The following is a 55,439-nucleotide window of genomic DNA, read 5'->3' on the forward strand; positions in this document are numbered from 1 at the left end:
GGCTGGCTGGTGCGCCGCACCGGCGGCACGCTGGCGGTGATCGGCGAGCCGATGGGTCGGCCCGAGCTGTCGATGCTGCACGCCCATGCCAGCCGGCTGGGCCTGACCGCCGCGCTCTACAAATGCGGGCCGCGCCTCGCCCGCGCCGCCCGCGACGCGGGCTGGGCCGTCGAGCGGATCGCCACCGAGGCGGTGATCGACACCGCCAGCTGGAGCGCCGACCGCCCCGCCTGCCGCAGCCTGCGCCGCAAGCTCAAGGCCGCGGCCAAATCCGGGGTCGAGATCACCTGCGCGGGCGATCACCTGCCGCTCGAGGAGATGGCACGGGTCCATGCCGAATGGGCCGCACGCTCGGGCGGCGAACGCGGCTTCTCGATGGGCCGCTTCTGCCCCGAGCTGCTGTCGCATCAATACGTGGTGCTGGCCCGGCGCGACGGCGTGCTGGTCGGCTTCGCGAGCTTCCACCAGGGCCGCGGCGACTGGACCCTCGACCTGATGCGCCAGACCGCCGAGGCGCCGGACGGCACGATGATGGCCATCGTCGTGGCCGCGATCGAGGCGGCGCGCGAGGCGGGCGCGGCCAAGCTGTCGCTGGCGGCGCTGCCGGCGATGCCCTGCTGGATCCCCGGCTGGCTGGTGGCGCGGATCGCGGCCCGCCCGGGCTGCGCCGGGCTCGAGCAGTTCAAGCGCGGCTTCGGCCCTGGCTGGCGGCCGCTCTACATCGCGGCGCCGACCCGTGCGGGGCTGCTCCGCGCCGGGGTCGAGATTGCCCGCGCGATCCACGACCCCGCCCCGCTGGGCCGCGAGCCGGGGCTCGGTACGATTGAACTTGGCGCCCGTCCGGTGCAGAAGGGCCGAGACACTGCCCGGCGGCCGATCAGGCTACCGGTCCTGCGCGGCTTCGCGCCTCGCCTCACCGACCAGACAGGCCCTGCTCATGACCGACGCGCTCTCCCGACTTCTCGAAACCCGTGACTGGCTTCTGGCCGACGGCGCCACTGGGACCAACCTGTTCAACATGGGTCTGAGCTCGGGAGACGCGCCCGAGCTTTGGAACACCGACCAGCCGGACAAGATCCGCAAGCTCTATTCCATGGCGGTCGAGGCGGGCTCCGACCTGTTCCTGACCAACAGCTTCGGCGGCAACGCCTCGCGGCTCAAGCTGCACGACGCCCAGGACCGGGTGTTCGAGCTGAACCGCGCGGCGGCCGAGCTGGGCCGCGAAGTGGCCGACAAGGCCGGGCGTCCGGTGATCGTCGCGGGCTCGGTCGGCCCGACCGGCGACATCATGGCGCCGATGGGCAGCCTGACCCATGCCGTCGCGGTCGAGATGTTCCACGAGCAGGCCGAGGGGTTGAAGGCCGGCGGCGCCGACGTGCTCTGGGTCGAGACGATCTCGGCCGGCGAGGAATTCCGCGCCGCCGCCGAGGCCTTCGAGAAGGCGGGCATGCCTTGGTGCGGCACGATGAGCTTCGACACCGCCGGGCGCACCATGATGGGCCTGACCTCGGCCGACATGGTCAAGCTGGTCGGCAAGCTCCCGAACGCGCCGCTGGCCTTCGGCGCCAATTGCGGCACCGGCGCCTCGGACCTGATGCGCACCGTGCTCGGCTTCACCGCCGCGGGGGCGGAGCAGCCGATCATCGCCAAGGGCAATGCCGGCATCCCCAAATACCATGACGGGCACATCCATTACGACGGCACGCCCGAGCTGATGGCCGATTACGCCTGCCTCGCCCGCGATGCCGGCGCCACGATCATTGGCGGCTGCTGCGGCACCATGCCGGACCACCTGCGCGCCATGCGCGAGGCGCTCGAGACCCGCGCGCCGGGCGAGCGGCCGACGCTGGAAACCATCGTCGAGAAGCTCGGCGGCTTCTCCTCGGCCTCCGACGGCACCGATGGCGCGGGCCCCGAGCGCGCGGCGCGACGCGGCCGCCGCCGGAGCTGAGCGCCCCGAGATGCAAAAGCCCCCGCGACCGGCAGGTCGCGGGGGCTTTTTTTTGCGCCTCGCCTGGCGGCTCAGAGATCGTAGAGCGCCGCGAACTTAGCCTCGAGATAGTCGAGCAGCGGCGCCTCGGAGGGCTCGAAGCCGCAGGCCGCCCGGATCGTCTCGCGCGGATCCATCAGCGCGCCGTGCCGCTGCACCTTGTCACGCAGCCAGGCCGTGGCCCCCGACAGATCGCCCTGCGCCAGTTCGGCATCGAGGCCCGGGCGATCGGCCCGGAGCGCCGCATGCAGGCAGCCGGCATAGACGTTGCCGAGGCTGTAGGTCGGGAAATAGCCCATCAGCCCGACCGACCAGTGCACATCCTGCAGGCAGCCATTCGAAGGCTTGTCGACGGCAAAGCCGAAATCGGCAGCGAAGCGGTCGTTCCAAGCCGCCTCGAGATCGTCCACCGCGAGGTCGCCGGACATCAGCGCCCGCTCGAGGTCGTAGCGCATCATGACATGCAGGTTGTACTGCACCTCGTCGGCCTCGGTGCGGATATAGCCGTTCGAGACGCGGTTGACGGCGCGGGCGAAGGTCGCGGGATCGTCGATGCCGATATCGCCGAAGACATCGCGCATCCGGCCCAGCAGCCACTCCGCGAAGGCGGGCGAACGGGCGAGCTGGTTCTCGTAGATCCGGCTCTGGCTTTCATGCACGCCCATCGACACGCCCCGCCCGATCGGCGTCAGCAGGTAGTCGGGCTCGACATTCTGCTCGTAGCTGGCGTGGCCGACCTCGTGGATCGTCGAGTAGAGGCAGTTGAACGGATCGGCCGGGTCGGTGCGGGTGGTGACCCGCACGTCGTTGCCCGAGCCGGAGCAGAAGGGATGCACCGCCTTGTCGATCCGGCCGCGCGCGAAGTCGTAGCCGAAGACCCCGGCCAGCTCACGCGACAGGGCGAGCTGCGCCGCCTCGTCGAAGCTGCCCGAAAGCGGCGTGGGCTGCGGCCGGTCGAGGATCGCCGCGCGCAGCGCGACGAGGCGCGGGCGCAGCGCGCCGAACATCGCGTCGAGCTCGCTCGCCTTTGCGCCCGGCTCATAATCGTCGAGCAGCGCGTCGTAGACGTCGCCGCCCTGCGCCAGCGCCTGTCCCTCCTCCTGCCGCAGCGCCACCACGCGCTGCAGGGTCGGAAGGAAGGCCGCGACATCCTCGTCGGCGCGGGCCTGCGCCCAGATGCCCTGCGCGACGGAGGTGACGCGGGCGATCTCGGCGGCGAGCTTCGCGGGCACCTTGTTGGAACGCTCAAAGGCGCGGCGGATCTCGCGGAGATTGGCCGCGGCGACCTTGTCGGTGGCCTCCGCCGCCTCCAGCCATTCGCCGATGCGCGGATCGGTGCGGCGGGCATGCAGCACGCCCTCCATCGCCGCGCTCTCCTCGCCGCGCTGGGCGGCGGCGCCGCGCGGCATCACCGTCTCCTGGTCCCAGCCCAGCCGGCCGGCCACCTGCGCCAGCGCCTCGGTTTCGCGCGCATGCGCCATCAGATCGTCATAGGCGGTCATTTGCGGAGGCTCCTCACGGATTGCACGATCGGGTAGCGGGCAAGGAAGCGGGCGCGCAGGATCAGTACCCACAGCAGCACCGCACCGAGCTGGTGGGTGATCGCGGCGTGCAGCGGCGCGCTGTAGAGCGCGGTCACGATGCCGAGCACCATCTGCACCACCAGCATCGCCAACACGGCGTTGACGGCGAAACGGGTCTTGCCATGCGGCGAGCGGCTGCCCCGCAGCCAGACCACCACGCCGAGGATCAGCAGCAGGTAGCCCGCCATGCGGTGGATGAACTGCACCAGCCCAGGATCCTCGAAGAAGTTGCGCCAGACCGGCTCGAGCTGGAACGGGTCGGGCGGAAAGAAGCCGTCACCCATCAGCGGCCAGGTCGGAAAGGCCCGGCCGGCATCGATGCCCGCGACCAGCGCGCCGAGCAGGATCTGCACGAAGCCCAGATGCATCAGCCCGGTCATGCCGCCCCAGAGCTTGCGCTCGGCCGAGCGGCGGGCCTGCAGCAGGTCAACCTCGCGCCGGCCCAGCCGCAGGAAATACCAGGTGATCAGCCCGAGGATCGCGAAGGCGAGCCCCAGATGCGCCGCCAGCCGGTAGGAGGCGACGGTCACCATCCCCTCCTGCAGCCCGCTATGCACCATCCACCAGCCGACCGCGCCCTGCAGGCCGATCAGCGCGCCGATGCCGAAGAAGCGCAGGCCGTAGCCGGGCGGCACCCGCCGCGCCAGCGCGAAGCCCGCGAAGCCCAGCGCCCAGACCAGCCCGATGGTCCGGCCGAGCTGGCGATGCGCCCATTCCCACCAGAAGATGCGCTTGAAGGCGTCCATCTCCATGCCCTGGTTCATCAGCTCGTATTGCGGGCTGGCCTTGTAGTTGGCGAACTCCACCTCCCAAGCCTCGGCCGAGAGCGGCGGGATCGCGCCCGAGACCGGGTTCCACTCGGTGATCGACAGCCCGCTATCGGTGAGCCGGGTCATGCCGCCGACGAAGACGATGGCGACCACCAGCGCGAAGAGCAGGCCGAGCCAGATCCTCAGGCCGCGCCGCGCCTCGGCCCGGCCGCGGTCGATGCCGCCCGGTGTGGCGACCGACTTCTGCGTCGTGCCGACCTCCTCGAAGATCGAGCGGGGTCGCTTCTCCGCCTGTTTCGCCATGCATGCCTCCGGTCTGATCGGCGCGCAGCCTAGGATGCGCCCGCATGGGCGGCAACACCCCGCCCGGTCAACGGTTTGGAACGGATCGGACCTAGGTCCTCAGCCGCGCTCCTTCCAGCGGACCATCTGTCGCATCACCCCGTGCAGCGTCTGCACGTCCGAACGGGTGAGCGGCATCCGGCTCCACAGGTTGCGCAGCGTTTGTTTCATATGGGCGGCCTTGTGCTCGGGGAAGAAGAACCCCGCCTCGCCCAGCCGTTCCTCGTAATGCTCGGCCAGCTTCTCGACCTCGTGCGCCTGCGCCCATTCGGCGCCGGCCATCTCGATCCGCCGATCGGCGACCTGCGCGCTGGCGCGGCGCCATTCATAGGCCATCAGCAGCACGCATTGGCCGAGATTGAGCGAGGCGAATTCCGGGTTCACCGGCACCGAGACGATGGTGTTGGCGCGGGCGATGTCGTCGTTCTCCATGCCGGCGCGCTCGGGCCCGAACATCACCGCGACCTTCTGGCCCTGCGCGATCCGGTCGGCGGCGTCGCGCATCGCGGCCTCGGGCGTCATCACCTCCTTGGTGAGGCCGCGCGGCCGTGCCGTGGTGGCGTAGACATGGGTGCAGTCGGCGACCGCCTCGGCCGTGTCGGCCGCCAGCATCGCCTCGTCGAGCAGCCGCCCGGCACCGGAGGCCAGCGCCACGGCGCGCTCCTGCGGCCAGCCGTCGCGCGGCGCCACGACCCGCATCCGGTCGAGGCCGAAATTCCACATCGCGCGCGCGGCCGCGCCGATATTCTCGCCCATCTGCGGGCGGATCAGGACGAAGGCAGGCTGCGGCAAAGGCTCGGTCATGGCGGTCCCGGGGCTGGTCGGAAGGATGCGCGGCGGTGTAGCCTCGGGGGACGGCCAAGACAAGGAGAAGGCCCATGGCCTATGACGGGGGGCTGGCGGAGCTGCTGCGCGGGGATCTCGAGGACCGGCCCGGCATCGCCGAAAAGCGGATGTTCGGCGGGCTGGCCTTCATGCTGTCGGGCCACTTGGTCTGCGGCGTCACCGCGCAGGGCGCGATGTTCCGCGTCGGAAAGGCCCGCGAGGCCGAAGCTCGCGCCATCCCCGGCACCGGGCCGATGGAGTTCACTGGCAAGCCGATGGGCGGCATGGTGGCGGCGGATGACGAGGCGATGGCCGATGACGACCGGCGCGCCGCGCTGATGCGGCTCGCCCTCGCCCATGCGGAAAGCCTCGAGCCGAAGTAGCCAAGCCGCGCAAGGCCGGATATAGGGCGCCTCGAAGTGCAGGAGGCCCTCATGAGCGACCAAGACGACGCGCCGCAGATCTATCTCGTCACCCCCCCCGAATTCGAGCTGTCGAGCTTTCCCGACCGGCTCGCCGCCTGCCTCGACGCGACCGAGGTGGCCTGCGTGCGCCTTGGCCTCGCCAGCCGCGACGAGGATCGCATCTCCCGTGCCGCCGACGCGCTGCGCGAGGTCACCATCTCGCGCGACGTGGCGCTGGTGATCGACAGCCACCCCAGGCTCGTCACCCGGCTGGGTCTCGACGGCGTGCACCTCACCGATGGCGCCCGCTCGGTCCGCGCGATCCGCAAGGAGCTGGGCGAGGACGCGATCGTCGGCGCGTTCTGCGGCAGCTCGCGCCATGACGGCATGACCGCGGGCGAGCTGGGCGCGGATTACGTCTCCTTCGGCCCGGTCGGCTCGACCGATCTGGGCACCGCGCCGCAGGCCGAGGCCGAGCTGTTCGAGTGGTGGTCGATGATGATCGAGGTGCCGGTGGTGGCCGAGGGCGCGCTCGACCCCGACCTGGTGCGTCGGCTCGCGCCGCATGCCGATTTCTTCGGCATCGGCGAGGAGATCTGGCGCGAGGAGGACGCGGCCGACGCGCTGCGCCGCTATGCCTCGGCGATGACCGCCGGCTGAGCATCGAGCGCGCCCGCCTCGGCGAGGCCGGCGCGCACCCGCTCCTCCAGCCGCCGGGCCAGCGCCTTGCGGTCGGGATGGTCGGCGACGCGCAGCGGCGCGTGGTAGACCAGCGCGATCTCTCCCTGCCGCCGGGCGGCGAGGATGCGCAGCAGATGCGGGCCGAACTCCATGTCGCCCCACCAGCCATAAAAGCGCGGCCACGCGCCATCCGGGTCGCGATAGACCACGCTCACCGGCTGGATCTCCAGTTCGGGCTGGTCCGGCGACAGGAACGCCGCGAAGAGCGTCGGCTTGAAGGGCAGCACCCGGCGCCCGTCGGTCGAGGTCCCCTCGGGAAAGAACAGCAGCCGGTGGCCATGCGCCAGCCGCTCGCGCAGCAGCCCGACCTGTGCCATCGCTTCGCGCCGGTCGCGCCGGATGAAGACGGTGCCGGTGGCGCGCGCCAGCCAGCCGATTCCGGCCCATCCGGCAACCTCGGCCTTGGCCACGAAGTACACCGAGGCGCGGGCATTCAGTGCGAAGATGTCGAGCCACGAGGCATGGTTGGCGACCATCGCGCCCTGCCCGCGCATCGGCGCGCCGCTGACCCGGAGCCGCAGCCCCAAAATCGCCAACCCGACGCGACAGGCGACGCGGGTGATGCGCGACGTGACCGGGCGCTCCATCCCCCAGATCGCGGCCTCGGCCGGGCGCAGCGCCAGCGACACCATGAGCGCGACCAGCATGGCCAGCGCCAGCAGCGGTCCGCGCCAGGCCACGCGCAGCCAGCCGCGCGGGTCGGGCCCAGCCCAGGGGGCGGGATCGGCGCCGTGCCAGGTCGGGCGTCCGGGGGCGCTGCTCAACTCCGCCCCCCGTAGCGGGCGCGCTGATCGGCATGGGTGCCGGCGACGTCGAGGATCATGCAGACATCCGTGGTGTTGAAGTCGCGATCGGCGAAGACGCCCTGCCCGATCCGCCCGCCGAGCCGCAGATAGGCCTTGATCAGCGGCGGGATGGCCCGCATCGCCGCGGCGCGGTCGATCTGGGGCAGCTCCGGCAGCCGGGCATGCTCGGGCTGGCGGCTGGTTACGCGCAGCGCCTCGGGCGCAAGGTGGTCCCGCCCCAGAAGCGCCAGCGGCATGGCGTGCAGCGCCGGATCGGCGCCACGGAAGGAAGCGGTGCCGAACAGGATCTCGACCCCGCGCGCCTCGACATGCTCGGCCAGCCCCTGCCAGAGGCGGAACATGGCGGTGCCGCCCCGGTAGTCGCGGTGCAGGCAGGAGCGCCCCAGCTCGAGCAGCCGCCGCCCGGAGGCCCGCAGCGGCGCGAGGTCGAACTCGTCCTCGGTATAGAACTGGCCGATCTTCGCCGCGCCGTCATCGTCGAGCAGCCGGTAGAGCCCGACCACGCGCGCGCCCTCGGGGCGGGCCTCGTCGATGAGCAGCAACTGCTCGGTCACGGCGTCGAAGCGGTCGCGTTCGCGGCCCGCTTCGTGATCGACCATCGGGCCGTCGCCGCCCAGCTCGCGCACGAAGACGTCGTAACGCAGCCGCTCGGCCTCGATCCTGTCGGTCTCGTCCCGGGCGAGCCGCATGGTCAGGGAGGGAGAACAGGAGATCATCGGCGGCGGGTCGGGCTCGGCACGGGCGCCATGCGGGCGGTCTCCGGAACTGGATGCGGCAGCCGGGTTCTAGGGGGCGCGGCGGAGAATGGCAACCAAAGCCATCCCAACGCATAAGTTGACAGCCGTCAACTCATCACTACTCTGGGTTGCAATTAGCCCATTGCCGAGACGAGGATGAGCGTGACCTTGGCCCCGTCGAGCACCACCTTGCCCTCCTCGCGGAAATTGACGGTGATGCGCCCGTTGATGTTCGACTGCACCTGCCCCTCGCCCCATTCGGGGCGATCGGGATGGCGCACGATCATGCCGGGCGTGATGATGGAATTCATGTCGGCCATCTCGGCCTCCTCAATCTGCTGGAACGGATGATGACCGACGAGCCGGATCTAGACGCGCTGATCGCCTCGCGCCTGTGCCACGACCTCATCAGCCCGCTGAGCGCGATCGGCAATGGCGTGGAGCTTCTGGAAATGACCGCGCCGCCGGGGCCGGAGCTGTCGCTGATCTCCGAGAGCGTCGAGGCCGCAATTGCCCGGGTCAGGTTCTTTCGCCTCGCCTTTGGCGCGGCGTCGTCCGCGCAGGCGGTCGGCCGATCCGAGATCGTGGCGCTGCTCGACGGGCTGTCGCGCGGCAGCCGGCTGCGCATCGAGTGGGAGGTCGCGGGCAGCATGCGCCGCGACCTGCTGAAGCTTGTGCTGCTGCTGCTGTGCTGCGCCGAGACGGCGTTGCCGCATGGCGGCCGGATCACCGTGTCGGGGCGCCCGGACGCCGCGCTGCGGCTGCGGGGCCATGGTCCGCGGCTCAGGATCGACGCGACCGCCTGGGAGCGGCTGCGCGAGGCCGAGATCGACCCCGCCGCGCAGCCCAGCGAGGCGCAGTTCGCCGTGGCCGCCAAGATGCTGCGCGCCCAGGCCCGCCCGGTCACGATCGACACGGGCGAGCATGGGATCGAGATCGCGCTGTGATCAGCTGCGCACCGCGCCGTCGCCGACGACGAGATACTTGAAGCTGGTCAGTTGCTCGGCCCCGACCGGGCCACGGGCGTGCATCTTGCCGGTGGCGATGCCGATCTCGGCGCCCATCCCGAACTCGCCGCCATCGGCGAACTGGGTCGAGGCGTTGTGCACCAGGATCGCGCTGTCGACCCGCTCGAAGAAGCGCTCGGCGGTGGCCTTGTTCTCGGTCAGGATGCCGTCAGTATGGTTCGAGCTGTAGGCGCGGATATGCTCGATCGCGCCATCGACATCGCGCACGGTCTTGGCTGCGATATCCATGTCGAGATATTCCCGGCCCCAATCGTCGTCGGTCGCGGCCACCGCGCCCTCGACGTCCTGGAACTCGGGCGCGGCGTGGACCGTGACGCCGGCCTTGGCCAGCGCCGCGACGATTTCGCGCCCCAGCCCGTCCTTGAGGTCTTCGTGCACCAGCAGGCATTCGGCGGCACCGCAGATGCCGGTGCGACGGGTCTTGGCGTTGAGAACGACCTCCATCGCCTTCTTCGGATCGGCATCCTTGTCGACATAGATATGCACGATGCCCTCGAGATGGGCAAAGACCGGCACGCGCGCCTCGCGCTGCACCAGACCGACGAGCCCCTTGCCACCGCGCGGCACGATCACGTCGATGTAGTCGGTGGCCTTGAGCATCTCGGACACGGCGGCGCGGTCGCGGGTCGGCACCAGTTGGATCGCGTCGACCGGCAGGCCCGCCTTCTCGAGGCCGGCCTTGAGGCATTCGGTCAGGATGGTCGAGGAGTTGAGACCCTCCGAACCGCCGCGCAGGATCACCGCATTGCCTGATTTCAGGCAGAGCGCGCCGGCATCGGCGGTGACGTTGGGACGGCTTTCATAGATCACGCCGACCACGCCGAGCGGCGTGCGCACCCGGCGGATGTTGAGCCCCGAGGGCATGTCCCATTCGGTCATCACCGCACCGACCGGGTCGTCCTGACCGGCGATGGCGCGCAGCCCGTCGACGATCGACCGGATCCGGTCGTCGTCGAGCTTGAGACGGTCCATCATCGCCGGGCTGATGCCCTTCTCGGTCGCGAATTCCTGGTCCTTGGCGTTTGCGGCCTTGATCTCCTCGGCACGGGCCAGCACCTGCTCGGCTGCGGCCTCGAGCGCGGCCTTCTTGGCCTCGGGCTTGGCGAAGGCCAGCTCGGCGGCGGCGGCACGGGCGCGCGCGCCGATGTCCTTCATCAGGGCGGGGATGTCGGTCTGGTCGGTCATGCGGGGCTCCTTCCGGAAGCGGGTTTCGGTTGCGAGGTGCAGGCCGGGCTCAGACGACCATGTCGTCGCGATGCACCAGCGAGGCGCGGCCCTTGTAGCCCAGCACCTTCTCGATCTCGTCGCTCTGGTGACCGCGCAGCTTGCGGGTCTCCTCGGCGGTATAGCGGGTCAGGCCGAAGCCCACCCGGATGCCGTCCGGGCCGGTGATCGCCACCGGATCGCCGCGGCCGAAGCGGCCCGACACGCCGGTCACACCGGCAGGCAGCAGCGAGTTGCCGTCGGCCAGCGCCTTGGCGGCACCGGCATCGATGCGGATCTCGCCCTTGGGCTTCATCGCCGAGATCCAGTTCTTGCGCGCCGAATGCGGGTCGGTCTGCGCCTTGAACCAGGTGGCGTTGCAGCCGTTCAGGAGCTGTTTCAACGGGTTCAAAGGCGAACCTAGAGTGATCGCCATGTCGCAGCCCGCCTCGGAGGCGACCTTGGCAGCGAGCAGCTTGGTGATCATGCCGCCCTTCGACAGGCCGGAAACGCCCAGCCCGGCCATGGCCTGAATCTCGGGGGTGATCTCCTCCACCTCCTCGAAGCGCTTGGCGTTCGGGTCGACATGCGGGTTGCCGTTATAGAAGCCGTCGACATCCGACAGCAGGATCAGCTGGTCGGCGCCGACGGTCACCGCGACCTGCGCCGCGAGACGGTCGTTGTCGCCGTAGCGGATCTCGTCGGTGGCGATGGTGTCGTTCTCGTTCACGATCGGGATCGCCCCGAGCGACAGCAGCGTGTCGAGCGTCGCGCGGCTATTGAGATAGCGGCGGCGGTTCGTGGAGTCATCAAGAGTGACAAGGACTTGCGCGGTGATCTTGCCATATGGCGTGAACACGTCCTCATAGGCACGCGCCAAGCGGATCGAACCGACGGCGGCCGCGGCCTGGCTCTGCTCGACCGGCAGCTCGCCCTCGGGCAGGTGCAGAACCCGACGTCCCAGCGCGATCGAGCCGGACGACACGAGCGTGACCTCGGTGCCATTGTCGCGCAGCATCGCCACGTCCTCGGCCAGGCTGCGCAGCCAATCGGATTTAAGCTGCCCGGTCTCCCGGTCCACCAGCAAGGCGGAGCCGATCTTTACGACCAGCCGCTTGGCGTCCGTCAGGGTTGCCATGTCTTGTCTTCCTCTTCCGGTATCTGCTTCTGACGCAGGCGATCCGCGTCGATGCGCGCGCGCAGCGCCCGCAACACCTCGGTCACGCCCTCGCCGGTGGCGCCGGACATCAACATCACCTCGCCGCCGGTCTCGGCAGCGAGTTCATCGGCCAGGAAGGCCCGTTCTTCGCTGTCCAGCGCGTCGATCTTGTTGAGCACCGTCACCCTCGGCTTTTCTGCCAAACCCCCGCCATAGGCTTCGAGTTCACCGATGATGGTACGATAATCGACCATCGGGTCGCCCGAGGTGCCATCGACGAGGTGCAGCAGCACGGCGCAGCGCTCGACATGACCAAGAAACAGGTCGCCGAGACCGCGGCCCTCGGAGGCCCCCTCGATCAGGCCGGGAATGTCGGCGACGACGAATTCGACGTTGTCGACGCCGACCACCCCGAGATTGGGGGCCAGCGTGGTGAAGGGATAATCCGCGATCTTGGGCCGGGCGTTCGAGGTCGCCGCCAGGAAGGTCGACTTGCCGGCATTGGGCAGGCCCAGCAGCCCGGCATCGGCGATCAGCTTCAGGCGCAGCCAGATCTGGCGCTCCACCCCGGGCTGGCCGGGATTGGCCCGCCGAGGGCTCTGGTTGGTCGCCGATTTGAAATGCAGGTTGCCCCAGCCGCCATTGCCGCCACGGGCAAGCACCACGCGCTGACCGACCTCGGTCAGGTCGGCGATCACCGTCTCCTCGTCCTCGTCGATGATCTCGGTGCCCACCGGCACCCTGAGGATGATGTCGTCGCCATCGGCGCCGGTCTTCTGGCTGCCCTGCCCGGCGCGACCGTTCTGGGCGAAGAAATGCTGTTGGTAGCGGAAGTCGATCAGGGTGTTGAGCCCGTCGACCGCCTCGGCGATCACGTCGCCGCCATTGCCGCCATCGCCACCATTGGGGCCGCCATATTCGATGAATTTCTCGCGGCGAAACGAGACACAGCCATTGCCGCCCGAGCCTGAACGGATGGTGACCTTTGCGAGATCGAGAAATTTCATGGGTCGGCGCCTCTTGCGGATAGGCGCTTGAGGTAGCCGATCATGCCGCCCTTCTCAAGGGCGCGTGCGGACGGCCCCTATCGGGGACCGCCCGCCTGTGTCAGGCGGCGGCGCGGCGCTCTTGCGCGACCAGCGCCTCCCAGCGGGCGCGGGTCAGCCGCGTCCGCTGCCCCGGCACGTCGTGGCCGAGCACCATCGAGGGCAACATCTGCGGGCCCACCCGCTCGAAGCCCAGCTTGGCCAGCACCCGGCCGGACCCCGCATTGTCGTCGTAATACCCCGCCTCGACCGCCTCGGCAGCGGTGGTGGCGAAATGCATCTCGAGCAGCGCGCGCCCGGCCTCGGTCGCATAGCCCCGGCCCCAACGGTCGCGCGCGAACCAGTAGCCCAGCGTCGGATCGATCGCGATCACCCCGGCAAAGCCCTCGGCGTCGAGCACGGAGTAGGCCGGTATGCGACCAGCCTCGACCTCGCCCGCGAACCACTCGGCATCGGCGCGGCCATAGGGATAGGGCACGCGGCTGAGCCAGCGCGCGATCTCGATATCCTGCAACGTGGCATGGATTGCCACAACATCTTCCATGCGCACCGGCCTGAGCCGGAGGCGTTCAGTCTTCATTTCTTGGGTCATCAGCCGATCTTCAATGCGTAGGTCCAGGTCGGCGCGGTGCCGCCACGCGCCACGGAATAGGCCTCGGCATCGCCGAGATACTCAAAACCGCAATTCGTGAGCACGCGGGCCGAAACGGCGTTGTCCTGAAACACCTCGGCGAAGAGCTGCGCCGCGCCATGCGGGTTGGCGGCAATCAGGGCCCGCAGCGCCTCGGAGGCGAAACCGGTGTTCCAGAAGGCGGGCGCGACCCAGTAATGCACCTCGGACTGGCCGCGATCCATGCGGGTCAGCGTGACCAGGCCCAACACCTCGGCCAGCTGGTTCCCCGAGCCGTCGATGGCCCAGACATCCTCGGTGCGGTCGGGACGCTGCGCCCGCTCGATCAGCTGGGTGACGGTGCCGGGCGGCAAGGGGTGCGGAATACGGCGGGTGCCGCGCGCCACGCGCGGATCGGCGGCGTAATGCGCGATCAGCCCCTCGTCCGAGCGGCGCAAGGGCCGCAGCACGAAACGCTCTGCCTCGATCACGGGCTGGCCGTCGCTCACCTTGATGTCGTTGCTCTTCATGGGTCGCCTCCTCCGCTACCCTGCTGCTCGGGTCCCGGTTCTGTGCCGAGACTCATGCCGCCATGCTGGGCGACACTTGTGTTCATAATGCGAACGGGGGACCGGCTTATCACCGATCCCCCGCTCTTGGTCAACGGATCGAGATCCGGCTTACTCCGCGGCCTCGGCCACCGGCAGCACCGAAATGAAGGTGCGCCCCTTGAGACCCTTGTGGAAGGTCACGCGGCCCTCGGCCGTGGCGAAGATGGTGTGGTCGCGGCCCATGCCGACGCCGGCGCCCGGCCACATCTTGGTGCCCCGCTGGCGCATGATGATGTTGCCCGGGATCACGGCTTCGCCGCCGAACTTCTTGACGCCGAGGCGGCGTCCGGCGCTGTCGCGCCCGTTGCGGGAGGAGCCGCCTGCTTTCTTGTGTGCCATGTGTCTCTCTCCTTAGGCCTTGAGGTCCTGGGACTGGGCGACCCAGCCCTCTTTCTCGATCTTGCCCTTCAGGCCCAGCTCTTCGTCGTAGCGGGCGATGTCCGCCTCCGACCAGCCAGCGATCTGGGCGAAGCTGGTGATGCCGGCGGCATTCAGCTTCTTCTCGAGCGCCGGGCCGACACCCGACAGCTTCTTGAGGTCGTCGCCACCGGTGGCGGCGGCCTTCGGCGCCTTGGCGGCCGGAGCGGCCTCGGCGGTGCGCGGCGCGGAGCCGGCGCCGATCGCGGCTTTCACGCCCGACTTGTCGGCGCCTTCGGCCAGCAGCTCGGTCACGCGGATCAGCGTCAGCTGCTGACGATGGCCCTTGGTGCGCTTGGACGAGTGCTTACGACGGCGGCGCACGAAGTGGATGACCTTGTCACCCTTGATCTGGTCGATCACTTCGGCCTGCACCGCGGCACCCGAGACGAAGGGCGCGCCGATGCTGTCGCCGATCATCAGAATGTCGTTGAACTGGACGGTGTCACCCGCCTCTGCAGCCAGCTTTTCGACCCGGAGCACATCGCCCGAGGCCACTTTGTATTGCTTGCCGCCGGTCTTGAGAACCGCAAACATGTGTCGTTCCTTCGTATGCCGCGTCGCTCAGGTCCCCCTGCGGGGCGTTGAGGGCCCGGTGGCCCACCTTTGGACAGCGCGCCCATCGGGCGTTCGTTGATATCGGCGGCGCATCCCTTGCGGATAGCCGCGCATCCCGTGACAAGGGGCTTGCCGGGATGCGGGCTTATCGGCGAGGCACGGGGGCAAGTCAACCCCCGCGAAAGGCCCGTCATGCGCGCAATGTTCTCCCTCCCCCTGCTCGTCCTGCTTGCGGCCTGCGCGCCGGGCGCCCTGCCCGGGTTGCGCCCGACGCTGCTGCCGGCCACCGCGCAGGACAACGCCCGGCGCGGCGCGGTCGAGCTGGCGGTCAAGGGCAATTTCGGCGCCGTGCTGAACGACATCGAGGCCGGCGGCGGCCCGGCGCTCGAACGCGCCTTCGACGCGGCGGCGGTGCCCCTTTCCGACCGTCCGGCCCGGCGGCTGCAACTCGGCGGAGACCTCGGCCTATACGAGACCAATCCCGGCGCGCTGGTGACCTCGCTGCTGCTCTGGGGCGGCTGACGTCGGGGCGCGCCAAGGCCGCGCGGAAAAATCGTTCGAGGGGCCTTGCGCCCCCCCGCGGCAGTGGCTAAACGCCCCTCAGACCGCGGAGAGGTGCCGGAGTGGTCGAACGGGGCGGTCTCGAAAACCGTTGAGCCTGCAAGGGTTCCCAGGGTTCGAATCCCTGTCTCTCCGCCAGTCTCACCCTATCTGTGCTGATGTCTTAAGATATCCAGCAAGATAGGTGAGGCGGCTGGATTTCAGTTTGTTCGCCGTTCGTTTTGCACGCCCTCCTCCTGTGCAGCGCGGTGCGTAGGGATGTCGTCAGGAATGATCGCCTACATGTTTTCCGGCATTCAAGCTCAATAGAGCGCAAGCCACTTTCAGACAATGAGAGTACCTTTCGCCTCGTAGCGCCGCTGACACGGCACTGCTAGCCAGTTCGAACGTGAGCGGACATGCCCCCGTTTCGCCGGACACCCGGGAGGCTGTGCTCTGGGCTGCGATGCATTCATGTGGGCGCATCTTCAAACCTGAGGGCGTGCGACTGTCACCCCCGGCCTGCCTGGCGCGCCGATATGGGGGGAGGTGACGGCAGGATCAGTGGTCTGACAGGGACCTAGTCCTACTCTAAAGTTTCGACGAAGGACGCAGCGATGCCATTTCTCTGCGGGCCCTTCGCATTCGAGGACGCAAGGAGATAACGCGCTGTGCAATCCCCGGAAGTGGCCGGAAAGAAAGCCATATCAAGCCCTTTTATGGCTTGTATCACGTGCTCCACGCGGTCGCCCATGCACTCTATCCGAGACAAGGTGAGGCCTTTGAACTGACGCGGCAACAACGCCCAAGCCCCCTCCACTCCCGGAGGGACATGTTTCGTGAATTCAAGGTTGCCCGCCTCAAAAGTGATGCTCGAAAATTTCGACATGTTTCGGCCGTCGAGCCATTGCAGCATTTGATCCGCTGATATCAGGGGCACTCCGCGGTCGAGTGCAATCTCGGCCAGGACTTGGTCGTAGTCATCGGTGTAGTCGAAATGCGTGGCAAAGGCTCCAAAATATTGGTTCGGCCCCAATGCGCCATCGAGAAGCTGTGAGACCCCTTCGTGATGCGGAACCAAATTTTCATTGACGAGATGCGTCGCAACCTGCGCGACGTCGAGAGCATTCCCGTCAAGATCGGCATAAGGCATGGGGAAACCGGAACCGTTCATGAAAATCTGGCGCCCTTGGATCCAGTCCGGCGGCCAGAGGTAGTAATTGAGATCAAGCCGTATTCCGGATTTCCGCTCTTCGCGCGGAACGTCGACCCAGCCCTGCCAGACGATGCAGTGGAGGCGATGGGTCCGTTGGGGTGGTAATTCCGGATAGGAGCTTCGAAAGCTCTGGAACTCGGTTGATATGCGTTTGAGGAACGCGGCCGGCTTCGATCGCTCTGCGCATCCGGTGTCGACGTGAACGCCCAGCTCGAAACCTTTCTCGACAAACTCGAGGGCGGTCTGCCGGTGAAACTTCGTGGGAAGCGTGAGGTAGGAGGAGGCACGAAGGCATTCCCATCGATCGACCCGGCACCCTGGCGCGCTCAACTCGTCCAGTCGAAACATCATGTCTCGGGTGCCATCCACAGTGGCATGGTCGTCTCCCGTCATGATGAGAGCGGCACGCAGCTTTCGCGGAAGGTACCAGAAGCGGGGCAACGGGATCGGGGCACGCTCGATGATCAAGTTGACCAAGAGCCGCTGTAGCTCATCCGCCATCGGAACCTCCGCATAGCGGAGAGGCAAGAAGTCGGGGTAGAATAGATCGTTCGCGCGGACAGGTTTCGAGCCATCCCTGTCCTCGTTGATCCACGCGGGGTTGCCTTGACGGCTCAGGACGATTGAGCGGGAAAGATCAAAAGCGAAATCAGCGACATGCCCGCGCCCATGTGGGACCACCGACAAGGCGCTCAGAGGCAGGGTCGTACCGTCAAGACGAGCCAGATGCGCCAGTACGTCCGAATTTTTCGGGCTATTGCTCGGTACGCTGTCAATCGGACCATGCACCTGAAGCGGCTCGGCGTTGAAGCCGCGACTGATCTCAGTGTCGGGCGAAGGCAGCATCATCGCTGCCGTCAAGCTCTTCTCTCCTGCGCGCGCCAGCCCCCACTCCTGACGAAGCTCGGCACCCGGACGCATCAGGACCAATAGCCCACCCTTCTGGACCCAGCCCTGCAATGCCATCCAGGTAGTGGACGGAACATGCGTCGTATCGAGGATTACGACAGATCTGCGGGACAGGTCATCGGAGCCAAAATCGTCGGCAACCACATGTGCCGATGCGTTCAGCCCTTCGGCTTTCAGGATCTCTGCGTAATAGCGGCTGAAAGGCCGATCAGCGCCTTCGATGACGAGAATGGGTGCCTCTGCGGATCCTGCCCTGCTCCGCTTGCTCATGGTTCTGAACTGGGAGCAGCTCCCTCTCCGCTCAGATCGCCAAGAGTTCAAAAATCCTGCTTCGCTCTTCCAGCAAAACTCGTAGCTCTCGTCCCAGCCTAGCGGCTCGACCGGTCTAGCGATGATGATCCTGTCGCTCTCGTCTTGCCGTATATCGAGATCAACCAGGTCTCCGTCGTGGGCCTGCAACTTGAGAATGACATCGTCCGGGACACGTTTCGGAAATCTGACGATCAGTTCTCGTCCCGGATGAACATCTCGACTGTCCGGATCAGGAAGCAATAGGATCGGATCGCTTGCTGTTTGGCGCATGAGGTAAAAGCCGGACAGCGCAATTCCCATTACACACGCTGCGATCACCAGAATGCGGCTACGAGACACGTTCCATCCCATCATGCATCGAACCTGACAACAAACTACCTGGGTTCAAAAAATAGACCTCGCCTCCTCATGGAGAGCCACTCGCTTTTGTGGCGCTCTGAGTATGGAATACACTCCAATTGGGACCGTTCCCATGCTTGTCCCACTGGTCAGTGAACCCTCCTGATGGAAGAAGGGAAAACGACCCGGTCGGGCTCGCCCATGAAAACGTTGCGCGGGAATCAACCTCGGGTCGAGGCTATCATAGGGTGTAGTCCAGCTACGCAATGGCTAGGATCTACAGCGCAACTCGATACGCCCCCCCTTACTTGGCTCGTTCTTCCGGCCCTGATACGACGGTAGCAGGATGAACTAGCCACGTATTGCGGCCGGGATCGGAAAGAAACTCGAGCGGCATTCTGTCTCTCCACCCAAGCGCGACTCCGTGAACCGCGAGAGTGCCTCAGTCTCGATCTAGCTGGAGGCGGCGTCCGCCGAACGACTCTCGAAGCTCTTCCACAGCGCAGTCGCGACCGGACCGATGACGGGACGAGGCTGACGAAAGGCGAAGATCCCGGCCTCGAAGGCGAGATGCGTGTGCGGGAGAGCGATCTCCCGCAGTTCGCCCTTAGCCAACTCTCCGGCGATCATGTGCTCCGGCAGGCGACCCCAGCCCAGCCCGGCAAGCAGCAGCGCCTTCTTGGTGTGCAGGTCGCCGACATACCAGCGACGTTGGCCCTTCTGGACACCGAGTTCGCGGTCGAACAGGCCACTGGCCGGGCCGCTGTCGCGGGCGATCACCTGGGTGAAGCGGCGCAGGTCCGACAGCCGCTCAGGTCCGTCCATCGCGTCGATCAGCGTGGGGGCTGCGACGTTGCGCATGACGATCCGATCGACAGCGATGTAATCGAGACCTTCCTCCTCCAGCATCACCGGCAGCATCGGCGCGATGGCGAGCGCGGCCTCGCCCGACTTCACCGCGCCGACCGCGCCCGACAGCACCTCCGCGCGCAGCACCATTCGCGTCTCGGGGAAAACGGCCTGAAGCTCCGCCAGCACCGGTATCAGGAGCGCGGAATCGGTGCTGGCATCGACGGCGATGGTGATCGTCTCCTCTTGGCCCTTTTCGAAATGGCGCACGAGTTGCGACAGATCATCGGCCTCCGCCAGCACCCGAAGCGATTGGAGATAGACCTGCCGCCCGACCGCGGTCAGCTCGAGCCGGTAGCCGGAGCGGTCGAACAGCTCCGTCCCGGTCTGAAATTCCAGAGCCTTCAACGCCTGGCTCACCGCCGGCTGCGTGCGGTTGAGCCGCTCGGAGGCCGCCTTGACCGAGCCGGTCTCGACAACGGCGCGCAGAACCTTCAGCTGATCGAGTTTCACCTCGGCCTCCTATAAATCGTTTCTTATATGGATCGGTAGAAAGTATAAATATCAATAAAGTCGGGCCGCCCCTATCTCGGTCGCAACACCAGAGAAAGGCACCTTTCCATGACCCAGCACATCGCGATCGTCGGCGGCGGCTATATCGGCGCCGAGCTTGCCAAATCCCTTGACGCCAAGGCCGAGGTGACGCTGATCGAACCGCGCAGCCACTTCGTCCATGCCCCGGCGATGATCCGCGGCGTGGTCGATCCCGCGCTGCTCGACCGGGCGCTCATTCCCTATGACAGCCTGCTGAAGCACGGCCGAGTCGTCCAGGCGCGCGCCATGTCGGTGAACGGCTCTGGCGTGACGCTGGAGGACGGACGGCACATCGCTGCGACCCAGGTGGTCGTCGCTACCGGCTCCGGCAACGCCGCGCCCTTCAAGCCCAAGGGTGACGACATCGCCGCCTTTCGGGCCGAGAACGCCCGCATTCATGCGTTATTGAAAGCCGCGAAGAGCGTCGCCATCGTCGGTGCCGGGGCTGTCGGCACCGAGCTTGCCGGGGAGATCGCCCATGCGATGCCTGGCAAACGGATCACCCTGATCTCGGATCAGCCGCGGCTGTTTCCTGACAAGCCGGCGGCCCTCGGCGCTGGCTTGGCCAAAAAACTCCAACGGGCCAGCGTGCAGCTGATCCTCGGACAACGGGCCCAGAACCTCGAAAGCCTGTCGGAGCCCTATGCCGGCAGCCTGCGGCTGGCGGACGGGTCGGAGCATGAGTTCGATCTCATCTTCCCCGTGCTCGGGTCGCGCGCCAACTCGGATCTCCTGCAGGCCTTGCCGGGTGCGCAAACCAGCTCGGCTGGCCGCATCAAGGTCGACCCCTGGCTGCGGCCCGCCTCCTTTCCGAACGTCTTCGCTGCGGGCGACGTTGCCGATGCCGGCGACGCGATGACCATCGTGGCCACCAGCCGTCAGCTGCCCTGGCTACGAAGGACCTTGCTGGGCCTCGGCAAGGGCAAGTCGCTCGAGGAGATGAAGCCTTATGCGCCGTGGGGCGAAAAGTCCCCGCTCCTCGTGCCGCTCGGCCCGAGACGGGGCAGCTCCTTTCTCGGCATCATGACCGTGGGTGACCTGCTGACGCGGAAGATGAAGGGGGAGGATCTTTTCGTGAAGAAATACAGAACCCTGCTCGGGCAACCATAGGACTTGGGCATGGTCGCCCGCGTTCAACCTGAATTCCCCGCCAGCGCGCGTTTACCCCTGTAGGCTTCCAACCGCGCGTTGGCGTTGGTGTCGATCACCAGAATGACCGCCACCATGGCGATGGTCGTGATCAGGCTCGCCCGCCACAGAGGCGACTCGAAGCAGGGGATCGCCGGCGCGCAAACAGCGGTAGTCAGGGGGATGATCCTGAACACGGCGATCCGGTATTCGTTCGACGCCCTGTCGGCACGTGCGATTTCGTCTGCGACGAAGCCGGCGGCATGGTGGCACAGGCCGCCGGGAAGCGCGTCAGCCGGGCTTGCCTCTTCGTCCGCAAGGCCGGCCTTGCTTGGAGCTGCTCGGGGGCGCGGCTAGTTCGTCGAACCAGCTCAGCTTATTGACGGGCACGGCCAGCCCCCACCTTCTAAGAGGCTGGCCAGTGCCCCGGGATAGCCCGACTTGCCTCATACTCTCCAAGGCCCCATGAAAGCTTCGCTGGAGTTGCATACCGGGCAAGCACGTCGTCGAATGGCCGGAGGGCAATTCGAGACGCATATGCTGGATCTTCCGAACACGTCGATCATCGAAGGCAACGCGGTCAGATGGGGGAGCTGCGGCGACGGTCCGCCGCTGATCGCCATCCACGGCACGCCGTTCTCCTCGCAGGTCTGGCGCAGGATCGCGCCGCAACTCGCCGATCGCAGGACAATCTACTACTTCGATCTCGTCGGCTACGGACAGTCCGAGATGCGCGATGGTCAGGACGTATCTTTGGCGGTGCAGAACCGGGTCCTCGCAGCTCTGTTCAAGGAGTGGGAGATCGCGCGACCGGATGTCCTCGCGCATGACTTCGGAGGGGCCACCGCCCTGCGGGCCTATTATCTCGACGGTCTGCGCTACGCCTCGCTGACGATCTTCGATGCCGTGGCGCTGGCGCCCTGGGGGTCGCCATTCGTCCAGCATGTCAGGCAACACGAGGCCGCGTTTTCGGGGATGCCCGCCTACATGCATCATGCGCTTCTCGCCGCCTATCTGCAGACGGCGGCCCACGCCCCGCTCTCCGAAGAGGCCATCGAGATCTACAGCGCCCCTTGGCGCGGGCCGGTCGGCCAGCCCGCCTTCTACCGGCAGATCGCCCAGATGGATCAGCGTCATACCGACGAGGTGCAGGGCCTCTATGGCAGGATGGATTGCCCCGTCACTGTGCTCTGGGGGCAGGAGGATGGCTGGCTTCCCCATGCGCAGGGGGATGCCCTGGCGACGCTGATTTCGGACCGCGCCTGTGTCCCCATCGAAGGTGCGGGGCACCTCGTTCAGGAGGATCGGCCGGAAGCGATCGTTGCGGCGGTTCTGAAGCAGATAGGGGCTGGCTGACGGCAGATGCGAGCCGGGCGGCCTGCGCCGTCACCCTGCCCCGTCGGATGTCCGGCGGACCGGTGGCCTAGCCGGTGAAACGGTTTGGCCATGCATCACCCCCTTCGCGGCAGGGGTCGCACGGTAATGCTTTATTAAGGGCGGCAACACGCTATGTAGGGCGGTGCTGCCAGGTTCGGGGCCAGCCCGAACGGCGTACTGAAAGGTCACCATGCTCGACGCTCCTAGCTTGTCCGGCAGGTCCATCCTGCACGCGATCCCGGTGCCTGCGATCATCATGTCGACCAATCTTGAGATCATCGACGTCAATGCGGCGTTCGAGTCCGCCGTGGCGCGCCAGCGTGCCACATTGCTCGACCGCCCGCTGTTCGACGAGTTCCCGCCGCGCCCCGAAACCCCCAACCTCGAAGCGACGATCCGGGCATCGGTCGCGCGTGCGGTCGACACCCGGCAGACCGACGCGCTGGAGCCGGGACGGCACGACATCGTCATGTCGGATGGCGGCTTCGAGACCCGCTACTGGCGGCTCTCGCATTCCCCGGTGATCGAGGGGGGCGAGGTCACCTGCGTTCTGCAGCTGGTCGAGGACGTCACCGCCGAGGTGACGCGGCAGCTGCTTCTCGACGCGCGCGAGCGCACCGCCGAGGAAGGCGCCGCGCTGGCGTTCTGGGACCTGAACCTCGTGACCGGCAAGCTCGTCCGCTCGGGCGGCGTCGATTCCATGCACGGCTTTGCCCCCGGCGAGGTCGGAGAGGACATCGAGCCGTTCATCGAACGGGTCCATCCCGAGGATCGCGACCGGGTGCGGATGGAAGTGTTCTCCGCCGCCGAGCAGGGTCCGGGCCCGACCAATCTCGAGCACCGGCTGCTCCTGCCCGACGGCACGATCCGCTGGATCTCGGCGCGCGGCGAGATCCTGCCTGGCCCGGTGAATGGCGAGCCGCATCTGGTCGGCATGGTCGTCGACATCACCGAGTTTCGACAGAACGAGGAACGGCTGAAGACGGCGCTCGCCAACCAGAAGATCCTGCTCGACGAGGTCAATCACCGGGTCAAGAACTCGCTCCAGATGGTGGCGAGCCTGCTCAGCCTGGAAAGCGGCCGGGCCTCGCCCGAGACCCGCGAAAGGCTGATGTCCGCAAGCATCCGGGTCAACGCGATCGCCACCATTCATGCCAGCCTCTACCTCGATGGCGATGTGACCAGCGTGGCCGTCGACCAGCAACTGCGCGACCTGTGCGATCACGTCGCGGCCTCTTCGGGCTGCGACGTTCGCGGCATCACGATCGATCTCGACCTCGCGCCGATCCGACTGTGCCCGAACCAGGCGATCAGCCTGTCGATCATCGTGAACGAGCTGATCACCAACGCCCTCAAGCACGCCTTCCCCGGGCGAGCCGAAGGGAAGGTGCAGGTGCGCCTGACGCGCGACGGGAGCGCGGATGAACTCGTGCTGACGGTCACCGATGACGGCACCGGTCCGTCCGAGGCCGCAGGTGAACAGGCCGGGCGAAGCTCCGGCCTGGGCCAGCGGCTGATCCATATGTCGGCCCGCCAGATCGGCGGCCGGATCGAACAGTCAAGATCGCCGGAAGGGTGGCGCACCACCCTCCGTTTCCCGGTTCCGGGCTGAGCCCGGTATGCGCATCCTCATCGTCGAAGACGAGGTCTTCATCGCCCTCGACCTCGAAATGCAGATCCTGGACATGGGCTACGAGGTGGTGGGGATCGCCGCGACGAAGGAAACGGCGATCGAGATCGCCTGCGCGCAGGTCCCGGACCTCGCCCTCGTGGACCTGCATCTGGCGGGCCCCTCGAGCGGGGCGGAAGCGGCGGCCTTCCTGCGGGCCGAACTGGGCGTTCCGTCGATCATCGTCAGCGGCAGCCTGCACGAGTTGACGGAGCTGGACATCGCCTCCATCGCGCCGGTCTCCCTGCTGGGCAAGCCATTCAGCCCGGTGAAGCTGCAGGCCGCGATACGCGACGCAGACACCGGCCGCCATCGGTGACGATGCCGGACAAACCACTTCCGATGCCAAGCGTCTCGACTTGGCCGCAATACGAGGATAGCTCTGTTTTCATGGGTATTGGAGGGGCGCGGTGAAGCACTTGGAGTCCCTCTTCGATCGCGCGCTCGATGCCGTGGTCGGAATGGACGAAGCAGGTATGGTCGTCGCTTGGAACGGTGCGGCGGAGGAGATGTTCGGCTGGTCCCGCGCGGACGCGATGGGATCTTCGATGGGCGACCTGATCGTGCCGCCCCAGCATCGCGAAGGCCATGCGCGCGGACTGGAACGCTACAACCGCACAGGTGAAGGGCCGGTTCTCGAACAGCGGGTCCGGATCACCGCCCTGCATCGTGACGGCGCCGAGTTTCCCATCGAACTGTCGATCTTCCCCATGCCCGGCGATGGCGGCGGACGGATCTTCTACGCTTTCATCCGCAGCATGGCCGCCGAAGAATCCGCGCGCCGCGCGCAGGAGTTGCGGGCCCGCGAGGGAGAGGCGCTGCTCGCCGTCGCGCAGAAGCTTCTGGACGACGTCTCGCTCGACGAGTTCACGCAGTTCTGCCTCGACAACGTCTGCGCCGTGTCCGGGATGGAGGCGGGGCATTTCCACGTCGTGCGCGGGCGTGGCCCCCATGCGTGCCTGCACCCCACCGGCATCTGGCACTTGGCGGACCCACGTTTCCAGCCGGTGGTCGAGGCCACGAGCGTGGTGCGGTTCGGCCTCGGAGAGGGCCTGCCGGGACGTGCCTGGCAGTCGGGTCAGCTGCAGTCGCTCGACGACCTCGCATCGTCCTGCCAGTTCGTCCGCCGCAGCGTGTTCGAGGAGGTCGGGTTGTCTCGCGCGGTCGCCCTGCCCGTCCGGCAAGGCGGGCAGATCCACGGCGTGCTCGAGTTCTTCGGGACCTCCAAGGCCCGTCTCGATCCGGAGATCCTCCGGATGCTCGAGACCATCGGAAGCCAGATCGGCGTCGCGATCCGGCGCAAGGAGAACGCGGAGCACCGCGAGACGTTGCGCCGCGAGATGAGCCACCGGGTGGGCAACAGCCTCTCGGTGCTGGCCTCGATCTATCGCAGCTGCTCGCGCGAGGCCCGGACCAAGGAAGAGCTGGACGAGGCATTCCTTGGGCGCCTCGTGGCGGTGGGTCAGGCCAATCGCCTGGCCGTCGAGGACGCCAGCGAGAGCGTGGCATTTCCGGCGCTGATCGAGGAGGCGATCAGCATCCTCCCCGAGCGGAACAGGATCACCATCGAGGCGCCAGACATGACGGTCGACCGGGACAGCGTCATGCCGCTGGCGCTGATCCTGAACGAACTCGCCACCAACGCGCTCAAGCATGGCAGCTCCTGCGAGGACAGCCGTCTTGTCGTCGCGGCCCGCTTCGGCGAGGGGCGCGACGAACTGGTCCTGGAATGGCACGAGCATCGCGCCGTCCCGTTGACCGTCCCGCCGCCGACGCCCGAGCGTGTCGGGTTCGGCACGAAACTCATGCAGCACATGGTCGAAGGCCGGTTGGGCGGCAGCTTCGAGCGGCGCCTCGACGAAACCGGCTTCTGCGTGGTGATGAAGCTGCCACGCGAGCGCATCGAGGCGCTGCCTGATACCGACCTGATGGCCTGAACCCAGAAGCGGCGCCTGCTGGGACGGCGGCCTGCCGCAGGCGTGGGAGCACGCTCGGGGGCATTCTTGATCCGATGAAAGCCTACAGGCTCGGCCGGATCACACATCCTCCGTGGTCGGCATGGTCAGGTGGACCCGCAACCCGCCATTCTTGCGATTGGCGAAGCGCAGCTCTCCGCCGTGGTCTTCCACGATCGCCTGCGCGATGGCGAGGCCGAGGCCATGGCCGCCCCCTTCGCGATCGGACCCGCTGACGCCCCCCTTCTTGAACGGCAGCAGCAGTCGCGGCAGGTCCCCTTCGGGGATGCCCGGTCCGCAATCCTCGATGATCACCTCCGCCAACCGGCCATTCCGGGCCACGACGACCTGGGCGGAGTGCCCGTATTTCACGGCGTTCTCGATGAGGTTAAGAATGGCGCGCTTCATCGCCACGCGCTTGCACCTGACGATGAGGCCGGTTTTGCAGTCGTAATCCACCGGTGCGCCGCAATCCGCGAGATCGTCGCAGATCGTGCTGACCAGCGCGCCCAAATCCACCTTCGAGCGGTGCTCCCCCTCATGCGAGGCATGCGCATAGGCCAGGAAGCCGCCGATCGAGGTGTTCATGTCGTCGATCGTGCCGAGGATCCTGGTCTGGTCTTCGCTCGCGGGCATCGCTTCGACGCGAAGCCGGATCTGGGTCAGCGGCGTGCGCAGATCGTGCGATATCGCCGCCAGCATTCCGGTCCGGCTCTGGATCAGCTGACGAAGCCGCGCCTGCATTCGGTTGAAAGCACGGGCCGCCTGCGACACCTCCTGCGGCCCCGAGACCGGCAAGGGCGAGCTGGATAGGTCCTGGCCCAGCGCCTCGGCGGCCTGGGCAAATCGCGCGAGCGGCCGCGTGACCCGCCCCACGAGCCAGAAGGCGACGAGGGCAATTCCGATCACTGCGGAAATTAGGTTGGCCATGAGCAGCCCCGGCGACAGCGGCACCGGGGTGCTGAAGGTCCCGAGGAAGTTGATCCATTCCTCCGGCCCGTGCCGAATGGAAACGAGGAGGCCGGGGCCATCCTGCGGCAGATCGATCGCCGCCGCCGGCGAGCCGAGGCGGTTGGTGGGATCGAACTCCGGCGGGCTGATCGCGTCCGAGACCCGCTCCAGCATGCGCACCTGCATCTCGTTGTCCGCGATCCGGGGCACCTGTGTGCGCAGATAGGCAAGCACGCCGCTCTCCTCCTCGGACATCTCTGCCTGAACCGGAGGCGAGGCAGTGCTGGTCCAGACCCGGAAAGCACGGCTATCGGAGAGCTGTACGACCTCGCCGCGCCAGGAGGGCGGAAGGTCGCGCAGCAGCCGGCTGATGCCGGCGGCCCGCTCGGCGAGATCGACGGCCTCGGTCAGCTCCAGCGCACCCTGCCGGTCGACGTGATAGAAGGCGTAGCCGACCAGATGCGACAACACGAAGCTGGCCACGATGATGGCTGTGGTCTGCGCGCGCATGCTGCGCCAGTTCATGAAAGCACGTCCGGTGTGAACAGGTAGCCGTCGCCCCAGATCGTCTTGATGATCCGGGGTGATTTCGGATCGTCACCCAGCTTCTTGCGCAGCCGGCTGACCTGAATGTCGATGCTCCGATCCGAGATGATGGCCGACCGGCCGCGCGTGGCGTCGAGCAGCTTCTCGCGCGACAGCGTAACCTGCGGCCAGGTCAGGAGGGCCAGGAGCAGCTCGTATTCCGCGCCGCTCAGCAGCACGATCACATCGTCATCCGAGATGAGCTCCCGCTTCGCGGTATCCAGCCGCCAGCCTTCGAAGCGGATGAAGCGGTCGGGACGCGGGCTGTCGCTCGGGCCGGCCGGAGAGGTGCGCCGCATCACGGCCTTGATGCGCGCGAGGAGTTCGCGGCCATGAAACGGCTTGGGCAGGTAATCGTCGGCGCCCATCTCGAGGCCCAGAACCCGGTCGAAATCGTCGCCCTTCGCGGTGAGCATGATGATCGGGGTGAGGTCGCCCTCCCCGCGCAGCGCCCGGCAGAAACTGAGCCCATCCTCCCCCGGCAGCATCAGGTCGAGTACGATGAGGGAGACCGTGCGATCCGCCAGCCGCGTCCTGGCCTGGGCGGTATCCGGCGCCTCGCTGACCCGGTAGCCCTCACGGGACAGCACCTGCCCCACGAGCTGACGGATCTCGGCGTCGTCGTCCACGACGAGGATGTTTGAAGCGGCGGTGGTCATGAGTCGCGTGCCTGGGAAGAGGGATTCTCCTTCATGCCCATTAGCAGATCTCCGGCGCCGCCCTCGTTCAATTCCACGAACTCGGCGGCGGGAAACGCTGCCGACACATCTTGTCACAATTCGCCACGATGAGGCGGAAGTTCCCGACGTCGGCTGTCCTATTCAAGTCCAGACCGCTTCGGGAACGAGAGGCAGACACATGCAGCAGATGGTACGTACCACCAAACCATCGACTTCATACATCTCCCGTGCCTCGGGCGGCCGCACCAGATCCCTGGACCTGCCTCAGGCGGGTGCAGGGGCAAACCGGAGAGACGCGCCGGACATCCCGCAGGATACACCCTGTCAGGCGCCCTGCAGGCCCGACCCGTCCTCCGTCGCTGTCGGTCGTGCCGTGCCACGTCCCCGCCAGGGGTCGGAGTCCGACCTGGCCGACCGACTGCGCCGCGTCCAGCAGCGCCAGCAGGCACGCTTCGCCGCGTTGCCCTCATCGATGAAGGAGGATTTTCACATACTCATGTGGCACCAGCACCGGCTCCGCGCCAACCAGGCCGCGCATGATGCAGCCCTTGCCCGCCTGAAGCGCTCTGCTGCGCCACAATCCTGACGACCGCCTGTCAACTGCCTACCGCCTTCGGCGGACCAAGGCCTGTCCCGCCTTGGTCCGCCTTTTTTTCGAGAACCATCCATGACCATCGCGCCCCGTAGCCTGCTAAGAACCATCGTTCCCCAAATCACCTGGGCCCAGAGCCTTCTCGGCAAGGTCCGCGCCTTCAAGGAGCCGGAACATGCCGGCGCTTTGGATGCGCAACTCCAATCGCCGACCCACGAGCTTCTCGCCACCCTGCGCTCCGGCCATTCCATCTCGGCAGGCCTGCGGCGGATCGGAGGGCAGCACCTGCCCTATTACCGCGTCTGGGTGGACACCTCAGCGCCAATCACGCGCTTTCGAATACTCGAAGCCAATCCGGCCCTGCTGAGATGGGTCGGGCAGAGCGACACCGGCTTCGATGTCCTGCAACTCCCTCTTTCGGGATTTCAATATCACTGGCGCAGCGACCTCGCCCGGGTGCAGGAGGGGAAGGTCGCGCTGGTCAGCCAGACCCATCTTGTCAGAAGCGGTGTCGATCTGGAGGTCGACCATGTCGCCTCCCCCATGTCCCGCCGCGAGCAGGGTCCGGTGATCGAAGGCTGCCTGGTCCTGCCCTCGGCCGACGGGGCCGACATGATACCCCCGGTCTGGGAGAAGGTCCTGATCGCCCGGCGGCTGACGCCCTGCCGGTTGCTGTCCTAGATTTCGCCGGGCCGTCCGGCGCCGAGACGTGACCCTGCGGGATTGCAGCTTCGCGCACGCTGGGAGGCGGGCCGTCGCTACTTTCCGGCCTCGGCAATGATCCAGTCCCGAAACGCCGCGACCTCTGGCCGCTGCGCCGCGACGCGATCGAGCACGAGGTGATGGTGGAGATCCGAAACCGTGATCTCCTCGACCGGCCGAACGAGCCGTCCGGCTGTGAGATCATCGGCGACAAGAGAGGATCGTACGAGAGCAAAGCCCTGCCCCGCGCGGCAGGCATCCATCATCTCCGCAAAGGAGTCGAACTCCCCACCGGTCGGATCCGCGAGATGCTGCCTGATCCAAGGCTCGCCGGCGGCGGGTTCGCCAAAGATCTGGACCAACCAACGCTCCCAATCGAGAACCGTGTGACGCCCGCCCCTGTAGCGTAGCAAGGGGGCGGCTCCGAAGGCCTTTGTCGCGGGGAGCCGGTCCGCGAGCGCGGGGGCGCAGACCGCGAACTCCTCCTCGAGCCCCAGACGCCGGCTGTCGAGGTCCGGGCTCCCGCCGCCGAGCCAGATGGCGATATCCGCTTCTCCGGCACGCAGATCCGCGCGCCGGTAATCCATCGTCAGGCTGACGCCGATTCCGGGATGGGCCTTGAGGAACCGCTCGAGCCGCGGCGCCAGCCACTGCGTGCCGAATTCGGGCGTGCTTTGGACCACGAGCCGCCCGGTCATCCCCGCCCGGCGCGCCGTGGCAAAGCCATCGCGCAGGAGCGCCAGACCGCCCTCGACCGAGGGCAGCAGCGCCTGACCGAGCGGCGTAAGCGAAGCACCTGAGCGGCTTCGGACCAGGACCGGCTGCCCGACGAAGGCCTCGAGCTGCGCGATCTGGTGACTGACGGCGGTCTGCGTCAGGCCCAGCGCCTCGGCCGCCCGGGTGAAATTCCGCAGCTCCGCCACCGCCGCAAAGACGCGGAGGCAGGTCATCGAAGGAAGCGCCGTGGATTCGAGCATCATGAGCAGTATTGATGGATACCATGTCGTCTATCCGTTTCACTCAAGCGCAGGGCATATCGATGATCAAGCCGAAGAATGGATCATCAGAGGAATACTTCCATGTTCGGGATCATGTTTCGTATCATTCGACACAACAGGCGCAGCCCTTCCTGCAACGCGCATCTGCGGCGCGACATCGGCCTGCCTGAGGATCTGCATGAGGATTTCGAATGGAGATACCCTCTTTTGCTCAGATGAATGGCGGCGGTGACGTCATCGGGGTCGGATCGCGCGACAGACCCGAATGCGATGGCAAGGACGCAATGACCGGACTCACTGCCTAGCCTGAACGGCCCCCGTTACCTGTGGCGCGTTGGCACGGACCGATGCGCCGTTCCGCCCGGTGATCGCGGGCGCCTCGCGAATGAGCGCCGGATCGGTCAGCGCTGCCACCATGAACAGCGCGAAATCGGTGCGCCGGGTCAGGTTGCTCGCGAGGATCGGGTCGCCCACATGGCGGGCCCAGACCGGCAGGCCTTCGCTCTCGCCCTCCTCCAGATCGGAGCCGCGCACCACGGTCCAGTCGCGGCTCGACGCGAAGACGAGATCCGTCGCGCGGACCTGGTCGTCGAGATCGACGAGCCGCAGCGCCCTCAGTATCGGGCCACCGATCGCGACGATGGCGCGGATCTTCCAGCCGTAGCGATCCCTGCCGTCGCGGCTGATGTGCCAGCCGCAGGAGAAGACCAGCCGCGCCGCGGGCGGGGCGAGGTCGAGCACGGCGCGCGCGGTGCCCGAGGCGTAGTCCTGCACCCCCCAGGGCGCGAGGACCACCAGCACGCCGTCGCAGCCTTCGGTGGCCTTGGCGATCACCGCCCGATCGTCGGTGCGGCCGGGATGGATGGTGATGCGGCCCGCGAACCGGTCGAGCTTGCCGACGCTTTCGGGGCGGCAGACGCCGTTCACCTCGTATCCGCGAGCGAGCGCGTGTTCGACCATGTATTGCCCGAGCTTGCCCGAAATGCCGACGATGCAGATGCGCTTCATGAGAGGTCTCCTTGAGGTGTGGGGATCAAACCGCGACAGCGTGCCGTCGCGGCGCCCGCGGCCCATAGGTCAGAAGCCACAGCGCGAAGCCGAGCTCGGCCAGCGTCACCACGATCAGCAGCGCGACCTTCACGGCCGCCAGCACCGTCGCTTCGGGAAAGGCGAACATCTGCACGCTGTCGAGGAGATAGCCCGTGCCACCCACGATCAGTCCCGCGCCGATGATCCGCGGATAGAGGCCAGAGCGCGCCACCAGCGTGCCCAGCAGGATCAGGTGGAGGCAGAAGAAGAGCTGCCAGATCCAGACACCCGCGTCATGGACGTGGCGCATCAGCCCTGCCAGTTCGATGCGCTGGGCCGCGTCGAAGCTCTGGAGCGGCACCGTCCCGTCAGCCAGCGCCAGCGACGCCGCGTGAAAGAACAGCATGGCCGCCATCACCGCGACCATCATCAGCCGCGCATAGGCCGCCGCGAGCGACAGCGTCGCGTTCACCGGGCGGAACATGTGGTAGAGCATGGCCGTGACCAGCACCTCGGCGGTCATCATCACCACGTCGCCAAGCAGGCCCGCGTGAAGCAGGCCGCGTCGGTCCGCGATGTTGGCGAAGGTCGCGGCCGGGTCGCCCGCGACGTTCAACGCCCCCGGCACGTAGAGGATCGAGAAGCCGCCGGCGACGGCGATGACGAGATAGAGCGCCCCGGTCACACGGGCATAGGCGCGGGACGAAGGGTCCTGAAAGGGATGCATGAGCGGCCTCCTGTCAGTCGAGAGCTGCGGAATGGCCCTGTTCTACGCCCCACCACTCATGCAGAGAATTGACCGGTATTGCCGAGCTGATATGCAGGAATGCATGGATTGGCGCAGCGTCACCTTCGACTGGAACCGGGCTCGGGCCTTTCTGGTGACGGCTGAGGAAGGCTCGCTCTCCGCCGCCGCCCGCGCCCTGAAACTGGCGCAGCCGACGCTGGGCCGCCAGGTCGAGGCGCTCGAGGCGGAGCTTGGCGTGGTGCTGTTCGAACGCTCCGGCCGAGGGCTGCGCCTCTCCCCCGCCGGGCACGAGCTTCTTGAGCATGTCCGGCTCATGGGCGAAGGCGCCCGCGCACTGTCGCTGGCGGCCTGGGGCCAGACCGAGGCGCTGGAGGGCGAGGTGGCGATCTCGGCCTCCGACGCCTATGCCAGCTACCTGCTGCCACCGATACTCGAACGCCTGCATGCCACCGAGCCGCGCATCCGGATCGAGGTCGTCGTCTCCAACGACCTCTCCGACCTGTCGCGGCGCGAGGCCGACATCGCGGTGCGCAACGTCCGGCCGACCGAGCCCGACCTGATTGCGCGCAAGGTCCGCGATGCCATGGCCCGGCTCTACGCGGCCCCCGGATATCTCGACCGCATCGGGCGGCCGCAGACAAAGGCGAGTTTCTCGCGGGCCGAGTTCATCGAGATCGACGCGAAGGGCAGCCTCATGAACCTGCTCAACGCGCATGGCTTTGCCCTCGAGACGGCCAACTTCCCCTATCGCTGTCGCAACTTCACCGTGATGTGGGAGATGGTGCGCCGGGGAATGGGGATCGGCATCCTCGACGATCGCATCGGCGACGCCGACCCGGCGGTCGAACGTGCCGTGCCGGATTTCGAGCCGATCGCCTTTCCGGTCTGGCTCGTCGCACATCGGGACATCGCGCGATCCCGCCGGTTGCGGGTGGTCTTCGATGCGCTGGCGGAAGGGCTGGGGACGACGACAGGCGGAGGTAGCGGCTAGCCTGTTCGTGTTCGGGCCGCCGCAGGTATTCCCACGCCCTCCTCGCCAAGGATTGGCTTTCAGCGCCACGACCGCGCCAGCAAGGCCCATGTCCGCAGGTCGAGCAGCACCTTGACCGTCACCGCCAGGATCAAGGCACAGAGCACCACCTTGGAAACCGTCCCCATCGTCCCCTCGATCAGCAGCGCATGCACGACGCTGCCCAGGACCACCACCATCACCAGTGCCGTGTGACCGAGCCTCCAGACCCTTGGTCGAAGGCGTAGCCGTCGGCGCAGGGCGGCCAGGGAAGCGGCAGCGAAGACCGTCCACATGGCGATGACGCCCCAGGCGGAGAACGGCGTCGGCGACACGAAGAGCAAGGCGTCGATCACGTCCGGCGGGCTGGTCAGCCAGAGCCCGGCGACATGGAGCGCGACTGCCGTCACCAGCGCCGCGCCGACCCAGCGATGCAGGCGTCGACCGCGCGGCCTCGGCAGGCCGGGCAGATATCCTCCGACCAGCAGCGGCTGAAAGAGAACGAGGGTCATGGCGACGACGCCCGCAAGGCCGGCAGCGATATAGACCGGGCTGCGCCAGGCCAGCAGCGGGCTGTGGGCCGCGATGGCGACTGGCACGATGACGGCCACCGCGAGAGCGCCCCAGATCAGGACCGCACGCGTCGAAGCCAAGGGGCTCAGGCCGGTTGGAGCACGAAATCCGCGCTGAGGCTCGTGTCGCGCGAACTCGGCATCACCGGGCGCAGGAACACGGTCTCGAACGCCGCGTCATCATAGGCGAGGTGACCATGCGGCTGACCGAAGGCGGGCACGATCTGTGGCATTTCGAGCCGGAACCGGCCTTGGGCATCGGTGAGCGTGGCACCGTGGCTGTGCGGGTCGCGCTCGTGTCCCTCGGTCGTGTGGGCCCAGATCTGTATGCGCACCCCCTGCAGCGGCGCGCCATCGCCAGCCCGCCGGACGCTGCCGGTCATCCAGAAGCCGCCGCCGCCGATGCGCTCGACGATAGGCGCGCCGGGCAGATAGTTGTTGGCGCCGCCGCGCATGCTGGGCGTTGGCGCAAGGCCCTGCGCCCGCGCCGGGACGAGCAGCCCGGATGCCGCTGTGGCGAGCGTGGCGACAGCCGCCGCACCAGTGGCGAGAAAGGCGCGGCGTGTTGCATGTTCTCGGGTCATCTCGGCTCCTCCTGATCGCCCGGCGAACAGATGCGGTGGATCGCCCGTGCCGTGCGCATCACGGCCGGCCGCGACGCCCGCATGCCAAGACTACCAAATCACCGGTGAAGATGGACGCGCGATGATGCGCGCCCCACGTCTTCGTGAAGCCGAGGCGCGCCGCTTCGGGTAAGTGTTCTCTCTTCCCTGAGCCTCTTCGTACCTCAGTGCGCCTTCGCGCCGAAGGGCATCACGCTCTTCAACGCGACCAGCACGCCGCCGACGATTAGCCCGACCACGCCCATCAGCGTCGCCCCGGCAAGCCAGCCCAGCGCGCCGGAGAGGATCGGCGCGTTCGCGGCCACGATCTCGCGCGCCACCTCGACCGCGTGCTCGGGCCCGGAGATGTAATAGGTCTCGAGCCCGTGGATCAGGATGCCGCCGCTGACCCATAGCATCGCCGCGGTGCCGACCACCGAGAGCAGCTTGAGCACCCAAGGCATGCCCTTGACCAGCCCCCGGCCGATGGCCGGCAGGATGCCCGAGGGGCCGCGCGCGGCCAGCGCGGCGCCGACATCGTCGGCCTTCACGATGATGGCCACCGCGCCATAGACCGCGAAGGTGATGAAGATGCCGACCAGCCCGAGCACGATCGCCTGGGTCACGAAGGGCAGGCCTGTGACTGTCGACAGCGTCAGTGCCATGATCTCGGCCGAGAGGATGAAATCGGTGCGGATCGCGCCGCGCACGGTCGTGTCCTCGTCCAGCGCCTTCTTCTCGGCCTCGGCATGGGAATGGCCAAGCAGCACCTCGGCCACCTTCTCCGCCCCCTCATAGGCCAGATACAGCCCGCCCAGCATCAGCAGCGGCGTGATCGCCCACGGTGCCAGGAAGCTCAGCGCCAGCGCCGCGGGCAGCAGGATCAGGATCTTGTTGCGGAGCGAACCGACGGCGATCTTGCGCACGATCGGCAGTTCGCGCTCAGCGACGAAGCCAAGCACGTATTTGGGCGTCACCGCGGCGTCGTCGATCACCACCCCGGCCGATTTCGTCCCCGCCTTGAGCGTCGCGGCGGCGACATCGTCGAGCGAGGCCGCGGCGGTCCGGGCGATCAGGGCGACGTCGTCGAGAAGTGCAAAAAGTCCTGAACTCATGGGCCTGCCATCTTGTGAATTGCATCTGCTCCTTCGGAGCCTAACCGGACCCAACCGCCCAGCGACAGATCGGGTCGGTCCGTTGGCGCATTTTTTCGATCGGCGATCATGGCTTGGCAGTCCCGGCGTTTCCGCCCAGTCTGCGCCGCATGAGCGGCCCCACGGGGCCGAGGAGCGAGGATGACGATGACCCTTGAGACCGACCCGATCGCCGCGCTGCGCGGCGTCACCACCGCCACGCTGACCACGGTCCTGCTGAAGAAGGGGCTGCGCAACGTCTGGATCCGCGGCGCCATGCCAATGCCCGAGGGCGAGACCCGGATCGTCGGTCCCGCCTTCACCTTCCGCTTCGTGCCCGCGCGCGAGGATCTGGCGACGCCGGCGTCCTGGAGCAGCCCGATCTCGACCCGCGCCGCGATCGAGGAGATGCCCGAAGGCGCCATCGCGGTGATCGACGCAATGGGAATCACCGATGCCGGCGTCTTCGGCGACATTCTCTGCGCGCGGATGGTCAAGCGCGGCGCGGCCGGGCTGGTCACCGACGGGGTGATCCGCGACCGGGCCGGCGTGGCCGCGACCGGCCTGCCGATCTGGGCACGCGGCGCCGCCGCGCCCCCATCTGTGGCTGGGCTGACCTTCACCGGCTGGCAGGAGACGATCGGCTGCGGAGGGGTCTGCGTGGTGCCGGGCGACATGATCGTGGCCGATGCCGACGGCGCGGTGGTGATCCCGGCCGCCCTTGTCGATGAGGTGACGCGCGAGGCCATCGAGCAGGAGCGGATGGAGGGCTGGATCGTCGAGGAGGTGGAGCGCGGCGAGAAGCTGCCCGGCCTCTACCCGATGAACGAGTCGACCCGCGCCCGCTACGCCGCCTGGAAGGAGGGCGGCGAATGATCTCCGCCGAGACGCGCGGCGTCTTCGCCATCGCGCCGACGCCGTTCCTGCCGGACGGCGCGCTCGACATGGCCTCGCTCGGCCGGATGACCGAGCGCTATGTCGGCTGCGGCGTCGACGGGCTGACCATCCTCGGAATCATGGGCGAAGCGCATAAGCTCGAGCCGGAGGAGAGCCTGTCGGTCGTGCGCGAGGTGATCGCGCATGCGGGCGGTCTGCCGGTGGTGGTGGGCATCTCGGCGCCGGGCTTTGCGGCGATGCGCAGGCTGTCGGCGGCCGCGATGGAGATGGGGGCCGCCGGGGTCATGATGACCCCGCCCCCTTCCATGCGCACCGACGACCAGATCGCCGGCTGGTTCGCGCAGGCGGTGGCGCAGATCGGGTCCGATGTGCCCTTCGTGCTGCAGGATCATCCCACCGCCACCGGTGTCGTAATGTCGAACGCGGTGATCCGCAGGGTGGTGGCGGAGAACCCCTCCTGCGTCATGCTCAAGCACGAGGACTGGCCCGGCCTCGATAAGATCTCGGCGATCCGGAACTGGCAGGAGCGCGGCGAGATGCGCGCCCTGTCGATCCTGTGCGGCAACGGCGCGCTGTTTCTGGACATGGAAATGCGGCGCGGCGCGGATGGCGCGATGACCGGCTATGCCTTTGCGGAGATGCTGCGCCGGGTGGTCGATCTCGCCGCGCAGGACCGCGACGCGGCACAGGACCTGTTCGACGCGCATCTGCCGCTGCTGCGCTACGAGCACCAGCCGGGCATCGGGCTCGCGGTACGCAAGCACATACTGGCGCAGCGCGGCTTCATCGCCCATCCCGATCTGCGCGCGCCGGGCGCGGCGCTGAACCCGGCCGCCCGGGCCGAGGTGGATTATCTGCTGGCGCGCCTCAAGGCCCGGGATCGCGGCTGCGGCCTCTAGCCCTCGTCGTCCTCAGGTCTCGTCGTCGCGGCCCTTGTAGCCGGTCGCGATGACGAATTTCTCCGAGCTGTCGGAGCGCGAGGCCGGCGGCTTGACGTTCTGCACCTTGTCGAACTTGCGCTTGAGCAACTGTTGGAGGCTGCCTTCGGCGCCGCCCGCCAGCACCTTGGCGACGAAGGTGCCGCCCGGCTCCAGCACGTCGAAGGCGAAATGGGCGGCCGCCTCGCACAGCGCGATGATCCGCAGGTGGTCGGTCTGCTTGTGACCCGAGGCCGAGGCGGCCATGTCCGACATCACCACGTCGGCGCCGCCGCCAAGCCATTCCTTGACCTGGAGATCGGCGTCGTCTTCCATGAAATCGAGCTGATGGATCTCGGCGCCGGCGATGGGCTCCACCTCCTGCAGGTCGACGCCGAGCACGCTGCCCACCGCCTTGCCCGATTTCGCGCCGAGCGCGTTGACTCGTGCCACCGCGACCTGACACCAGCCGCCCGGTGCGCAGCCGAGATCGACCACCCGTGCCCCCGGCACGAGGAAGCGGAACTTGTCGTCGAGTTCGATGATCTTGTAGGCGGCGCGGCCGCGATAGCCCTCGGCCTTGGCGCGTTTGACATAGGGGTCGTTGAGCTGCCGCTCAAGCCAGAGCTTGGAGCTCATCTTACGGCCGCGCGCGGTCTTGACCTTGATGGTCAGGTCGCGCTGCCCGCGCCCCGAGGTGTTGCCAGTGCCCGCGCCGGGCTTTTTCGGTGTCTTTGCCATGCCGGGCTCTCCTGATCAGAGACCCCGACTATGCCAAGCGGGGGTGACGGGGCAAGCCCTGCCCCGTCACCCTTCCACATTTGCGCCGCCCGATCAGGCCCGCCGACGCCGACGCCCGCCATCGCGACCGCCGCGCCCCTCGCCCGGCACGCCGGGCGGACGGTTGAAACGGATCCATTCGGCGCCCGAGGGATCGTTGTTGGTCAGGAAGTTGGCGGCGCGGATCGCGCTCATCTCTCCCCCCGGTCGCGCCTCGCGGCTGCCGATGCCCATCAACTGGCAGAAGGTCTCGTCATCCATCTCCTCGGGGATGACGATGCCCGCCGCCTCCAGCTCCGCCCGCTTCTCGGCGATCTTCGAAAGCGGCGTCGGCAGCGCGCAGGGGTTCATGATCGCGCTCGTCATGCCCGAGGCCATCGCCATCGGCAGGAAGGCGTTGTTGATGCCGTGTCGGTTGGGCAGACCGAAGGAGATGTTCGAGGCGCCGCAGGTAGTGTTGACGCCCAGCTCGTCGCGCAGGCGGCGCACGAGGGCGAAGACCTGCAGACCGGCGGTCGCCATGGCGCCGATCGGCATCACCAGCGGGTCGACCACGATGTCATGCGCTGGGATGCCGAAATCGGCGGCGCGCTCGACGATCTTCTTGGCGACCGCGAACCGCACGTCGGGATCCTCGGAGATGCCTGTGTCGTCGTTGGAGATCGCCACCACCGGCACGTTGTATTTCTTGACCAGCGGCAGAACCAGTTCCAGCCGCTCCTCTTCGCCGGTCACGGAGTTCAGCAAGGGACGCCCCTGCGCCGCCGCGAGACCGGCTTCGAGCGCCGCCGGGACCGAGCTGTCGATGCACAGCGGCACGTCGACCAGCCCCTGCACCAGCTCGATCATCTTGGTCATGAGCGGCGGCTCGGTCTCGTTCGGGTTGGGGTTGGAGTTGTAGACCACCCCCGCATTGACATCGAGCATGGTGGCGCCGCAGGCGACCTGCGCGATGGCGTCCTTCTCGACGGTCGAGAAGTCGCCCGCCTCGAGCTCGGCGGCGAGCTTCTTGCGCCCGGTGGGGTTGATGCGCTCGCCGATCACGCAGAACGGCTGGTCGAAGCCGATGATCGCGGTTTTCGTCTTCGATTCAACGATCGTGCGGGTCATTCTTTGTCCTTGTCATTGGCCAACGGCCTTGAAGTCTCACAGCGCGGCGCTGTGCCGGGCGGGGTGACGCGCGGCGAGCCAGTCGGCGCTGGCCTGGATGCCGCCCAGCGGGAAGAGATGTGCCTGCTCGATGCCCAGCTCCGGCTCGGCCAGCACCGCCTTCTCCAGCGCGTCGGCGATCTCGTCGGGCGCATAGGGCATGAGCAGGTGGCTCACGTCCATGGCTCGCTTCTGCAACACTTTGAGCGACGGGCCAACCCCGCAGGCCATGGCGTATTTGATCAGCGTCTGCAGCTTGGCCGGACCGGCGAGGCCGACATGCACCGGCAGATCGATACCCGCCGTGCGGATCGCGCGGGCCCAGCCGATCACCGGGGCGGCGTCGAAGACGAACTGGGTGACCAGCGCCATCCGCGCATCGGTCCGGTTCGAGAAATCCTGCTTCCAGCGCAGCGCGTCGCGCACCAGAGCGTCGCCGCCATCGGGGTCGATGTCGAGGTTGCCCTCCGGATGGCCTGCGACGTGCAGCCGGGTGAAGCCCGCGCGATCGAAGGCGCCGGTCTCCAGCAGCTGCATCGAGGAATGGAAGGCGCCGCGCGGGGCCGCGATGCCGCCCGCCAGAACCAGCGCTTGGGTCACGCCCGCCTCGCCCTGGTAGCGGGCAATCCAGTCGCCGAGCTGGGCCTCGCTCTCGATGCTGCGGGCCGGGAAATGCGGCATGACCGCGAAGCCCTCGCCGGCGATGCGCGCCGCCGTCGCCACCATCTCCTCGATCGGCGTGCCGTCGATATGGGCGATGTAGACCCGGGTCCCCGCCGGCAGCAGCGCCGCGAAGCTGGCGACCTTGGCGGCGGTGCGCGGCATCACCTCGATCGAGGCGCGGGCGGTCAGGTCGCCCCCCATCGAGGGGGCGGGCTTCGCGCGGCGGAAGCTCAGCAGGGACATCAGCACCTCCTTGAGGGCACGGTTCATTCGCGCCCGTTGTTGTCGATCAGCGCCTTCAGGCGCGCCGTGTCGTATTCCGCCTCGATCCGTTCCACCGCCTGGCGGGCGGCCTCCTCGGCCTCGCCGTCGATCTCGCCCCACGGCGCCTTGCGCCATTCGGCGAGATAATCGTCGGTTCCGGCCGCGCCCGACTTCATCGCCGCGCGGTCGATCGCCTGCTCGAACCGCTCCGCGAGCGGAAGCTTGGCGGCGCGCCGGCCCTTGCCGACCAGCACCTGCGCGGGCATGTCGCGCCACAGAACGAGCGTGATCTCGGGCATCGCGGATCCTTTCCTCACCATCGCTGATATCGCGTCGCTTCTGCCCGGCGGGGTCGGATTTCGACAGTTTGACCACGGGCTGCGACGCGGGCCCTTTCTCGCAGCCGGCCCGCGGAAGCTCCAGTACCGCGAATCGTAGAAATCCCCATGATTGTGATGAACGCCGCTGCGTTCCGGCCCGTCGCGGCGCTTGCGCGACGCGGGCGCATTCCCTACCCTCGGCTTAACTCGATATTGGAGGGCGTGTTGATGGCGCCCAAGCGTCCCGACGGTGCGGGCGCGTTCCCGAAAGCGGTGAGATCCCCCGCGCCAAGACCGGATCAGGCGACGCTTTATGCCGCGCTTGATCTGGGAACAAACAGCTGTCGCATGCTGATTGCCCAACCCAAGGGCAGCCAGTTTCACGTGGTCGATAGCTTCTCGAAGACGGTCCAGCTGGGCCATGGGCTCGAGCAATCGGGCCGGCTGTCGCGTGCCTCGATGAACCGCACGCTCGGCGCGATTCGCATCTGCCGGCAGAAGCTGTCCAAGCACGGCGTCACCCGGATGCGGCTGGTCGCGACCGAGGCCTGCCGTCGGGCCCGCAACGGACGGGCCTTTCTTGCGCAGGTGCAGCGGGAAACCGGGCTCAGGCTCGACGTGATCCGGCCCGAAGAGGAGGCGCGGCTCGCGGTGATCTCCTGCGCGCCGCTGGTCTCGACCCGGACCGAGCAGCTGCTGGTGGTCGATATCGGTGGCGGCTCGACCGAGTTGGTCTGGATCGATCTGAGCCATGTGCCGCGGCGCGAGCGCCCCAAGGCGATCATGCGGCTGCATTCGGGCTTCCAGCAGGATCCCGGCCCCTTCGCCGCGGCCAAGGTGGTGGACTGGATCTCGGTGCCGCTCGGCGTGGCGACGCTGCGCGACCAGTTCCAGGACGTCGAGGACGACGCGGCGCGCTTTGCCTTGATGAGCTGGTTCTTCGAGGAGAACCTGTCGGGCTTTGCCCCGTCGGCCTCCGAGCAGGTGCGCGAAGGCTTCCAGATCATCGGCACCTCGGGCACGGTGACCACCGTCGCGGCAAGCCATCTCGGCCTGCGGCGCTACGACCGCAACAAGGTCGACGGGCTGCGGATGAGCTCTGACCAGATCGACGCGGTGATCCGCGACTACCTTGCCATGGGGCCAGAAGGCCGGCGTGCCGATCCGCGCATCGGTCGCGACCGGCAGGCGTTGATCATGTCGGGCTCGGCGATCCTGCAGGCGCTGATGCGGCTGTGGCCCACCGACCGGCTGTCGGTCGCGGATCGGGGCCTGCGCGAGGGGCTTCTCTACGCCCAGATGAGCGCCGACGGCGTATTGGAGGACGGGCCCTACTGAGGGCCCGCCCTGCCCCGCTCAGCGGTAGTAGAGCGATTTCCCGTCGCGGAAGACCTGCACCTTTTCGGGGGCAACGGTCATGTGCACGTGACGGCCGCGCAGGTCGCCATGAATGCCGGGCAGCTTGGCGATCACCGGGTCGGCCCTGCCGGCCTTCTGGAAGTAGAGGATCGTCACCTCGCCGAGCGACTCGGTGAAATCCACCTTGCCCTCGAAGATGTAGTCGCCGCCGGCCTCGACCTCGGTCATGTCCTCGGGCCGCACGCCGACATTGACCGACGCTCCCATGTCGGCCTCGGTCGAGGGCGCGTTCGACACAGCCACGCCGCCGCCGTCGAGCTTCACGGTGGTCTGCGCGCCGGTGCCAGTGACCTTGCCCGGCAGCAGGTTCATCGCCGGGCTGCCGATGAACTGCGCCACGAACTCGTTCTCGGGCCGCTCATAGAGCTCGAGCGGCGTGCCGACCTGGGCGATGCCCTTGTTGGCCAGCACCACGATCCGGGTCGCCAGCGTCATCGCCTCGACCTGATCGTGGGTGACGTAGATCATCGTCGAGTCGGGCATCGACTCCTTGAGCTGGGCGATCTCGATCCGTGTAGCCACGCGCAGCGCCGCGTCGAGGTTCGAGAGCGGCTCGTCGAAGAGATAGACCTTGGGGTCGCGCACGATCGACCGGCCGATGGCGACCCGCTGCCGCTGCCCGCCCGAGAGCGCCTTGGGCAGGCGGTCGAGATAGGGCTCGAGTTGGAGGATGCGGGCGGCGTTGGCGATCGCGGCGTCGATCTCCTCCTTCGACTTCTTCGCGAGCTTCAGCGCGAAGGCCATGTTGTCGCGCACCGTCATGTGCGGATAGAGCGCGTAGGACTGGAACACCATGGCAATGCCGCGCTGCGCGGGCGGCACGTCGTTGACGACCTGACCATCGATCTCGAGCGTGCCGCCCGAGATTTCCTCGAGGCCGGCGATCATCCGCAGGAGCGTGGACTTGCCGCAGCCCGAGGGCCCGACGAAGACCACCAGTTCCCCCTTGCCGATCTCTAGGTCGATGTTCTTCAGGACCTCGACCGACCCGCCATAGGTCTTGGCCACGTCCTTCAGCTTCAGTTCCGCCATGGGGTTCCTCCCTGCTCCGTCCTCAGTCCGCCGGTCGCCGGAGCGCCAGGCAGCATTGCCATGGGCCGAGATGGATCAGCCCGTTCTCGGCCTTTGTCACCGTGCCCAGATCGGTGCCGATCGGGGCCCAGGCGCCTTGGGGCAGCGGCACTTCGGCCGGTTCTTCCCCGAGATTGAAGGCGCAAAAGATGGTCTCGTTCTCGTCATGGCGCACGAAATGCACCACGTCGCCGCGCGAATGCACGCCGTCATCCTCACCGGTGGCAAGCACCGGGTGGTCGTGGCGCAGCGCGATGGCGCGACGGTAGTGATGCAGCATCGCCTTCGGATCGGCCTCCTGCTCTGCCACGGCACGCGGCAGATGCGCGGGCGAGACCGGCAGCCAAGGCTTGCCCTCGGTGAAGCCGCCATTGGGGGCGCTGCCGTCCCAGGCGATCGGCGTGCGGCAGCCGTCGCGGCCCTTGTATTCGGGCCAGAACTCGATGCCGTAGGGGTCCTGCAGATCCTCGAAGGCGACTTCGGCCTCGGGCAGGCCCAGCTCCTCGCCCTGGTAGAGGCAGACCGAGCCACGCAGGCACATCAGCATGGTGGTGTAGACGCGCGCGGCCGCGTCCGACAGCTTCCAGCGGGTCGGGTGCCGTTCCACGTCGTGGTTGGAATAGGACCAGCAGGGCCAGGCGCCGGGCGCGGCGTGGCTCAGCCGATAGAAGGTGTCGGCAGCGGCAGCAGCGGTGAGACGCGGCGGCTGTAGCATCTCGAACGGGTAGCACATCTGCACCTTGTCGCCGCCCGAGGTGTACTCGGCCATGATCTCGAGACCGCGCTGGGCGTCGCCCACCTCGCCCACGGCCGCGGCGCCATAGGGCTCCAGCTCGGCGCGGAAGCGCTTGAGGAAGTCGAGGTTCTCGGACTGGTTCTTGGAGTAGAGATGCTCCTGCCAGTTATAGGGGTTCACGCCGGGCGCGATGGAATCGTTGCGCCGCTCGGGCGGCAGCGCCGGGTTGTCGCGCAGCTGCTTGTCCGCGAAGTAGAAGTTGATCGTGTCGAGGCGGAAGCCGTCGACGCCGCGCTTGAGCCAGAACCGCTCCACATCGAGCAGCGCCTCCTGGACGTCCGCGTTGTGGAAGTTCAGGTCCGGCTGGCTGGTCAGGAAGTTGTGCAGGTAATACTGCATCCGCCGCCCGTCCCATTGCCATGCCGAGCCGCCGAAGATCGACAGCCAGTTGTTGGGCGGCGTGCCGTCCGGCTTGGCGTCGGCCCAGACATACCAGTCGGCCTTGGGGTTGTCGCGGCTCGACCGGCTCTCGACGAACCAGGGATGCGCCTCGGCGGTGTGCGACAGCACGAGGTCGATCATCACCCGGATGTTCAGGGAATGCGCCGTCTCGATCACTGCGTCGAAGTCGGCCAGCGTTCCGAACATCGGGTCGACGTCGCAGTAATCCGAGACGTCGTAGCCGAAATCCTTCATCGGCGAGGTGAAGAAGGGCGAGATCCAGATCGCGTCGACCCCCAGCGAGGCGATATGCGGCAGCCGCTTCACGATGCCCTTGAGATCGCCGATCCCGTCCCCGTCCGTGTCCTGATAGCTGCGCGGGTAGATCTGATAGATCACCGCGCCGCGCCACCAGTTGGGATCCTTCGGCATGCGGGTACGGGCGGCCGGGGCCGGGACGGAATCGGGGGTGTTCATCGGAAGGCAGTCCTCATTTCACAGAGCCCGCGAGCAGGCCGCGCACGAGGTATTTCTGCATCGCGAAAAACACAACCAACGGAACCGCGATAGAGACGAAAGCCGCCGTCGCGAGGATCTCCCAGTTGCCGCCGCGCGTGCCCAGAAGCTCGATGATCTGTTTGGTCATCACCGTCGTCTCGCCCGAGCTGTCGATCAGGAACACGATCGCCACCAGCAGGTCGTTCCAGGTCCACAGGAACTGGAAGATCGCGAAGGAGGCGAGCGCCGGGAAGGAGAGCGGCAGGATGATCTTGGTGAAGATCTGGAAGTCGGTGGCGCCGTCGACCTTGGCGTTCTCGATGATGTCGCGCGGCAGGCCGACCATGTAGTTGCGCAGGATGTAGATCGCCAATGGCAGGCCAAAGCCGGTATGGGCGAGCCAGACGCCGAGATACCCCTTGCCGATGCCGATCTCGTTGTGAAGCTTGAGCAGCGGTATCAGCGCGAGTTGCAGCGGCACCACCAGCAGGCCGACGATCGCCGCGATCAGCAGCGCCCGACCGGGGAAATCCATCCAGGCCAGGGCATAGGCCGCGAAGGCCGCCACCAGGATCGGGATGATCGTGGCCGGGATCGACACGGTCAGCGTGTTGAAGAAGGCCTTGGCCATGCCGTCGATGTTGTTCGGGTTGAACAGCATGTTCTCGTAGTTCTCGAGCGTGAACTCCGGCGCGACCTCGGCGGTGACGAAGATCCGCTGGCCGCGGCCCGACATCTCCTCCTGGGAGGTGTAGACGTAATCGCCATTGCTTTCGACGGTGACGATCTCGCCGTCGCCCATATCGACCGTCTCGCCCGGCGCGTAGGCGCCCACGGCGCGCGAGGACGTGCCGAAGGCCGAGATCTCCAGCGGCTCGCGGCCCTCATGGGCGAAGAGGTTGCCCGACACCGTGTAGAGCCCGTCGAGCAGTTCGGCCTCGTCGCCGGCCGCGGTGCGCAGCGTCAGGTTCTGCTCGGTCGGCAGCATCGAGCGCCACCAGCCGGAGGAGGCGATCTGATCGCCGGTGCGGAAGGACGAGATCAGCAGGCCGAGGGTGGGGAACACCCACAGCGCCACCAGCGCCAGAACCGCGATGTTGACGGCCCAGGTGAGCGCGGATTTCTTGCCGGCGATGTTGTCCATCAGCGCATCTCCTTGCGGGCGTTGTAGACGTTCCAGATCAGGATCGGCGTCACCATCAGCATGATGACCATCGCCCCCGCTGAGCCCACGCCCCAGTCGTTGGCGCGGAACAGCTTGTCATACATGTAGTTGGCGAGCACCTGCGTCTCCCACTGGCCGTTGGTCATCGCGAAGACGATGTCGAAGACCTTGAGAACGATGATGGTGATGGTGGTCCAGACCACGACGATGGTGCCGACGATCTGCGGCATCTTGATCTTGAAGAAGATCTGCCAGGGATTGGCGCCGTCGACGATGGCGGCTTCGACCGTCTCCTCGGGGATGCCCCTGAGCGCCGCCGAGAGCAGCACCATGGCAAAGCCGGTCTGGATCCAGATCAGCACGATCATCAGGAAGAAGTTGTTCCAGAAGGGAATAGTGAGCCAGGTCTGCGGCTGGCCATAGGGGAAGTCGGTGGTGAAGACGTCGAAGATCTGGCGCAGCATCAGGTACACGACCAGCGCCATCAGCACGGCGCCGAGCACGCGCAGCGCGCCGAAGACCAGACCGGGGGCGCGACCTTCGCGGCCCAGCACCGGCTTCATCAGCGACCAGCCCAGCGCAGCCGCACCGGCGGCCAGCGCGAGCAGCAGCAGCGACGGCACCAGCCGCAGCCAGACGAAGGAGCCGACACCGCCGTCGAAGCCGAGCCAGACGGCGTTGAGGATGCCGATCTGCTCCTGGCCCACGGGGCGGGTGTCGTAGATCAGCTTGAAGATCACCGCCGCGCCGACGAAGGAAATCGCCATCGGCATGAAGATCAGCGACTTGGCGATGGCGCCCCAGCGGATGCGGTCGGTGAGCTGTGCGGCCAGCAGGCCGAAGGCGGTCGAGGCGGCCGGCACCACGATCAGCCACAACAGGTTGTTGCGGAAGCCCTCCCAGAATTTCGGCTCGCGCAGCATCTGCTCGTAATTGGCGAGGCCCACGAATTCATAGCCGCCGCCGCGGACCCGCTCGGTCAGCGACAGGCGCAGGGTCTCGAAGACCGGATAGGCGAGGTAGAGGCCCAGCGCGAGGAGCGCGGGCAGAAGGAACAGCCAGGGGCGGATCATGTTGGCGCGGTTGATGTTCCGCCCGGCATCATTGCCGCGCGGCGGGAACAGCACCTTGTCCAGCAAAATATTGGAAAAATAGAAATAGGCGACGCAGCCGCCAACGCCGATCACGATGGTCAACAAACCCTGTAGTGCCGGATTCATCGCGCCCTCCCCGAGCCCTGATGCAAAGAGGCGGCCGCGACGCGAGTCACGGCCGCCATGCCTTATCGTTACACGCTTACTTCAGCGCGTCCCAAGAATCCTGGATCTCGGAGGCCACGCTCTCGGCGCTCTCGCCACCGACATAGTCGACCATGCCGGTCCAGAACGAGCCGGCGCCGACGCCGCCGGGCATCAGGTCCGAGCCGTCGAAGCGGAAGGTGGTCGCCTCGAGCAGGATGTCGTTCATCTTCTTGAGCGTCGGGTCGCCGAACACGTCGGTGTTGACGGTGGTCAGCGGAGTCAGGAAGCCGGTCTGGGCCATCCAGATCTCGTGGGCGATCGGGGTCTGCAGCCACTGGATGAAGACCTCGGCCGCCTCGGAGGCCTCGGTGATGCCGAACATCGTGCCGGCGCCGAGCACCGGCTGACCGAGATCCTTCTCCTCATAGGCAGGGAAGTAGAAGAAGTCGGCATCCACGCCCACCTCGGTGCCTTCGGGGAAGAAGGTCGGGATGAACGAGGCCTGGCGATGCATGTAGCACTGCGGCGGGCTGTCGAAGAGACCCTTGGGGCTGTCGCGGAAGTCGGTGGAGGCCACTGCCGCCTTGCCGCCGGCGACGTAGTCGTCGGAGACGAACCAGCCGAACTCCTCGATCGCGCCGACCACCGCCGGATCGTTGAAGGGGATCTCGTTGGTGACCCACTTGTCATAGGTCTCGGGCGACTGGGTGCGGAGCATCATGTCCTCGACCCAATCGGTCGCCGGCCAGCCGGTGGCGCCGCCCGAGCCCAGGCCGATGCACCAGGGCGTCTCGCCGTCCTCGACCATCTGCTCGGTGAGCGCCTTGAGCTCCTCCATGCTCTGCGGCACTTCGTAGCCCGCATCCTCGAAGTTCTCGGGCACGTACCACACGAGGCTCTTCACGTCGGCCTTGTAGAAGAAGCCGTAGAGGTTCTCCCCGCCCTCGGGGCCTTCGAAGGTCGCGAGATCGACCCAGGACTGGCCCGCGGCGTAGTTCTCGGCGACCCAGTCGCCGGTGCCCTCGGGCATCGGCTCAAGATAGCCCAGCGCCGCGAGATCGCGGGCGAGGCCCGGCTGCGGGAAGACGGCGATGTTGGGAGCGGAGCCCGCCTCGGTGTCGATGCGGATCTGGGTCTCGAAGCCATCCGAACCGGTATACTGCACGTCCGCGCCGGTCGCTTCCTCGAAATAGGCCAGCATCGACTCGAACAGCGCTTGGTCACCGCTCAGCCAGGGGCCGAAGACGGTCAGGGTCTGGCCCGACAGGTCATGGCTCTCGGCGAACTGGTTGAAGCTGTCCCAGTTGAAATCGCCTTCGCCGACGGGGAACTTCAGCTCCTGCGCCGAGGCGGCGGAGGCAAGCGCGAGGCCCGCGACGCCTGCGAGGAAAATGGACTTCATGTGTTACCCTCCCGTAACCGCGACCCTGCCGGCCGCCATTGAAACTGCCCACGCCCGAGCCAGACGGCCAAAGCGCTTTGGACACGCCCAACCTGTCGGAGCCTCCGCTCCCTGTCAATGACCGTTTCCAGCCGTAGCTGGAGGGATAATGCAGCGTTAGCGGCGGCCTCCGATCAAAAAGCGCGCTTTGACGGGTATCGCTGCGCTGCATAAGCTGTCATCCATTGCAAAAGCGCTTTGGAAGGAGGGCGGCGGTGAATCTGAAGGAGCTTTCCGCCTTGCTCGGGCTGAGCCAGACCACGGTGAGCCGGGCGCTCAACGGCTACACCGATGTCAGTGAAGCGACCCGCGCCCGCGTTCAGGCCGCGGCCAAGCTGCACGACTACCGCCCCAACACCCGCGCGCAGGCGCTGGCCACCGGGCGCAGCCGGGTAATCGGGCACGTGATTCCCAAAATCTCTACCCATGCGATGGTGAACCCGATCTTCGCCGACTTCATCACCGGCGCGGGCGAGACCTATTCCCAGCATGGCTACGAGATGCTGATCTCGGTGGTCGACGTCGACGAGGAGGAGAAGGCCTACCGCGCGATGAAGCGGCGCGGCCTGGTCGACGGGTTGATCGTCAGCGCGCCGCGCCGCAACGATCCGCGGATCGAACTGCTCGACGGGATCGGCCTGCCCTATGCCGTGCATGGCCGCGCCACCGGCACCACGCGGCCCTATACTTGGCTCGACGTCAACAACCGCCGGGCCTTCGCCCGCGCGACCGCCTTCCTGCTCGATCTCGGGCACCGACGGATCGGGCTGATCAACGGGCTGGAGGTGATGGATTTCGCGCATCGCCGCCGGCAGGGCTACGAGGAGGCGCTGCGCGCGCGCGGCCTCGCGCCCGACCCGGAACTGATGCGGCAGGACGAGATGACCGAAGGCTATGGCTGGCGCGCGGCGCGCGACATGCTCGCCCTGCCCGACCCGCCGACCGCCTTTCTCGTCTCCTCCGTGGTCTGCATGCTGGGCGTGCGCCGGGCCGTCGACGAGGCCGGGCTGGTGCTCGGCCGCGACGTCTCGGCCGTCACCCATGACGACCAGCTCTCCTATCTGCGCGATGACGGGCCGGTGCCGGCCTTTACCGCCACCCGCTCCTCGGTGCGCGAGGCTGGACAGCGGCTGGCGCGGATGGTCATAGACCGCATAGACAACCCCGAGGCCCCCCATCGGCAGGATCTGCTCGAGGCCGACCTGATCATCGGCCGCTCCACGGGACCGGCCCCAAGTTGAGGCGAGCGACATGAATTTCACCCGTGCGGATTTTCCCGAAGGTTTCCTGTTCGGGGCGGCCACGGCCGCCTACCAGATCGAGGGACACGGCTTCGGCGGCGCCGGCCCGACCCACTGGGACAGCTTTTCCAAGGGTCCGGGCAACGTGGTGCGCGGCGAAGACGGGGCCGTGGCCTGCGACCACTACCACCGCTACGAGGCCGATCTGGACCTGCTGCAAGCGGGGGGCTTCGACGCCTATCGGTTCTCGACCTCCTGGGCCCGGGTGATGCCGGATGGTCGGACGGTTAACCCCGAGGGGCTCGACTTCTACGACCGGCTGGTCGACGCGACGCTGGAGCGCGGGCTGAAACCCTTCCAAACGCTCTATCATTGGGAACTGCCCTCGGCGCTCGCCGATCGCGGCGGATGGGCCAATCGCGACACCGCGCTGGCCTTCGCCGATTTCAGCGAGGTGATCAGCGCCCGGATCGGCGATCGCGTCGCCTCGACCGCCACGATCAACGAGCCTTGGTGCGTGGCCTGGCTGTCGCATTACCTCGGCCATCATGCGCCGGGCCTGCGCGACATTCGCGCCGCCGCGCGGGCGATGCACCATATCCTGCTGGCGCATGGCCTCGCGGTGGAACGGCTGCGCGGCATGGGACGTAAAGAGCTGGGCATCGTGCTCAATTTCGAGCGCGCCCTGCCCGCCTCCGAGAAAGCCGCGGATGTCCGCGCCGCCGATCTGCAGGACCAGATCTACAACCGCTGGTTCCTCGAGGCGATCGCCCATGGGCGCTACCCCGAAGGCGCGCTCGAAGGCCTCGCGCCGCATATGCCCCAAGGCTGGCAGGACGACATGCGGCTGATTGCACAGCCGATCGACTGGCTTGGCGTGAATTACTACACCCGGTCGCTGATCGCCGCCGCGCCCGAGACACCGTGGCCGTCGCTGACCGCCGTCGAAGGGCCGCTGCCCAAGACCCAGATGGGGTGGGAGATCTACCCAGAGGGGCTGCATCATTTCCTGCTGCGGGCGCGGGACGCGCTGGGCCTGCCCGTCCACGTCACCGAGAACGGCATGGCATGGGCCGACCAGGTCGAGGATGGCGGGGTCGCCGATGCCGAGCGGCAGGGCTTCGTCGCCGATCACCTCGCCGCGGCCCGTCGTGCCATCGCCGATGGCGTCGACCTGCGCAGCTTCTTCTACTGGTCGCTTCTGGACAATTACGAATGGGCCTTCGGCTACGAAAAGCGCTTCGGCCTCGTCCATGTCGATTTCGAAACACTGGAGCGGACCCCCAAGGCGTCGTATCACGCCCTGAAATCCGCCATCACCCGCTGATCCCCGAGGAGCCACCATGCACCCCGACAACGCCTATTCCCTGGTCGCCGATATCGGTGGCACCAACACCCGCGTGGCGCTGGCGCGCGGGCTGGAGATCCGTGAAGACACGATCCGGCGCTATTCGAACGCCGAGTATCCCGGCCTCGAATCCGTGCTGCGCCGCTTCATCGCCGAGGAAGGCGAGGTCGACTGCATCGGCGCATGCGTTGCCGTGGCGGGACCGGTTCGCGACGGCCGGGCGACGATGACCAATCTCGACTGGACCATCGACAAAACGACGCTGGTCCGCGCCACCGGGGCCGAGCACGTCGCCATCCTCAACGACCTGCAGGCTCAGGGCCACGCGCTGGGCCATGTGGCCGCGGCCAACATCCGTGAGATCATCCCCTTCCCGGAGGCGTCCCCCCACGCCGCCAAGCTGGTGATCGGCGTCGGCACCGGCTTCAACGCGACGCCGGTCTTCGACACCGAGGACGGGCGTTACGTGACGCCGTCGGAATCGGGTCACGTGAACCTGCCGGTCAACAGCGAGGTCGATCTGCGGCTGGCACAGTTCGTCTCGACCGCGCATGGCTTTCCGGCGGTCGAGGACGTGTTGTCGGGCCGTGGTCTGGAACGGGTCTATGCCTGGCTCGGAACCGAGGCGGGCGCACCGGCCGAGAAATCGGCGGCTGCGATCATGCAAGGCTGCGCGGATCGCAGCGATCCACGCGCCGTCGAGGCCGCGCGCGTCTTCGTGCGGATGCTGGGCGTCACGGCCGGAAACCTCGCCTTGATCCAGCTGCCCTTCGGCGGCGTCTATCTGGTCGGCGGCGTCTCGCGTGCCATCGCGCCCTATCTGCGCGAATTCGGCTTCGCAGAGGCGTTCCGCGACAAGGGGCGCTTCGCAGGCTTCATGGGCAATTTCGGCGTGGCGGTGATCGAGGACGATTATGCCGCCCTGATTGGCTGTGCGGCCCACCTGAACGGATTGATCCTGCCCGGTACGGCGAGCTGAGCCGCCCCTGCCCCGGTGCCTGAACAGCACTGGGGCTACCCTCGCAGCCCAGCAATGTGCCGCCTCGATCCCGGCCTCAGCAGGCAATCCGCGTTTGCACAGTCGTGGCCAGGTCGGTCAGCGAGAATGGCTTCGGCAGGAACACTGAGTTCGGAATCTCGGCCTGCTGCTCGGCGAAGGTGTCCTCGGCATAGCCCGAGACGAACACCACCTGGGTGTCGGGCCGTTCGACCAGCGCCTCGCGTACCCAGGTTGGCCCATCCTTGCCCGGCATGATCACGTCGGTGACGAAGATATCCACTTTCAGCGCCGGGTCGGACAGGATCGACAGCGCGGCGTCGGCGTCCTCGGCCTCGATCACGGTCAGCCCCCGCAGCCGCAGCGCCCGCGCCGCAAAGGCGCGCACCGGGGCCTCGTCCTCGACCAGAAGGACCACCCCGTCGCTGCGGCGGGTGATGGGTTTGGGGGGCTCGGGAGTGGTGGTGCCGACGCTCTCGGGCGCGGCATCGCGTCCCGGCAGCAGCAGGGTGAAGCAGCTTCCGCGCTCTGGCTCGCTGTCGACGAAGATGTAGCCGCCGCTCTGCTTCACGATGCCATAGGCGGTCGAAAGGCCGAGCCCCGTGCCCTCGCCCGGGCGCTTCGTGGTGTAGAAGGGCTCGAACACCTTGGGCAGCTTCTCGGCCGGGATACCGCAGCCTTGGTCGGTTACCCGGATCCGCACCCATAGTCCGGCCGGCACGACTGCCCGATCGCGTTCGAGTGGTCGTTCGAGATCGAAATTGTCGGTCTCGACCTGGATCTCGCCCCCCTCGGGCATGGCATCGCGAGCATTGACCACGAGGTTCATCACCACCTGTTCGAGATGGCGCCGGTCGGCGCGGACCTGGCACAGATCCGGGTCATGGTTGAGCGTGAGCACCACTTTCTCCCCCACCAGCCGATTGAGCAGATGTGTCAAATCGGACAGCGTGTCGCGCAGGTCGATCTGCTCGAACATCAGGTTCTGCTTGCGCGAATAGGCAAGGAGCTGGCCGACGAGGCTGGCGGCGCGATTGGCGTTCTGGTGGATCTGTATCAGGTCACCGTAATCCTGGTCGTCCTTGTCGTGGCGCAGCAGCAGCAGGTCGCAATGCCCCGAGATGGCGGTGAGCAGGTTATTGAAATCATGCGCGACGCCGCCGGCGAGCTGGCCGATCGCCTGCATCTTCTGGGCCTGCACGAACTGCGCTTCGAGCGATTTGTACTCGGTCGCGTCGTGTAGCACTGCGACCAGGCACCCCTCCTCGTCCGGCTCACCCAGCGTGACCTGCAGCACCCGGTCCTGCCGGGATCCGCGTCCCTTGAGAAATTGCGGGCCCGGCACGGCGCGCCCCTCCGCCGCCTCGGCGAGCCAATCGATGAGCGGACGCCCCAGCCCTTCGAGAAGGTCCGACAGCCTTGCCCCGGGCTCCGCTGCCGGCAGCAGCGTCCTTGCGGCACGGTTCGCGCCGAGCAATTGCCCCTGCCGATCCAGACGCAGCAGCGGGACCGGCAGGATCTCGACCTCGCTCCAACCGGCGCCGCCGGAGCGCGCGGGCGACAGCGGTGGCAGCAGGTAGATCTCCCTCCGGCCTCCCGCCGCCGGGATCTCGGCCACCAGCGTGTCGACGGGGCCGGAGACGCCGTTCACCTGCTGCACCTGCCCCGGTGCGACCGGCATCCGCTCGAACACCGCCTCGAGCGTACGCGCCCGGCCACCGATCAGCGCCCGGCAGGCCCCGTTCATGTAAAGGATCGTGCCCGAAGGCCCGGCCGTGAGCATCGGCAGGCCGAGAGCGTCGGCGGCGCGTCCGGTGCCCGGACGCTCGGACAGATCCTCGACCCGCCACAGATAGGTCCCCGCGCCCAGCCCGCTGACGGTGATGCGCAGATGGCCCCTGCGGGTCGCCACCATGTCCTGCGCCGAGCCTTCGCGCATCGCCCTCTGGCGCAGACGGGTCAGCGTGCGGCCGGGCGCCGCGAAATGCTGCGAGAGCGCGGTCGTCAGGCTGCCGCCGCGCCCGCCGAAGCGCTGCGCCGCGGCCGGGTTGCAGTCGAGGATCGCACCCTGCGCGTCGCTCAGGAAGCCGGGGACCATGTCCGGCCCGAGGATGCGCTGCCCGAGCCGGACCATCTGACGGCGTCGCCGCAGCCGGTCGAGTCGTCGCAGCGCGAACATCGCGGCGACGCAGGCCAGCGTCGAGCCGACCAGCAACAGCGACAGCGCCATGTAGCCGTCAGGCGTGAGCGCCGCCCCGGCCAACGACAGCGTCGCCGCGCCCAGGATCGAAGCCAATTGCCCCGGGCTCGGCAGGGCCACGCCCTCGTCGGACATGCCCGCCGGCAGATCGATTTCGACCACCTCACCCTCCTCGGATGCCAATGCATCCAGAAGGGGCCAAAATGCCTAACGCCCGGTAAAGAGCTAAGTGGGGGTTCGTTCGAACCGCACGAGGAAGAACCCGTCGCCGTTGGGCCCCGGCAACCATTGGGCGCGATCGGCCAGCCGCCAGCCGGGATTGCGACGCAGGAACGTCTCTGCCTGCGCGTCGTTCTCGGCGCGCAGCACCGAACAGGTCGCGTAGGCGAGGATGCCATCGGCGGCCACCGACACCGCCGCATGATCGAGGATTTCTGCCTGCAGAGCGACCAGCGCGGCCAGCCCCGCCGGGTCGAGCCGCCATTTGCCGTCGGGGTCACGCCGCCAGGTGCCGCTGCCGGAACAGGGCGCGTCGACCAGAACGAGATCGGCCTTTCGCTCGCCCACCCGCTCGATCACGTCGATGCGCACCCCGGCGCGCTCCGCCCGGGCCGGTATGTCGTGCATTCGGGTGGGATTGGCGTCATGTGCCGCCACTTCGATCCGCGCCCGCGCAGCCAGCGCCAGCGCTTTGCCGCCGCCGCCCGCGCAGAAGTCGAGCACGCGCTGCCCGTCGCGCAACGGCAGTCGCAGCATCGCCGCCTGCGAGGCGGCGTCCTGCAACTCCACGAGGCCATCGGCATAGGCGCGGCTCCGCGCCACGGCACGGCCGCCGGACACCACTTGCAGCGCGTCTGCGACGTCGCGATGGGCCACCGCCTCGACCCCATCGGCCGCGAGGCTCGCGATCGCAGCCGCCTGATCACCACGGCGAGGATTGACCCGCAGGAACACCGGCGCTCGGTCGCGCAACGCCTGCGCCGCGTCCGGCCCGGCTTCGCCCAGATCCTCGAGGAAGCAGTCCCAGAGCCAGTCCGGCAGATCATGCGCCACGGCCGGCGCCGCCGGCTCGGCGGGCAGGTGCATTTCATGAGCGTCTAGCACGGCAGGGGCGTGGTCGCGCCCGGTGAACAGTGTTTCCGGCTCGACCCCTTGCTGGCGCAGCAGGCCGATCATGATGCCACGTCCGGTTTCGGCGCCACCCGCATGCGCGGCGGACCGGCGGCGACGCCAGCCGTCGAAGACATGGTCGCGCACCGCCGCGCGGTCCTTCGACCCCGCGAAGCGGCTTGCGCGCGACCAGCGCAGCAACGCCTTCTCCACCGGCATCCC

The 55,439-nt window shown here is 67.5% G+C and carries 54 protein-coding genes and 1 tRNA gene (2 of these 55 only partly in view); 20 read left to right on the top strand and 35 right to left on the bottom strand.

Annotation, left to right across the window (positions count from 1 at the left end; translation table 11 throughout):
• Positions 1-975, top strand: the 3' portion of a protein-coding gene (locus FHS00_RS02230) for a phosphatidylglycerol lysyltransferase domain-containing protein (protein WP_183469435.1). The gene continues 1,008 nt to the left of window position 1, outside the view; only the last 975 of its 1,983 coding nucleotides appear in the window; its start codon lies beyond the left edge, outside the window; it ends in the stop codon at positions 973-975.
• A complete protein-coding gene (gene bmt / locus FHS00_RS02235; protein ID WP_183469437.1) occupies positions 938-1,951 on the top strand; it encodes a betaine--homocysteine S-methyltransferase in 1,014 nt (337 codons plus the stop codon). Before FHS00_RS02230 ends, bmt begins: the two co-directional genes overlap by 38 nt.
• Before the next feature lie 71 nt (positions 1,952-2,022).
• On the opposite strand, the gene FHS00_RS02240 is transcribed toward bmt, so the two are convergent.
• From FHS00_RS02240 to FHS00_RS02250, 3 genes are all read right to left on the bottom strand, one after another.
• A complete protein-coding gene (locus tag FHS00_RS02240) occupies positions 2,023-3,492 on the bottom strand; it encodes a carboxypeptidase M32 (protein WP_183469439.1) in 1,470 nt (489 codons plus the stop codon).
• Positions 3,489-4,646 carry a heme A synthase gene (ctaA, locus tag FHS00_RS02245; RefSeq protein WP_183469441.1) on the bottom strand — a complete coding sequence of 386 codons (1,158 nt, stop codon included), beginning with the start codon at positions 4,644-4,646 and terminating at the stop codon, positions 3,489-3,491. The genes FHS00_RS02240 and ctaA overlap by 4 nt, the downstream gene beginning before the upstream one ends.
• A gap of 99 nt (positions 4,647-4,745) precedes the next feature.
• Positions 4,746-5,489, bottom strand: a complete 744-nt coding sequence (locus FHS00_RS02250; protein ID WP_183469443.1) for an RNA methyltransferase — start codon at positions 5,487-5,489, stop codon at positions 4,746-4,748.
• Positions 5,490-5,563: 74 nt separating this feature from the next.
• Between FHS00_RS02250 and FHS00_RS02255 the strand changes: the two genes are divergently transcribed.
• Positions 5,564-5,893: a TfoX/Sxy family protein gene (locus tag FHS00_RS02255; protein WP_183469445.1), complete on the top strand. Its 330-nt coding sequence runs from the start codon at positions 5,564-5,566 to the stop codon at positions 5,891-5,893.
• Between the two features lie 51 nt (positions 5,894-5,944).
• Positions 5,945-6,574 carry a thiamine phosphate synthase gene (locus FHS00_RS02260; protein WP_183469447.1) on the top strand — a complete coding sequence of 210 codons (630 nt, stop codon included), beginning with the start codon at positions 5,945-5,947 and terminating at the stop codon, positions 6,572-6,574.
• Here FHS00_RS02260 and olsA read toward each other — a convergent pair.
• The 3 genes from olsA to FHS00_RS02275 all read right to left on the bottom strand — a co-directional run bounded on the left by olsA (position 6,547) and on the right by FHS00_RS02275 (position 8,518).
• The gene (olsA, locus tag FHS00_RS02265) at positions 6,547-7,419 is read right to left on the bottom strand and encodes a lyso-ornithine lipid O-acyltransferase (RefSeq protein WP_425486019.1); all 873 of its coding nucleotides are present in this window, start codon (positions 7,417-7,419) and stop codon (positions 6,547-6,549) included. The genes FHS00_RS02260 and olsA overlap by 28 nt on opposite strands.
• Entirely contained in the window at positions 7,416-8,150 is a 735-nt protein-coding gene (locus FHS00_RS02270; RefSeq protein WP_246390921.1) for a GNAT family N-acetyltransferase, read from the bottom strand. The genes olsA and FHS00_RS02270 overlap by 4 nt, the downstream gene beginning before the upstream one ends.
• A gap of 182 nt (positions 8,151-8,332) precedes the next feature.
• Positions 8,333-8,518, bottom strand: a complete 186-nt coding sequence (locus FHS00_RS02275; protein WP_183469451.1) for a DUF3553 domain-containing protein — start codon at positions 8,516-8,518, stop codon at positions 8,333-8,335.
• Positions 8,519-8,548: 30 nt separating this feature from the next.
• On the opposite strand from FHS00_RS02275, the gene FHS00_RS02280 reads away from it, so the two are divergent.
• Positions 8,549-9,145, top strand: a complete 597-nt coding sequence (locus FHS00_RS02280) for a histidine phosphotransferase family protein (protein ID WP_183469453.1) — start codon at positions 8,549-8,551, stop codon at positions 9,143-9,145.
• Here FHS00_RS02280 and FHS00_RS02285 read toward each other — a convergent pair whose 3' ends face one another.
• The 7 genes from FHS00_RS02285 to FHS00_RS02315 all read right to left on the bottom strand — a co-directional run bounded on the left by FHS00_RS02285 (position 9,146) and on the right by FHS00_RS02315 (position 14,809).
• On the bottom strand, positions 9,146-10,411 hold the full coding sequence (locus FHS00_RS02285) for a glutamate-5-semialdehyde dehydrogenase (protein WP_183469455.1): 1,266 nt from the start codon (positions 10,409-10,411) through the stop codon (positions 9,146-9,148).
• A gap of 49 nt (positions 10,412-10,460) precedes the next feature.
• Entirely contained in the window at positions 10,461-11,567 is a 1,107-nt protein-coding gene (gene proB / locus FHS00_RS02290; protein ID WP_183469457.1) for a glutamate 5-kinase, read from the bottom strand.
• On the bottom strand, positions 11,555-12,595 hold the full coding sequence (gene obgE / locus FHS00_RS02295; protein ID WP_183469459.1) for a GTPase ObgE: 1,041 nt from the start codon (positions 12,593-12,595) through the stop codon (positions 11,555-11,557). Before obgE ends, proB begins: the two co-directional genes overlap by 13 nt.
• Before the next feature lie 100 nt (positions 12,596-12,695).
• Positions 12,696-13,214, bottom strand: a complete 519-nt coding sequence (locus tag FHS00_RS02300; protein ID WP_183469461.1) for a GNAT family N-acetyltransferase — start codon at positions 13,212-13,214, stop codon at positions 12,696-12,698.
• Between the two features lie 11 nt (positions 13,215-13,225).
• Positions 13,226-13,774: a GNAT family N-acetyltransferase gene (locus FHS00_RS02305; protein WP_183469463.1), complete on the bottom strand. Its 549-nt coding sequence runs from the start codon at positions 13,772-13,774 to the stop codon at positions 13,226-13,228.
• A 150-nt stretch (positions 13,775-13,924) separates the two neighbouring features.
• Positions 13,925-14,194, bottom strand: a complete 270-nt coding sequence (rpmA, locus tag FHS00_RS02310) for a 50S ribosomal protein L27 (protein ID WP_183469465.1) — start codon at positions 14,192-14,194, stop codon at positions 13,925-13,927.
• Positions 14,195-14,206: 12 nt separating this feature from the next.
• The gene (locus FHS00_RS02315) at positions 14,207-14,809 is read right to left on the bottom strand and encodes a 50S ribosomal protein L21 (protein ID WP_183469467.1); all 603 of its coding nucleotides are present in this window, start codon (positions 14,807-14,809) and stop codon (positions 14,207-14,209) included.
• A 222-nt stretch (positions 14,810-15,031) separates the two neighbouring features.
• Here FHS00_RS02315 and FHS00_RS02320 point away from each other — a divergent pair, with 222 nt between their 5' ends.
• Positions 15,032-15,352, top strand: coding sequence for a hypothetical protein (locus FHS00_RS02320; protein ID WP_246390923.1), 321 nt, complete (start codon positions 15,032-15,034; stop codon positions 15,350-15,352).
• An 87-nt stretch (positions 15,353-15,439) separates the two neighbouring features.
• A tRNA-Ser gene (locus FHS00_RS02325) sits at positions 15,440-15,529 on the top strand.
• Positions 15,530-15,956: 427 nt separating this feature from the next.
• On the opposite strand, the gene FHS00_RS02330 is transcribed toward FHS00_RS02325, so the two are convergent.
• A complete protein-coding gene (locus FHS00_RS02330; protein WP_183469471.1) occupies positions 15,957-18,161 on the bottom strand; it encodes a hypothetical protein in 2,205 nt (734 codons plus the stop codon).
• 438 nt (positions 18,162-18,599) lie between these two features.
• Positions 18,600-19,508, bottom strand: a complete 909-nt coding sequence (locus tag FHS00_RS02335) for a LysR substrate-binding domain-containing protein (RefSeq protein ID WP_183469473.1) — start codon at positions 19,506-19,508, stop codon at positions 18,600-18,602.
• Positions 19,509-19,616: 108 nt separating this feature from the next.
• Between FHS00_RS02335 and FHS00_RS02340 the strand changes: the two genes are divergently transcribed.
• A complete protein-coding gene (locus tag FHS00_RS02340; protein ID WP_183469475.1) occupies positions 19,617-20,699 on the top strand; it encodes an NAD(P)/FAD-dependent oxidoreductase in 1,083 nt (360 codons plus the stop codon).
• Positions 20,700-20,722: 23 nt separating this feature from the next.
• Here the strand turns inward: FHS00_RS02340 and FHS00_RS02345 are convergent, their stop codons facing one another.
• Positions 20,723-20,914 (bottom strand): hypothetical protein, encoded by a 192-nt coding sequence (locus tag FHS00_RS02345; protein ID WP_183469477.1) that lies wholly within the window; start codon positions 20,912-20,914, stop codon positions 20,723-20,725.
• A gap of 340 nt (positions 20,915-21,254) precedes the next feature.
• On the opposite strand from FHS00_RS02345, the gene FHS00_RS02350 reads away from it, so the two are divergent.
• The 4 genes from FHS00_RS02350 to FHS00_RS02365 all read left to right on the top strand — a co-directional run bounded on the left by FHS00_RS02350 (position 21,255) and on the right by FHS00_RS02365 (position 25,700).
• A complete protein-coding gene (locus tag FHS00_RS02350) occupies positions 21,255-22,073 on the top strand; it encodes an alpha/beta fold hydrolase (RefSeq protein ID WP_183469479.1) in 819 nt (272 codons plus the stop codon).
• A gap of 211 nt (positions 22,074-22,284) precedes the next feature.
• Entirely contained in the window at positions 22,285-23,706 is a 1,422-nt protein-coding gene (locus FHS00_RS02355) for a sensor histidine kinase (RefSeq protein WP_281372249.1), read from the top strand.
• A 7-nt stretch (positions 23,707-23,713) separates the two neighbouring features.
• A complete protein-coding gene (locus FHS00_RS02360) occupies positions 23,714-24,082 on the top strand; it encodes a response regulator (protein WP_183469483.1) in 369 nt (122 codons plus the stop codon).
• Between the two features lie 91 nt (positions 24,083-24,173).
• Positions 24,174-25,700: a GAF domain-containing protein gene (locus FHS00_RS02365; RefSeq protein ID WP_183469485.1), complete on the top strand. Its 1,527-nt coding sequence runs from the start codon at positions 24,174-24,176 to the stop codon at positions 25,698-25,700.
• Between the two features lie 99 nt (positions 25,701-25,799).
• On the opposite strand, the gene FHS00_RS02370 is transcribed toward FHS00_RS02365, so the two are convergent.
• On the bottom strand, positions 25,800-27,194 hold the full coding sequence (locus tag FHS00_RS02370; RefSeq protein WP_183469487.1) for an ATP-binding protein: 1,395 nt from the start codon (positions 27,192-27,194) through the stop codon (positions 25,800-25,802).
• Positions 27,191-27,913 (bottom strand): response regulator, encoded by a 723-nt coding sequence (locus tag FHS00_RS02375; RefSeq protein ID WP_183469489.1) that lies wholly within the window; start codon positions 27,911-27,913, stop codon positions 27,191-27,193. Before FHS00_RS02375 ends, FHS00_RS02370 begins: the two co-directional genes overlap by 4 nt.
• Positions 27,914-28,601: 688 nt before the next feature.
• Here FHS00_RS02375 and FHS00_RS02380 point away from each other — a divergent pair.
• The gene (locus FHS00_RS02380) at positions 28,602-29,207 is read left to right on the top strand and encodes a hypothetical protein (RefSeq protein WP_183469491.1); all 606 of its coding nucleotides are present in this window, start codon (positions 28,602-28,604) and stop codon (positions 29,205-29,207) included.
• A 77-nt stretch (positions 29,208-29,284) separates the two neighbouring features.
• Here the strand turns inward: FHS00_RS02380 and FHS00_RS02385 are convergent, their stop codons facing one another.
• The 3 genes from FHS00_RS02385 to FHS00_RS02395 form a co-directional block, all read right to left on the bottom strand.
• On the bottom strand, positions 29,285-30,178 hold the full coding sequence (locus tag FHS00_RS02385; protein WP_183469493.1) for a LysR substrate-binding domain-containing protein: 894 nt from the start codon (positions 30,176-30,178) through the stop codon (positions 29,285-29,287).
• 342 nt (positions 30,179-30,520) lie between these two features.
• A complete protein-coding gene (locus FHS00_RS02390; RefSeq protein ID WP_183469495.1) occupies positions 30,521-31,234 on the bottom strand; it encodes an NAD(P)-dependent oxidoreductase in 714 nt (237 codons plus the stop codon).
• 25 nt (positions 31,235-31,259) lie between these two features.
• Positions 31,260-31,982, bottom strand: coding sequence for a DUF4386 domain-containing protein (locus tag FHS00_RS02395; RefSeq protein ID WP_183469497.1), 723 nt, complete (start codon positions 31,980-31,982; stop codon positions 31,260-31,262).
• A 103-nt stretch (positions 31,983-32,085) separates the two neighbouring features.
• On the opposite strand from FHS00_RS02395, the gene FHS00_RS02400 reads away from it, so the two are divergent.
• Complete coding sequence (locus FHS00_RS02400; protein ID WP_183469499.1) at positions 32,086-32,994, top strand: LysR family transcriptional regulator; 909 nt, start codon at positions 32,086-32,088, stop codon at positions 32,992-32,994.
• Between the two features lie 59 nt (positions 32,995-33,053).
• On the opposite strand, the gene FHS00_RS02405 is transcribed toward FHS00_RS02400, so the two are convergent.
• From FHS00_RS02405 to FHS00_RS02415, 3 genes are all read right to left on the bottom strand, one after another.
• Entirely contained in the window at positions 33,054-33,665 is a 612-nt protein-coding gene (locus FHS00_RS02405; RefSeq protein WP_183469501.1) for a ferric reductase-like transmembrane domain-containing protein, read from the bottom strand.
• Between the two features lie 5 nt (positions 33,666-33,670).
• A complete protein-coding gene (locus tag FHS00_RS02410) occupies positions 33,671-34,168 on the bottom strand; it encodes a peptidase associated/transthyretin-like domain-containing protein (protein WP_183469502.1) in 498 nt (165 codons plus the stop codon).
• A 203-nt stretch (positions 34,169-34,371) separates the two neighbouring features.
• Entirely contained in the window at positions 34,372-35,301 is a 930-nt protein-coding gene (locus tag FHS00_RS02415) for a DUF808 domain-containing protein (RefSeq protein WP_183469504.1), read from the bottom strand.
• Between the two features lie 180 nt (positions 35,302-35,481).
• On the opposite strand from FHS00_RS02415, the gene FHS00_RS02420 reads away from it, so the two are divergent.
• Entirely contained in the window at positions 35,482-36,195 is a 714-nt protein-coding gene (locus FHS00_RS02420; RefSeq protein WP_246390926.1) for a ribonuclease activity regulator RraA, read from the top strand.
• The gene (locus FHS00_RS02425) at positions 36,192-37,115 is read left to right on the top strand and encodes a dihydrodipicolinate synthase family protein (protein WP_183469506.1); all 924 of its coding nucleotides are present in this window, start codon (positions 36,192-36,194) and stop codon (positions 37,113-37,115) included. Before FHS00_RS02420 ends, FHS00_RS02425 begins: the two co-directional genes overlap by 4 nt.
• A 12-nt stretch (positions 37,116-37,127) precedes the next feature.
• On the opposite strand, the gene FHS00_RS02430 is transcribed toward FHS00_RS02425, so the two are convergent.
• From FHS00_RS02430 to FHS00_RS02445, 4 genes are all read right to left on the bottom strand, one after another.
• The gene (locus FHS00_RS02430; RefSeq protein ID WP_183469508.1) at positions 37,128-37,874 is read right to left on the bottom strand and encodes an RlmE family RNA methyltransferase; all 747 of its coding nucleotides are present in this window, start codon (positions 37,872-37,874) and stop codon (positions 37,128-37,130) included.
• 93 nt (positions 37,875-37,967) lie between these two features.
• Complete coding sequence (locus FHS00_RS02435) at positions 37,968-39,023, bottom strand: methyltetrahydrofolate cobalamin methyltransferase (RefSeq protein ID WP_183469510.1); 1,056 nt, start codon at positions 39,021-39,023, stop codon at positions 37,968-37,970.
• A gap of 36 nt (positions 39,024-39,059) precedes the next feature.
• On the bottom strand, positions 39,060-39,968 hold the full coding sequence (locus FHS00_RS02440) for a methylenetetrahydrofolate reductase (protein ID WP_246390943.1): 909 nt from the start codon (positions 39,966-39,968) through the stop codon (positions 39,060-39,062).
• Positions 39,969-39,991: 23 nt separating this feature from the next.
• Complete coding sequence (locus FHS00_RS02445) at positions 39,992-40,288, bottom strand: virulence factor (RefSeq protein WP_183469513.1); 297 nt, start codon at positions 40,286-40,288, stop codon at positions 39,992-39,994.
• A gap of 249 nt (positions 40,289-40,537) precedes the next feature.
• On the opposite strand from FHS00_RS02445, the gene FHS00_RS02450 reads away from it, so the two are divergent.
• The gene (locus FHS00_RS02450) at positions 40,538-41,647 is read left to right on the top strand and encodes a Ppx/GppA phosphatase family protein (RefSeq protein WP_183469515.1); all 1,110 of its coding nucleotides are present in this window, start codon (positions 40,538-40,540) and stop codon (positions 41,645-41,647) included.
• An 18-nt stretch (positions 41,648-41,665) separates the two neighbouring features.
• Here the strand turns inward: FHS00_RS02450 and FHS00_RS02455 are convergent, their stop codons facing one another.
• From FHS00_RS02455 to FHS00_RS02475, 5 genes are all read right to left on the bottom strand, one after another.
• The gene (locus FHS00_RS02455; RefSeq protein ID WP_183469517.1) at positions 41,666-42,760 is read right to left on the bottom strand and encodes an ABC transporter ATP-binding protein; all 1,095 of its coding nucleotides are present in this window, start codon (positions 42,758-42,760) and stop codon (positions 41,666-41,668) included.
• Positions 42,761-42,782: 22 nt separating this feature from the next.
• The gene (locus tag FHS00_RS02460) at positions 42,783-44,453 is read right to left on the bottom strand and encodes an alpha-amylase family glycosyl hydrolase (protein ID WP_246390945.1); all 1,671 of its coding nucleotides are present in this window, start codon (positions 44,451-44,453) and stop codon (positions 42,783-42,785) included.
• Between the two features lie 13 nt (positions 44,454-44,466).
• Positions 44,467-45,618, bottom strand: a complete 1,152-nt coding sequence (locus FHS00_RS02465; protein ID WP_183469519.1) for a carbohydrate ABC transporter permease — start codon at positions 45,616-45,618, stop codon at positions 44,467-44,469.
• The gene (locus FHS00_RS02470) at positions 45,618-46,859 is read right to left on the bottom strand and encodes a carbohydrate ABC transporter permease (RefSeq protein ID WP_183469521.1); all 1,242 of its coding nucleotides are present in this window, start codon (positions 46,857-46,859) and stop codon (positions 45,618-45,620) included. The genes FHS00_RS02465 and FHS00_RS02470 overlap by 1 nt, the downstream gene beginning before the upstream one ends.
• Positions 46,860-46,935: 76 nt before the next feature.
• Positions 46,936-48,282: an ABC transporter substrate-binding protein gene (locus FHS00_RS02475; protein WP_183469523.1), complete on the bottom strand. Its 1,347-nt coding sequence runs from the start codon at positions 48,280-48,282 to the stop codon at positions 46,936-46,938.
• Between the two features lie 254 nt (positions 48,283-48,536).
• Between FHS00_RS02475 and FHS00_RS02480 the strand changes: the two genes are divergently transcribed.
• The 3 genes from FHS00_RS02480 to FHS00_RS02490 are packed head-to-tail and all read left to right on the top strand — an operon-like array spanning position 48,537 to position 51,889.
• Positions 48,537-49,562: a substrate-binding domain-containing protein gene (locus tag FHS00_RS02480; RefSeq protein ID WP_183469525.1), complete on the top strand. Its 1,026-nt coding sequence runs from the start codon at positions 48,537-48,539 to the stop codon at positions 49,560-49,562.
• A 10-nt stretch (positions 49,563-49,572) separates the two neighbouring features.
• Complete coding sequence (locus FHS00_RS02485) at positions 49,573-50,889, top strand: GH1 family beta-glucosidase (protein ID WP_183469527.1); 1,317 nt, start codon at positions 49,573-49,575, stop codon at positions 50,887-50,889.
• Between the two features lie 16 nt (positions 50,890-50,905).
• Positions 50,906-51,889, top strand: coding sequence for a glucokinase (locus tag FHS00_RS02490; RefSeq protein WP_183469529.1), 984 nt, complete (start codon positions 50,906-50,908; stop codon positions 51,887-51,889).
• 76 nt (positions 51,890-51,965) lie between these two features.
• On the opposite strand, the gene FHS00_RS02495 is transcribed toward FHS00_RS02490, so the two are convergent.
• Together FHS00_RS02495 and FHS00_RS02500 are read right to left on the bottom strand one after the other, a co-directional pair.
• Complete coding sequence (locus FHS00_RS02495; RefSeq protein ID WP_183469753.1) at positions 51,966-54,242, bottom strand: ATP-binding response regulator; 2,277 nt, start codon at positions 54,240-54,242, stop codon at positions 51,966-51,968.
• A gap of 90 nt (positions 54,243-54,332) precedes the next feature.
• Positions 54,333-55,439: the 3' portion of an RsmB/NOP family class I SAM-dependent RNA methyltransferase gene (locus FHS00_RS02500; protein WP_183469531.1), read on the bottom strand. Its footprint extends 57 nt past the window's final position; the window shows 1,107 of its 1,164 coding nt (coding positions 58-1,164); its start codon lies beyond the right edge, outside the window; its stop codon occupies positions 54,333-54,335.

The sequence above is a fragment of the Limimaricola variabilis genome, from assembly GCF_014195545.1.
In the GTDB taxonomy this organism is placed as follows: domain Bacteria; phylum Pseudomonadota; class Alphaproteobacteria; order Rhodobacterales; family Rhodobacteraceae; genus Limimaricola; species Limimaricola variabilis.

Bases quoted from the DNA above. Each gene is read 5' to 3' on its own strand.
- FHS00_RS02385 (WP_183469493.1), bottom strand. From the start codon at position 30,178: ATGACCTGCCTCCGCGTCTTTGCGGCGGTGGCGGAGCTGCGGAATTTC.
- FHS00_RS02275 (WP_183469451.1), bottom strand. From the start codon at position 8,518: ATGGCCGACATGAATTCCATCATCACGCCCGGCATGATCGTGCGCCAT.
- FHS00_RS02300 (WP_183469461.1), bottom strand. From the start codon at position 13,214: ATGAAGACTGAACGCCTCCGGCTCAGGCCGGTGCGCATGGAAGATGTT.
- ctaA (WP_183469441.1), bottom strand. From the start codon at position 4,646: ATGGCGAAACAGGCGGAGAAGCGACCCCGCTCGATCTTCGAGGAGGTC.
- FHS00_RS02285 (WP_183469455.1), bottom strand. From the start codon at position 10,411: ATGACCGACCAGACCGACATCCCCGCCCTGATGAAGGACATCGGCGCG.
- FHS00_RS02475 (WP_183469523.1), bottom strand. From the start codon at position 48,282: ATGAAGTCCATTTTCCTCGCAGGCGTCGCGGGCCTCGCGCTTGCCTCC.
- FHS00_RS02260 (WP_183469447.1), top strand. From the start codon at position 5,945: ATGAGCGACCAAGACGACGCGCCGCAGATCTATCTCGTCACCCCCCCC.
- FHS00_RS02375 (WP_183469489.1), bottom strand. From the start codon at position 27,913: ATGACCACCGCCGCTTCAAACATCCTCGTCGTGGACGACGACGCCGAG.
- FHS00_RS02430 (WP_183469508.1), bottom strand. From the start codon at position 37,874: ATGGCAAAGACACCGAAAAAGCCCGGCGCGGGCACTGGCAACACCTCG.
- FHS00_RS02340 (WP_183469475.1), top strand. From the start codon at position 19,617: ATGACCCAGCACATCGCGATCGTCGGCGGCGGCTATATCGGCGCCGAG.
- FHS00_RS02400 (WP_183469499.1), top strand. From the start codon at position 32,086: ATGGATTGGCGCAGCGTCACCTTCGACTGGAACCGGGCTCGGGCCTTT.
- FHS00_RS02305 (WP_183469463.1), bottom strand. From the start codon at position 13,774: ATGAAGAGCAACGACATCAAGGTGAGCGACGGCCAGCCCGTGATCGAG.
- FHS00_RS02465 (WP_183469519.1), bottom strand. From the start codon at position 45,618: ATGGACAACATCGCCGGCAAGAAATCCGCGCTCACCTGGGCCGTCAAC.
- FHS00_RS02450 (WP_183469515.1), top strand. From the start codon at position 40,538: ATGGCGCCCAAGCGTCCCGACGGTGCGGGCGCGTTCCCGAAAGCGGTG.
- FHS00_RS02485 (WP_183469527.1), top strand. From the start codon at position 49,573: ATGAATTTCACCCGTGCGGATTTTCCCGAAGGTTTCCTGTTCGGGGCG.
- FHS00_RS02250 (WP_183469443.1), bottom strand. From the start codon at position 5,489: ATGACCGAGCCTTTGCCGCAGCCTGCCTTCGTCCTGATCCGCCCGCAG.
- FHS00_RS02435 (WP_183469510.1), bottom strand. From the start codon at position 39,023: ATGACCCGCACGATCGTTGAATCGAAGACGAAAACCGCGATCATCGGC.
- rpmA (WP_183469465.1), bottom strand. From the start codon at position 14,194: ATGGCACACAAGAAAGCAGGCGGCTCCTCCCGCAACGGGCGCGACAGC.
- FHS00_RS02470 (WP_183469521.1), bottom strand. From the start codon at position 46,859: ATGAATCCGGCACTACAGGGTTTGTTGACCATCGTGATCGGCGTTGGC.
- FHS00_RS02370 (WP_183469487.1), bottom strand. From the start codon at position 27,194: ATGAACTGGCGCAGCATGCGCGCGCAGACCACAGCCATCATCGTGGCC.
- FHS00_RS02440 (WP_246390943.1), bottom strand. From the start codon at position 39,968: ATGTCCCTGCTGAGCTTCCGCCGCGCGAAGCCCGCCCCCTCGATGGGG.
- FHS00_RS02445 (WP_183469513.1), bottom strand. From the start codon at position 40,288: ATGCCCGAGATCACGCTCGTTCTGTGGCGCGACATGCCCGCGCAGGTG.
- FHS00_RS02410 (WP_183469502.1), bottom strand. From the start codon at position 34,168: ATGACCCGAGAACATGCAACACGCCGCGCCTTTCTCGCCACTGGTGCG.
- FHS00_RS02270 (WP_246390921.1), bottom strand. From the start codon at position 8,150: ATGCGGCTCGCCCGGGACGAGACCGACAGGATCGAGGCCGAGCGGCTG.
- FHS00_RS02360 (WP_183469483.1), top strand. From the start codon at position 23,714: ATGCGCATCCTCATCGTCGAAGACGAGGTCTTCATCGCCCTCGACCTC.
- FHS00_RS02355 (WP_281372249.1), top strand. From the start codon at position 22,285: ATGCTCGACGCTCCTAGCTTGTCCGGCAGGTCCATCCTGCACGCGATC.
- FHS00_RS02415 (WP_183469504.1), bottom strand. From the start codon at position 35,301: ATGAGTTCAGGACTTTTTGCACTTCTCGACGACGTCGCCCTGATCGCC.
- obgE (WP_183469459.1), bottom strand. From the start codon at position 12,595: ATGAAATTTCTCGATCTCGCAAAGGTCACCATCCGTTCAGGCTCGGGC.
- FHS00_RS02350 (WP_183469479.1), top strand. From the start codon at position 21,255: ATGCTGGATCTTCCGAACACGTCGATCATCGAAGGCAACGCGGTCAGA.
- proB (WP_183469457.1), bottom strand. From the start codon at position 11,567: ATGGCAACCCTGACGGACGCCAAGCGGCTGGTCGTAAAGATCGGCTCC.
- FHS00_RS02460 (WP_246390945.1), bottom strand. From the start codon at position 44,453: ATGAACACCCCCGATTCCGTCCCGGCCCCGGCCGCCCGTACCCGCATG.
- FHS00_RS02380 (WP_183469491.1), top strand. From the start codon at position 28,602: ATGACCATCGCGCCCCGTAGCCTGCTAAGAACCATCGTTCCCCAAATC.
- FHS00_RS02315 (WP_183469467.1), bottom strand. From the start codon at position 14,809: ATGTTTGCGGTTCTCAAGACCGGCGGCAAGCAATACAAAGTGGCCTCG.
- FHS00_RS02495 (WP_183469753.1), bottom strand. From the start codon at position 54,242: ATGTCCGACGAGGGCGTGGCCCTGCCGAGCCCGGGGCAATTGGCTTCG.
- FHS00_RS02490 (WP_183469529.1), top strand. From the start codon at position 50,906: ATGCACCCCGACAACGCCTATTCCCTGGTCGCCGATATCGGTGGCACC.
- FHS00_RS02280 (WP_183469453.1), top strand. From the start codon at position 8,549: ATGACCGACGAGCCGGATCTAGACGCGCTGATCGCCTCGCGCCTGTGC.
- FHS00_RS02240 (WP_183469439.1), bottom strand. From the start codon at position 3,492: ATGACCGCCTATGACGATCTGATGGCGCATGCGCGCGAAACCGAGGCG.
- FHS00_RS02420 (WP_246390926.1), top strand. From the start codon at position 35,482: ATGACGATGACCCTTGAGACCGACCCGATCGCCGCGCTGCGCGGCGTC.
- FHS00_RS02320 (WP_246390923.1), top strand. From the start codon at position 15,032: ATGTTCTCCCTCCCCCTGCTCGTCCTGCTTGCGGCCTGCGCGCCGGGC.
- bmt (WP_183469437.1), top strand. From the start codon at position 938: ATGACCGACGCGCTCTCCCGACTTCTCGAAACCCGTGACTGGCTTCTG.
- FHS00_RS02395 (WP_183469497.1), bottom strand. From the start codon at position 31,982: ATGCATCCCTTTCAGGACCCTTCGTCCCGCGCCTATGCCCGTGTGACC.
- FHS00_RS02330 (WP_183469471.1), bottom strand. From the start codon at position 18,161: ATGATGGGATGGAACGTGTCTCGTAGCCGCATTCTGGTGATCGCAGCG.
- FHS00_RS02255 (WP_183469445.1), top strand. From the start codon at position 5,564: ATGGCCTATGACGGGGGGCTGGCGGAGCTGCTGCGCGGGGATCTCGAG.
- FHS00_RS02455 (WP_183469517.1), bottom strand. From the start codon at position 42,760: ATGGCGGAACTGAAGCTGAAGGACGTGGCCAAGACCTATGGCGGGTCG.
- FHS00_RS02390 (WP_183469495.1), bottom strand. From the start codon at position 31,234: ATGAAGCGCATCTGCATCGTCGGCATTTCGGGCAAGCTCGGGCAATAC.
- FHS00_RS02425 (WP_183469506.1), top strand. From the start codon at position 36,192: ATGATCTCCGCCGAGACGCGCGGCGTCTTCGCCATCGCGCCGACGCCG.